Annotated in this window: 45 protein-coding genes; 17 read left to right on the top strand and 28 right to left on the bottom strand. The window is 72.7% G+C overall.

Annotation, left to right across the window (positions count from 1 at the left end):
* From FM076_RS21410 to FM076_RS21395, 4 genes are all read right to left on the bottom strand, one after another.
* On the bottom strand, positions 1–974 hold a 974-nt coding region (locus FM076_RS21410; protein ID WP_173874906.1), incomplete at its 3' end, for an AAA family ATPase.
* 7 nt (positions 975–981) lie between these two features.
* Positions 982–1,740, bottom strand: coding sequence for a Flp pilus assembly protein CpaB (cpaB, locus tag FM076_RS21405; protein WP_173872597.1), 759 nt, complete (start codon positions 1,738–1,740; stop codon positions 982–984).
* Entirely contained in the window at positions 1,737–2,669 is a 933-nt protein-coding gene (locus tag FM076_RS21400; RefSeq protein WP_173872596.1) for a hypothetical protein, read from the bottom strand. Before FM076_RS21400 ends, cpaB begins: the two co-directional genes overlap by 4 nt.
* 218 nt (positions 2,670–2,887) lie before the next feature.
* Positions 2,888–4,198: an Nramp family divalent metal transporter gene (locus FM076_RS21395; RefSeq protein ID WP_173872595.1), complete on the bottom strand. Its 1,311-nt coding sequence runs from the start codon at positions 4,196–4,198 to the stop codon at positions 2,888–2,890.
* 214 nt (positions 4,199–4,412) lie between these two features.
* Between FM076_RS21395 and FM076_RS21390 the strand changes: the two genes are divergently transcribed.
* Entirely contained in the window at positions 4,413–5,438 is a 1,026-nt protein-coding gene (locus FM076_RS21390) for a chitinase (protein ID WP_345945146.1), read from the top strand.
* Between the two features lie 93 nt (positions 5,439–5,531).
* On the opposite strand, the gene FM076_RS21385 is transcribed toward FM076_RS21390, so the two are convergent.
* From FM076_RS21385 to FM076_RS21360, 6 genes are all read right to left on the bottom strand, one after another.
* Positions 5,532–6,413, bottom strand: coding sequence for a S1 family peptidase (locus FM076_RS21385; protein ID WP_173872593.1), 882 nt, complete (start codon positions 6,411–6,413; stop codon positions 5,532–5,534).
* Between the two features lie 33 nt (positions 6,414–6,446).
* Positions 6,447–7,307 carry a S1 family peptidase gene (locus tag FM076_RS21380; RefSeq protein WP_173872592.1) on the bottom strand — a complete coding sequence of 287 codons (861 nt, stop codon included), beginning with the start codon at positions 7,305–7,307 and terminating at the stop codon, positions 6,447–6,449.
* 201 nt (positions 7,308–7,508) lie between these two features.
* Positions 7,509–8,975: a GntP family permease gene (locus FM076_RS21375; RefSeq protein ID WP_173872591.1), complete on the bottom strand. Its 1,467-nt coding sequence runs from the start codon at positions 8,973–8,975 to the stop codon at positions 7,509–7,511.
* A 79-nt stretch (positions 8,976–9,054) separates the two neighbouring features.
* Positions 9,055–9,468: a RidA family protein gene (locus FM076_RS21370; protein ID WP_173872590.1), complete on the bottom strand. Its 414-nt coding sequence runs from the start codon at positions 9,466–9,468 to the stop codon at positions 9,055–9,057.
* Positions 9,465–10,256 carry an IclR family transcriptional regulator gene (locus FM076_RS21365; protein WP_173872589.1) on the bottom strand — a complete coding sequence of 264 codons (792 nt, stop codon included), beginning with the start codon at positions 10,254–10,256 and terminating at the stop codon, positions 9,465–9,467. Before FM076_RS21365 ends, FM076_RS21370 begins: the two co-directional genes overlap by 4 nt.
* Positions 10,253–11,422, bottom strand: coding sequence for a PfkB family carbohydrate kinase (locus FM076_RS21360; protein ID WP_173872588.1), 1,170 nt, complete (start codon positions 11,420–11,422; stop codon positions 10,253–10,255). Before FM076_RS21360 ends, FM076_RS21365 begins: the two co-directional genes overlap by 4 nt.
* 143 nt (positions 11,423–11,565) lie before the next feature.
* On the opposite strand from FM076_RS21360, the gene FM076_RS21355 reads away from it, so the two are divergent.
* The gene (locus tag FM076_RS21355; protein WP_173872587.1) at positions 11,566–12,882 is read left to right on the top strand and encodes an amino acid deaminase; all 1,317 of its coding nucleotides are present in this window, start codon (positions 11,566–11,568) and stop codon (positions 12,880–12,882) included.
* 37 nt (positions 12,883–12,919) lie between these two features.
* Positions 12,920–14,515, top strand: coding sequence for an N-acyl-D-amino-acid deacylase family protein (locus FM076_RS21350; RefSeq protein ID WP_173872586.1), 1,596 nt, complete (start codon positions 12,920–12,922; stop codon positions 14,513–14,515).
* A 3-nt stretch (positions 14,516–14,518) separates the two neighbouring features.
* Here FM076_RS21350 and FM076_RS21345 read toward each other — a convergent pair whose 3' ends face one another.
* Positions 14,519–15,055, bottom strand: coding sequence for a Uma2 family endonuclease (locus tag FM076_RS21345; RefSeq protein ID WP_173874905.1), 537 nt, complete (start codon positions 15,053–15,055; stop codon positions 14,519–14,521).
* Positions 15,056–15,091: 36 nt separating this feature from the next.
* Positions 15,092–15,832 (bottom strand): PAQR family membrane homeostasis protein TrhA, encoded by a 741-nt coding sequence (gene trhA / locus FM076_RS21340; protein ID WP_173872584.1) that lies wholly within the window; start codon positions 15,830–15,832, stop codon positions 15,092–15,094.
* A gap of 253 nt (positions 15,833–16,085) precedes the next feature.
* Between trhA and FM076_RS21335 the strand changes: the two genes are divergently transcribed.
* Positions 16,086–17,939 carry a phosphoenolpyruvate carboxykinase (GTP) gene (locus FM076_RS21335; protein WP_173872583.1) on the top strand — a complete coding sequence of 618 codons (1,854 nt, stop codon included), beginning with the start codon at positions 16,086–16,088 and terminating at the stop codon, positions 17,937–17,939.
* 75 nt (positions 17,940–18,014) lie between these two features.
* Here the strand turns inward: FM076_RS21335 and FM076_RS21330 are convergent, their stop codons facing one another.
* Together FM076_RS21330 and FM076_RS21325 are read right to left on the bottom strand one after the other, a co-directional pair.
* Positions 18,015–18,425, bottom strand: a complete 411-nt coding sequence (locus FM076_RS21330; RefSeq protein ID WP_173872581.1) for a hypothetical protein — start codon at positions 18,423–18,425, stop codon at positions 18,015–18,017.
* Positions 18,426–18,500: 75 nt separating this feature from the next.
* On the bottom strand, positions 18,501–19,712 hold the full coding sequence (locus FM076_RS21325) for a pyridoxal phosphate-dependent aminotransferase (protein WP_173872579.1): 1,212 nt from the start codon (positions 19,710–19,712) through the stop codon (positions 18,501–18,503).
* A gap of 231 nt (positions 19,713–19,943) precedes the next feature.
* Between FM076_RS21325 and FM076_RS21320 the strand changes: the two genes are divergently transcribed.
* Positions 19,944–20,591, top strand: a complete 648-nt coding sequence (locus FM076_RS21320) for a TetR/AcrR family transcriptional regulator (RefSeq protein ID WP_173872577.1) — start codon at positions 19,944–19,946, stop codon at positions 20,589–20,591.
* Between the two features lie 88 nt (positions 20,592–20,679).
* Here FM076_RS21320 and FM076_RS21315 read toward each other — a convergent pair whose 3' ends face one another.
* Positions 20,680–22,704, bottom strand: coding sequence for a thioredoxin domain-containing protein (locus FM076_RS21315; RefSeq protein ID WP_173872575.1), 2,025 nt, complete (start codon positions 22,702–22,704; stop codon positions 20,680–20,682).
* 241 nt (positions 22,705–22,945) lie between these two features.
* The gene (locus FM076_RS34695) at positions 22,946–23,704 is read right to left on the bottom strand and encodes an IclR family transcriptional regulator domain-containing protein (RefSeq protein WP_173872573.1); all 759 of its coding nucleotides are present in this window, start codon (positions 23,702–23,704) and stop codon (positions 22,946–22,948) included.
* A gap of 361 nt (positions 23,705–24,065) precedes the next feature.
* Here FM076_RS34695 and FM076_RS21305 point away from each other — a divergent pair, with 361 nt between their 5' ends.
* Positions 24,066–24,998, top strand: coding sequence for an NADP-dependent oxidoreductase (locus FM076_RS21305; RefSeq protein WP_173872572.1), 933 nt, complete (start codon positions 24,066–24,068; stop codon positions 24,996–24,998).
* 87 nt (positions 24,999–25,085) lie between these two features.
* On the opposite strand, the gene FM076_RS21300 is transcribed toward FM076_RS21305, so the two are convergent.
* A complete protein-coding gene (locus FM076_RS21300) occupies positions 25,086–26,300 on the bottom strand; it encodes an alpha/beta hydrolase (RefSeq protein WP_345945144.1) in 1,215 nt (404 codons plus the stop codon).
* Complete coding sequence (locus FM076_RS21295) at positions 26,297–27,217, bottom strand: alpha/beta hydrolase family protein (RefSeq protein WP_173872569.1); 921 nt, start codon at positions 27,215–27,217, stop codon at positions 26,297–26,299. The genes FM076_RS21300 and FM076_RS21295 overlap by 4 nt, the downstream gene beginning before the upstream one ends.
* Before the next feature lie 491 nt (positions 27,218–27,708).
* On the opposite strand from FM076_RS21295, the gene FM076_RS21290 reads away from it, so the two are divergent.
* The gene (locus FM076_RS21290; RefSeq protein ID WP_173872568.1) at positions 27,709–28,320 is read left to right on the top strand and encodes a SigE family RNA polymerase sigma factor; all 612 of its coding nucleotides are present in this window, start codon (positions 27,709–27,711) and stop codon (positions 28,318–28,320) included.
* Positions 28,321–28,680: 360 nt separating this feature from the next.
* Here FM076_RS21290 and FM076_RS21285 read toward each other — a convergent pair whose 3' ends face one another.
* Positions 28,681–29,856, bottom strand: coding sequence for a hypothetical protein (locus tag FM076_RS21285; protein ID WP_173872566.1), 1,176 nt, complete (start codon positions 29,854–29,856; stop codon positions 28,681–28,683).
* Positions 29,857–30,038: 182 nt separating this feature from the next.
* On the opposite strand from FM076_RS21285, the gene FM076_RS21280 reads away from it, so the two are divergent.
* Positions 30,039–31,235 (top strand): cystathionine gamma-synthase, encoded by a 1,197-nt coding sequence (locus tag FM076_RS21280; RefSeq protein ID WP_180217824.1) that lies wholly within the window; start codon positions 30,039–30,041, stop codon positions 31,233–31,235.
* An 11-nt stretch (positions 31,236–31,246) separates the two neighbouring features.
* On the opposite strand, the gene FM076_RS21275 is transcribed toward FM076_RS21280, so the two are convergent.
* The 3 genes from FM076_RS21275 to FM076_RS21265 form a co-directional block, all read right to left on the bottom strand.
* Positions 31,247–31,501, bottom strand: a complete 255-nt coding sequence (locus tag FM076_RS21275) for a hypothetical protein (RefSeq protein WP_173872564.1) — start codon at positions 31,499–31,501, stop codon at positions 31,247–31,249.
* Complete coding sequence (locus FM076_RS21270) at positions 31,488–31,955, bottom strand: sigma factor-like helix-turn-helix DNA-binding protein (protein WP_173872562.1); 468 nt, start codon at positions 31,953–31,955, stop codon at positions 31,488–31,490. Before FM076_RS21270 ends, FM076_RS21275 begins: the two co-directional genes overlap by 14 nt.
* A gap of 74 nt (positions 31,956–32,029) precedes the next feature.
* Entirely contained in the window at positions 32,030–32,587 is a 558-nt protein-coding gene (locus FM076_RS21265) for a MarR family transcriptional regulator (RefSeq protein ID WP_173872561.1), read from the bottom strand.
* Between the two features lie 268 nt (positions 32,588–32,855).
* Here FM076_RS21265 and ilvA point away from each other — a divergent pair, with 268 nt between their 5' ends.
* The 3 genes from ilvA (at position 32,856) to FM076_RS21250 (ending at position 36,216) form a co-directional block, all read left to right on the top strand.
* The gene (gene ilvA, locus FM076_RS21260) at positions 32,856–34,100 is read left to right on the top strand and encodes a threonine ammonia-lyase (protein ID WP_173872559.1); all 1,245 of its coding nucleotides are present in this window, start codon (positions 32,856–32,858) and stop codon (positions 34,098–34,100) included.
* A gap of 218 nt (positions 34,101–34,318) precedes the next feature.
* Positions 34,319–35,356 carry an ATP-binding cassette domain-containing protein gene (locus tag FM076_RS21255; RefSeq protein ID WP_243274591.1) on the top strand — a complete coding sequence of 346 codons (1,038 nt, stop codon included), beginning with the start codon at positions 34,319–34,321 and terminating at the stop codon, positions 35,354–35,356.
* On the top strand, positions 35,353–36,216 hold the full coding sequence (locus tag FM076_RS21250) for an ABC transporter permease (RefSeq protein WP_173872558.1): 864 nt from the start codon (positions 35,353–35,355) through the stop codon (positions 36,214–36,216). The genes FM076_RS21255 and FM076_RS21250 overlap by 4 nt, the downstream gene beginning before the upstream one ends.
* 212 nt (positions 36,217–36,428) lie before the next feature.
* Here FM076_RS21250 and greA read toward each other — a convergent pair whose 3' ends face one another.
* Both greA and FM076_RS21240 read right to left on the bottom strand, forming a co-directional pair.
* Entirely contained in the window at positions 36,429–36,926 is a 498-nt protein-coding gene (gene greA, locus FM076_RS21245; protein ID WP_173872557.1) for a transcription elongation factor GreA, read from the bottom strand.
* Between the two features lie 162 nt (positions 36,927–37,088).
* A complete protein-coding gene (locus tag FM076_RS21240) occupies positions 37,089–37,520 on the bottom strand; it encodes a DUF4307 domain-containing protein (protein WP_173872556.1) in 432 nt (143 codons plus the stop codon).
* Positions 37,521–37,704: 184 nt separating this feature from the next.
* Here FM076_RS21240 and mca point away from each other — a divergent pair, with 184 nt between their 5' ends.
* From mca to FM076_RS21215, 5 genes are all read left to right on the top strand, one after another.
* On the top strand, positions 37,705–38,583 hold the full coding sequence (mca, locus tag FM076_RS21235; RefSeq protein WP_173872555.1) for a mycothiol conjugate amidase Mca: 879 nt from the start codon (positions 37,705–37,707) through the stop codon (positions 38,581–38,583).
* Between the two features lie 4 nt (positions 38,584–38,587).
* Positions 38,588–38,878, top strand: coding sequence for a hypothetical protein (locus tag FM076_RS21230; RefSeq protein ID WP_243274590.1), 291 nt, complete (start codon positions 38,588–38,590; stop codon positions 38,876–38,878).
* Between the two features lie 62 nt (positions 38,879–38,940).
* Positions 38,941–39,627 carry a peptide-methionine (S)-S-oxide reductase MsrA gene (msrA, locus tag FM076_RS21225; protein ID WP_173872554.1) on the top strand — a complete coding sequence of 229 codons (687 nt, stop codon included), beginning with the start codon at positions 38,941–38,943 and terminating at the stop codon, positions 39,625–39,627.
* Positions 39,628–39,719: 92 nt separating this feature from the next.
* A complete protein-coding gene (locus FM076_RS21220) occupies positions 39,720–40,073 on the top strand; it encodes a hypothetical protein (protein WP_173872553.1) in 354 nt (117 codons plus the stop codon).
* The gene (locus FM076_RS21215) at positions 40,070–40,276 is read left to right on the top strand and encodes a hypothetical protein (RefSeq protein WP_173867897.1); all 207 of its coding nucleotides are present in this window, start codon (positions 40,070–40,072) and stop codon (positions 40,274–40,276) included. Before FM076_RS21220 ends, FM076_RS21215 begins: the two co-directional genes overlap by 4 nt.
* A 12-nt stretch (positions 40,277–40,288) precedes the next feature.
* Here the strand turns inward: FM076_RS21215 and FM076_RS21210 are convergent, their stop codons facing one another.
* Positions 40,289–41,788: a hypothetical protein gene (locus FM076_RS21210; RefSeq protein ID WP_173872552.1), complete on the bottom strand. Its 1,500-nt coding sequence runs from the start codon at positions 41,786–41,788 to the stop codon at positions 40,289–40,291.
* A gap of 71 nt (positions 41,789–41,859) precedes the next feature.
* On the opposite strand from FM076_RS21210, the gene FM076_RS21205 reads away from it, so the two are divergent.
* Entirely contained in the window at positions 41,860–42,756 is an 897-nt protein-coding gene (locus FM076_RS21205; protein WP_173872551.1) for a phosphorothioated DNA-binding restriction endonuclease, read from the top strand.
* Positions 42,757–43,067: 311 nt separating this feature from the next.
* Here the strand turns inward: FM076_RS21205 and FM076_RS21200 are convergent, their stop codons facing one another.
* The 3 genes from FM076_RS21200 to FM076_RS21190 form a co-directional block, all read right to left on the bottom strand.
* Positions 43,068–44,312 (bottom strand): L,D-transpeptidase, encoded by a 1,245-nt coding sequence (locus FM076_RS21200; protein WP_173872550.1) that lies wholly within the window; start codon positions 44,310–44,312, stop codon positions 43,068–43,070.
* 599 nt (positions 44,313–44,911) lie between these two features.
* Positions 44,912–46,465 carry a histidine ammonia-lyase gene (hutH, locus tag FM076_RS21195; RefSeq protein ID WP_173872549.1) on the bottom strand — a complete coding sequence of 518 codons (1,554 nt, stop codon included), beginning with the start codon at positions 46,463–46,465 and terminating at the stop codon, positions 44,912–44,914.
* A gap of 83 nt (positions 46,466–46,548) precedes the next feature.
* Positions 46,549–47,132 (bottom strand): GGDEF domain-containing protein (locus FM076_RS21190; RefSeq protein WP_173872547.1); only part of this gene is annotated, 584 nt, incomplete at its 5' end.

Raw genomic sequence — 47,132 nt, 5'->3', positions numbered from 1 at the left:
GTCTCCTCCGCCTTGCGGATCTGGAGCCGGTCCCACAGCCGCACCATGCGGGTCGCCCCGCGCACGGCCGGCACGTCGGGCGTGGTCAGCAGCAGCGCCAGGTCGGCCGCCTCGACCGCGGCGGCGTTGGCGGCGTGCATATGGGTGCCGCAGTCCAGGACGACGACCTCGTAGTGGGACCGGAGCGCGGCGAGCAGCTGGCGGGCGGCGCGCTCGTCCACGTCCTCGCCGCGTTCGCCCTCGCCCGGCGCCAGCAGCAGGCCGAGCCCGGTCTCGTGCACGTAGACCGCGTCCTGGAGCACCCGGGGCGTCAGGTCCTTGATGCCCGCAAGGTCCGCGACGGACCGGCGGAAGCGCACGTCCAGGCAGGAGGCGACGTCGCCGGACTGCAGGTCGAGGTCCACCAGGGCCACCTCCCGCCCGGCCGCCCTGGCCGCCAGGGCGAGCTGGACGGCGGCGAGGGTGGTGCCCACCCCGCCCTTGGCGCCCGTGACGGTGACGACGGTGCCGCCCGGTCCGCCGGGGCCGCGCGCGCCGGTGCCCTCGCCACCGTGTCCGGCGCCCAGGTGGCGGCGCACCCCGCGGGCCCAGGTGGCCGCCGCCGCCACCCGTGCCTCCAGTTCGTCGTAGGCCAGCGGCAGCGCCACCACACCGCGCGCCCCGGCGTCCATGGCCGCCGAGTACAGCCGGGGGCTGGTGTCCCGGGTGGCGAGGACGACGCCGACGGCGGGGAACCGGAGCGCCACCTGGCCGATCAGCTCCAGCGCGGAGAGGGGGCCGATCAGTTCGTGGACGAGGATGACCTCGGGCAGATCCTCCGGGGACTCCTCGGCCTGCCGGGAGAGGCCCTCCAGCAGCTGGGTGGAGTCCACGGCGGGCGGCACGGGCTCGGCCTCGGGCAACTGGCTGAGCAGGGTGGCGAGGGAGCGGGCGGCGTCCGGGTCGCTGACGGCCGGCTGGATGCGGGTGACCATCAAGACCTCACTTGTCCTGGGGGAGGGTGTAGATGCGGTCCTCCTCGGGGACCGCCTCCTCGTCCCCCGGCGCGACGAGGGCGAGCCGGACGTGTTCGGCGAACGACTCGGCGTAGGCGACGCGCTGGGCGTCCTCGGTGGTGAGCGCGAAGGTGATGGGTACGCCGTCGCGTTCGCGCTGCCGGGTGCGCTCGTCGCGGTCGCCGTCGTCGTCGAGGGGGGTGAGCCTGCCGACGTCGATCACCTTGGCGCGGCTGACCAGGAGCCTGGACTGGGACGGTGTGCCCGCCCGCTCGTCCCGGCCGCCGTTGCCGCGCCGCTCGCCGGGCCGCTGGTCGCCCTCGAAGGTGGCGTAGATGTTGACGCGGTTGCCCGGGTTGATCTTTCCGGCGACGCCGGTCCCGGCGTCGATCAGGATGGCGATCTCCTGTTCGCCCTCGCCCAGTTCGGGCCGCTTCGCCATCATGTCGGACTGGAGCAGCGAGCCCTTCTTGAGCGGATTGACCGCGATCTTGCTGCGGATGTCCGCCGGATCGGTCACCGCGGTCGCGGGCAGCCAGCGGCGCGGCATGGTCGTCCGCGTCAGCTGCGAGGAGTCCAGCGCGGTGTAGGCGGGCACGTCGTGCTTGAGCTTGTAGGCCGTCACCTCGTCGCCGACCTTGGCCTCCACGTTCCGGACGACGGCCACCACACCGGCGAAGGCCGCGAGGGCGCACACCAGCGAGAGGACCAGCAGGAGGACGCCGCGGCGCTGGCGGGAGTTCATCGGCGGATACCTCGGGGGTCGGCGACGGCGGGGCGGTCGTCCGCGGGGTGGCCGGCGCGCTCACCGCGCGGGGCGGCGGGCGGGGGCGAGGAGGGTGAGCGCGCCGGCGGCAGGGGCGTGGCGCAGAACGCGCAGCGGTCACCGATGAGTTCGAGCCCGCAGCCGTGGCAGACCTCGCGCCGCACCGAGGCGACGAGTTGCCGGAGCACGGAGACCTCGGGGATGGCGGCCACGAACTCGGTCAGCTTCCCGGTGCCCCACCAGGAGGCCGAGTCGGCGGGCAGCGGCACCTCCTCCGCCCGGCCGGTCCGCCACAGCGCCGGGAGGACGCGGGTGGCCCAGTCGGAGGCGGGCCGGCCGTGCGCGACGGTCAGCCGGGTGGCGAACTTCGGCCCGGTGAGCCCCGCTCCGGCGTCCTGCTCGCCGAGCCGCACCAGTTCGGGTGTGGGCGCGGCCAGTACGGCGAACCTGGCACCGGGCAGCAGGGAGCGGGCGTGGGCGCCGACGGAGACGGGCACCCGGTCCAGCCCGGCCACGGAACCGAGGACGGCTCCCGCGTACAGGTAGTGCGCCAGCAGCCGTACGGCCGCGCCCAGGACGCCCGGGGAGAAGCCGCACAGCGACAGCTGCCGCAACTGCCGCACCAGCACCGCGCAGGCCAGCGGCGGGAGCCGGACGGGCAGCAGCGCGACGCGGGGGGTCTCCAGCAGGGCGCGGACGGTGTGCAGCCGGTGCAGGAAAGCGGTGGGGAGGGTCTCGGGGTAGACGGTGACCAGGTAGCCGTGCTGTTCCAGCAGCGCGTAGGTCTCGACGAGCGCCGCCTGAAGCGACTGCGCGCCGGGCGGGGAGAGCACATGGGCGCGGGGTGTGTGCCCGTCGGAGGACGGGAGCAGGTGATCCGGGCTGGTGACCGCTAACGCCAACGACACATCCGCCTCCCCCGGGTCCCGACCCCGCGTCCCACACTAGCCACCGCTTCGCGGCCGGTGAACCGTTCCCCGTAACCCGTACCGGATCGGGGCGCCGGCCGCGCGACGGCCACCGGATCAGAGCACTACCCGCCCCCACCGCCCTCCCAATCCCCTCGTGCCCCGCCCGGTGCGGCGCGCGCCGGGCGGGGCCGCGGGGTGCGGCGGGGGCGCGGGCGTCACCAGGGCAGCTCGCGCAGCTCCTGTACGCACAGCACCAGGAACAGCAGCGCCGAGGCGCCCAGGAGGACGTTGCTCAGCCCGCGGTTGCGCCACTCGGCGGGTGTGCGGGAGCTGTTGAGGAGCCACAGCAGGGTGACGGCGAGGAAGGGCATGAAGAAGGCGCCGAGAACGCCGTAGGCGATGACGAGGCCGAAGGGCTCGTCCAGCCACAGCAGCGTCATCGGGGGGAAGGTCAGCCACAGCAGGTAGGCCCGGAAGGGCCAGGAGCGCTCCTGTTCGCCGCGCGCGAGGGGCGCCACACCGGCGTCGGCGTCCAGTCCGCGCGCGGCCCTCATCCGCTCGACGAAGTCCGCGAACATCAGGCTGACGCCGTGCCAGACGCCGACCAGCGAGGAGTAGGAGGCGGCGAAGAAGCCGACGAGGAAGAGTTTCGCGGTGAAGCCGCCGAAGCGGTCCCCCAGGATCCGGTCCAGTTCCAGCAGCCCCTTGTCGCCGGAGGCGAGGGCGACCTGGGAGGCGTGCAGCAGTTCGGCGCCGACGATCAGCATGGCGATGACGAAGACGCCGGTGGTCAGGTAGGCGACGCGGTTGTCGAGCCGCATCATCTTCATCCAGCCGCTGTCGGTCCAGCCCTTGGCGTTGATCCAGTAGCCGTACGCCGCCATGGTGATGGTGCCGCCGACGCCGCCGACGAGGCCGAGCGTGTAGACGATGGAGCCGGACGGCAGCACCGGCAGCAGGCCGGCCAGGGCCCGCGGCAGGTCGGGGGCGACGCGGATGGCCACGTAGACGACGACCAGGAACATCACGCCGACGAAGACCATCATGATCTTCTCGACGACGGCGTAGCGGTTGGTCCACACGAACACCAGGCCCAGCAGCCCGGTGAGGATGGCCCACGCCTTGAGCGGCATGACGTCGGGGAAGAGCGCCGCCAGCGGCAGCGCGCTGGAGGACATGGCGGTCGCGCCGTACACGAAGCCCCACAGGACGACGTACACCGCGAAGTAGACGGTGGTCCACGGCCCGAGGCTGCGCCAGCCGTCGAAGATGGTGCGTCCGGTGGCCAGGTGCCAGCGGCCGGTCGCCTCGGCGAGCGCGATCTTGACGACGCAGCCGAGGACGGCGGCCCACAGCAGCGTGTAGCCGAACTTGCTGCCCGCGATCAGCGTGGCCACCAGGTCCCCGGCGCCGACACCGGTCGCCGCGACGACCATGCCGGGGCCGACCATCTTCCAACTGGGCTTGCGCACCGGGTGCGCGGCACCGCCGCCGGGCGCCGGTGACGTGGTGTCCTGGCCTGCCATGCCGTCTGCCTCCGCCGTACGGGGAACTGCGAGGGTGGGCGACCGCGCAGGCCGCAGGCGCATGTAACCCGCTGCGGACGATCAGCACAAGGGGTCGGGCGCGGCCGTACCGGACGGGTGCGGTGCCGGACTCTTGACAAGCCTAATGGTCTGGACCAGGTTGGACGGCACACACGCACCACCCTCCTCATTTCCCCCCACACCGGAGGCAGTTGTGCCACGTACCAGACGTCACCCGTTCCCGCGCTCGCTCGTCGGACTGCTCGCTTCCGCGCTGGCCGCCACCGGCCTGCTCGCCCTCGGCCCGGCCGGCGCGCACGCCGGCTCCCCCGCCGCGGGCCCCGGGCCCCGCGTCGGCGCCTCCCAGGTCCCCGCGCACGCGGTCACCGGCTACTGGCAGAACTTCGACAACGGCGCGACCGTCCAGACCCTCGCCGAGGTCCAGGACGAGTACGACATCATCGCCGTCGCCTTCGCCGACGCGACGGGCACGCCGGGCAAGGTCGACTTCACCCTCGACCCGGCACTCGGCTACTCCGAGCAGCAGTTCAAGGCCGACGTGGCCGCCAAGCAGGCGGAGGGAAAGTCGGTCGTCCTCTCCGTCGGCGGCGAGAAGGGCGCCGTCTCGGTGCACGACGACGCCTCCGCCACCGCCTTCGCCGACAGCGTCGTCTCGCTCATGGACCAGTACGGCTTCGACGGCGTCGACATCGACCTGGAGAACGGCCTCGACTCGACCTATATGACCAAGGCCCTCGAGGCGATCCACGCCGCCAAGAGCGAGGTGGTCGTCACGATGGCCCCGCAGACGGTAGACATGCAGTCGCCGCAGAACGAGTACTTCAAGACGGCGCTCAACATCAAGAGCTTTCTGACCGTCGTCAACATGCAGTACTACAACAGCGGTTCGATGAACGGCTGCGACGGAAAGGTCTACTCCGCCGGAACCGTCGACTTCCTCACCGCGCTGGCCTGTGTCCAGATCAAGGGCGGGCTCGACCCCTCGCAGGTCGGCATCGGCACCCCCGCCTCCCCGCAGGCGGCCGGCTCCGGCTACGTCGATCCGGGCGTGGTCAACTCCGCCCTCGACTGCCTGGCCAAGGGCACCGGGTGCGGCAGCTTCCAGCCCGACCAGAAGTGGCCCGGCATCCGCGGCGCGATGACCTGGTCCACCGCCTGGGACGCGGCGGCGGGCAACAAGTGGTCCGGCACTGTCGGGCCCCACGTGCACGGCATGTGACGGCCACGCCGCCGCCGTCCGGCGGCGGCGCCCCGCCGCACGCACGCCCCGGGTCCGCACGGACCCGGGGCGTGCGCCACTGGTGCCGCCGGGCTACCCCTTGGGCTCCGGCAGGACGCAGCCGCGGGCGTCCAGGGCGAGCTGGTTGCCCCGGCCGAAGCAGGGCGTGATCAGGTAGGTCTGCTGCCCGTACGCGTTCAGGTGGCGGACGGAGACGTTCCCGTCCTCGTCCACCTCGCACGGGTTGTTGAGCGTGCAGCGCTCCCCGTCCTCGTTGTGGGTGTTGTTGACGCCGACGACCTTGCCGGTCGCGTTGTCGATCACCGGGGAGCCGGAGGTGCCGCCCTTGGTCTGGCAGTCCATCGTGTAGCGGATGGAGTCCTTCCAGGTCCAGTCGGCCTCCTTGAGACGGTGGGCGAAACCGTCGATCGCGCAGCCGAACGTCTCCTTCCAGTAGCCGGAGACCACGGTGATCTCCCGGCCCTGGCGCGGATGCCTGGCATCCAGCCGCAGCGCGTCGATGCCGTACTTCTTCCTGATCTCCCTGTACGTGGAGGTCGTCTCGTACAGGGAGATGTCGGTGTCCGTCATCGTCGCGTAGGCGATCTTGTCGGAGTGGACCTTCCCGGCGTCGCTGCCGTCGGCGTTCAGCAGCGTGAAGTCGCGGCTGGTCTTCTTGCCGACGACGACCTCCCCGGCGCCGGGCATGCCCTCCTGGAGGCAGTGCCCGTTGGAGAGGACGAGCGCCGGGTCGGTGTCCCTGGAGTGCTTCAGCTTGACGAGGGAGCCGGAGCAGTTGCTCAGCGCGACGGTGCCCTCGAAGGAGGGCGTGGCGGACGCGGCGCCCTTCGCGGGCGCGGCGGTGGTGGCGGAGCCGGCGGGGCTGGTGGCGACGGCGGGGGCGGTGGCTATGCCCACCAGCGCGGCGGCGCCGAAGAGCGCCGCCGCTGCCGAGCCGACGAGGGGCTTTCTCATGTACTCCTCATTCTCTGTGCGGACAGACGGCCGTCATGGCTTGGGGAGCGTGCAGCCCGCTCGGGCAAGGTCGATCTTGTTCCCCTCGCCCACGCACGGCGCGATGATGTAGGTCTGCTGGCCGTAGCCGATCCCCGGGCGGACCGTGACCTGGCCGTTCTGGTCCGCCTCGCACGGGTTGTTGAGCGTGCAGCGGGCGCCGTCCTCGTTGAGCGTGTTGTTGACGCCGACGACCTTGCCGGTCGCGTTGTCGATGACGGGCGAGCCGGAGGTGCCGCCCTTGGTGCGGCAGGCGGAGGTGTAGCGGATCGAGTCCTTCATCGTCCAGCCCGCTTCCTTGAGCCGGTAGGCGAAGCCGTCGATGGCGCAGCCGTACTTCTCCTTCCAGTAGCCGGAGACCACGGTGATGGCACGGCCCTGGGCGGGGTGGGCGGCGTCCACGGACAGCGCCCTGACGCCGTACCGCGACTCGATGTCCTGGTAGGTGGTGCCCACCTGGTAGAGCGAGACGTCCGTATCCGTCATCGTCGCGTAGGCGACCTTGGTGGCGCGGACCGTTCCCGCGTTGCTGCCGTTGGCCCGCAGCAGGGTGAAGGAGCGGCTGGAGGGCTGGTCCTTGACGACCTGTCCGGGCTGCGGCATCCCCGTCTCCAGGCAGTGCCCGTTGGAGAGCACCAGCGCGGGGTCGGTCGGCTTGGAGGTGGGCATCTTGACGACGGAACCGGAGCAGTTGCTCAGTGCGACGGTGCCCTCGAAGGACGGGGTGGCCTTGACTGCCGGGGCCTTCGCGCGGTCCGGGCCCTCACCCGCCGCCGCGGGGGCCGCCGAGACGCCGGTGAGCGCGGCGGCACCCAGCAGGGCCGCGGTGAGGAAACTGGCGAGAGGTCTGTGCATGGTGGGGAGTCCTCTCTCGAATACCGAAGGATCGTTCGGCTGACGCCGTGCATTCTTGGGCCAGTCGGGGCCCACCACAAGAGCGCCCCCGGAATCGGCTGGATGCGGTTCCGGGGACGTCCGCTATGCGGAGGAACTCAGGAGGTGGGAGCGGGGGCAGGGAGGGTCGGGGCCGGCGCGGTGCGGCGCGGCACGGCACCCTCAGACGAACAGACTCACCAGCCCGGCCACCGCGAACCCGGCCACGGAGAGCACGGATTCGAGCACCGTCCACGACTTGAGGGTGTCCCGCTCCGAGATGCCGAAGTACTTCGAGACCATCCAGAATCCGCCGTCGTTCACATGCGAGGCGAAGATGGAGCCGGCCGAGATGGCCATGATGACCAGCGCGAGGTGCGGCTGCGAGGGATCGCTCCGCGCCAGCAGCGGCGCCACGATGCCGGTGGTGGTGACGATGGCCACGGTCGCCGACCCCTGCGCCACCCGCAGCACCAGCGAGATCAGGTAGGCGAGGACGATGACGGGCAGTCCGGCGTCCCCGAACACGTCGGCCAGCGCCTGCGCGACCCCCGAACCCTGCAGGACCGCGCCGAAGACGCCGCCGGCGCCGACCACCAGCAGGAGGTTGCCGACCGGCTTGAGCGAGGCCGTCGAGACCGTCTCCAGCGACCTGCGGCTCCAGCCCCGCCGCAGCCCCAGCAGCCAGTACGCCAGCAGCAGTGCCACGGTCAGCGCGACGAACGGGTGGCCGATGAACTCGATGACGGAGCGGCCCGTCGAGGGATCGAGCGCGATGGAGGAGAACGTGGCCGCCAGGATCAGTACCAGCGGCGTGCCGATGATGACGAGGACCGTGCCCACCGGCACCGGCCCCTGGCGCTCCTCGGTGCCCAGCGCCCGCTTCTCCTCCACGACGGCGCGCCTGGCCTCCTCGGCGGCCTCCACCATGTCCTGCGGGACCTCGACGAAGACGCGCTTGCCGATCCACGCCGCGTACGCCCACGCGGCGGCCACCGCCGGGAGGCCGCAGACGACGCCCATCAGGATGATCCAGCCCAGATCGACGTGGAGCAGCCCGGCGGCGGCCACCGGGCCCGGGTGCGGGGGAAGGAACGCGTGGGTCATCGACAGTCCGGCCAGCAGCGGCATGCAGTACAGCAGCACCGACTTGCCGCTCTTCTTCGCCGCCGCGTAGACGATGGGCGCCAGCACGAAGATGCCGACGTCGAAGAAGACGGGGATGCCGAAGAGCAGGCCGGTCAGCCCCATGGCGAGCGGGGCGCGCTGCTCGCCGAAGAGGCCCATCAGCCGCGCCGAGAGGGCCTCGGCGCCACCGCTGACCTCCAGGATCGCACCGAGCATGGTGCCCAGGCCGATGATGATCGCGACGTGCCCGAGGATGCCGCCCATACCCGACTCGATCATCGAGACGGCGTCGGACTTCTGGACGGTGCCGAAGAGTTCGGTGACGGACAGGCCCGCGCCCAGCCCGACCGCGATGGAGACGGCGAGCAGCGCGACGAACGGCTGGAGGCGGACCCTGATGATGAGGACGAGCAGCAGGGCGATACCGAGGGCGGCGACGGTGAGCAGGCCCCCGGTCCCGGGTATGAGCGCGAGCAGCCCGCCCGTGTGGGGCGGGGTCTTCTCGGCGGCGGCAACCAGCATGGGAACTCCGTTGTTCGGTGCTGAGAGGAGCCCCGCCCCTCCCCGGGCCCGGCCGCGGGGAGGAGCGGGGGAGAGTCGCTCAGCCGAGGACGGCGAGGGCGTCGATCTCGACCAGCAGGCCGGCCGGCAGGCCCACGTACACCGTCGTACGCGCGGCCGGGGCCTCCTGGAGGGAGGCGAAGTACTCGTTGTAGATCTCGTTGAACTCCGCGAAGTGCGCGGTGTCCGTCAGGTACACCCGCAGCATCATGGCGTCCTCCCAGCCGGCGCCGCCCTCCTTGAGGACCGCCTCCACGTTGGCGAGGGTCTGCAGGGTCTGCTCGCGCAGGCCGGGGCCGACGGGGGTGGGGGCCTGCCCCTCGACGGCCGGGGCGAACCCGACCTGTCCGGCGACCTGGAGGATGTTGCCCTTGCGCACGCCGTGGGAGAACTTCGCGGGCGGCGTGGTGTGGGTGGCGGGGGTCAGGGCGGTCTTGGACAGCTTGTCGCTCATGGTGCTGCTCTCTCGGGTCGCGGTGGATGGTGCCGGGTGGAACGCCCCGCGTACTCGGCGCTGATGGCCTCGGCGGTCCGGCGTACGCGGGGCAGCAGGGAGAGGAGTTCGTCGGCGGAGACGACGACGTTCGGCGCGGAGACCGACATGGCCGCCACCACCCGCCCCTCGGCGCCCCGGATGGGCGCTCCGACGCAGTTGATGGACTCCTCGTGGCCACCCAGGTCGGTGGCCCAGCCCTGTTCGCGCACCGTGGCGAGTTCCGCGAGGAACGCGGTGGCGTCCGGTGTCGAACGGGGCGTGTACCTGGGGTAGTCGAGCCGCTCGGCGACGGCGCGCCGCTCGGGCTCGGGCAGGTCGGCCAGCAGCACTTTGGCCACGGCGGCGACGGTGATCGCCACGGGCTTGCCGATGCGCGAGTACATCCGCACCGGGTAGCGGCTCTCGACCTTGTCGATGTAGAGGACCTGGTCCTCGGTGTACTTCTCGTAGACGGCGAGGTGGACGGTGTGGCCGCAGGCGGCGTTGAGTTCGGCCAGGTGGGGGTGGGCGATCTCGCGGATGTCGAGGTTCTCCACGGCCTCCTGGGCCAGCGCGAACAGCCGGGCGCCGAGCCGGTAGCGCTGGTCGGGCTGGCGGTAGACGAGGCCGTGCTCGTGCAGGGTGCGCAGCAGCCGCAGCGCGGTCGACTTGTGCACCTGGAGGCGGGCGGCGACCTGGTCCAGGTTGGCGGGCCCCTCGGCCAGCAGCGGCAGGATGCTCAGGGCCCGATCGACGGTCTGGCTCATACGGATGGCACCTCCGGCTCTTCCCCGCCGGTCCGTCCGGCGTCCGCGGCTTCGGGCGCCCGTGCCGTCGTCCAGCCGGGGCCCAGCCGCAGTCTCCCCCACGCGTCGTCGTCGAGACCGGCCAGCCGGTCCGCGACGTGGCCTGGGGGCGGCGCCGCGAGGTCGCCGGCGTCGGTGAGGGCCGCGGCCGCCATCACGTGGCCGTGCCGCAGCCGTTCGCGCACCGGCAGCCCGCGCAGGGTGCCGGCGAGGAAGCCGGCGGCGAAGGCGTCACCGGCGCCGACCGGGGAGACGACGTCCACCTCCAGCGCGGGCGCGAACACGGCGGGACCGTCAGCCACGAAGGCGGTCGCCCCGGCGCTCCCCTGCTTGACGACGAGGACGGCGGGCTCGGGCAGGGCGTCCCGTACCGCCGCCGGCCCGCCGGTGACGCCCCACGCGGCAGCGGCCTCGTCCTCGCCGACGAAGACGAGATCGCTGTGGCGGGCCAGTTCGCGCAGCACCTCGGCGCCCGGCTCCGGCGCCGTACGCCACAGGCCCGCGCGGTAGTTGACGTCGAAGGAGACGAGCGGAGCGGGGCCCCCGTCCCAGGGCGCGGCCGCACCGTCCGGGCCGGGCCGACCGGAGGTGAGGGCGCGCAGCAGGGCCAGGCAGCCGGCGGAGAGGGCGGCGGTGATGCCGGTCAGGTGCAGCACCCGGCCGGCGCGCAGCGCTTCGGGCGGCACGGTGGCCGGTGACATGGCGGAGGCGGCCGATCCGGCGCGGTAGTAGAGCACCTCCGACAGCGCGGCGGACGCCTCCGGATCCCTCGCCGGCCCTCCTTCGGGGCCGCTCCCCCGCCCCGGTGCGGGGCCGGTGGGGCGTTCGCCGTCCGTGCGGAAGTAGATGCCGGTCGGCCGCTCCAGGTCGCGTTCGACGGCGGAGGTGTCCACGCCGTGGGCGGCGATCGCGCGGACCAGGTGGTCGCCGAAGCCGTCGGCGCCCACCCGGCTCACCCAGCGGGTGCGGAACCCGGCCCGCGCCAGGGCGCAGGCGACGTTGGACTCGGCCCCGCCGATGGCGCGCGCGAACGAGGGCACGTCGGCGAGCGGGCCGGGACGGGAGGGCAGGAACGTGACCATGGACTCGCCCAGGCAGACGACGTCGATCGCGGAGGTGGTGGTCACGGTGGGTCCTGCTCCTCGCTGCCGGCTGGTCCGGCTCCATTGACCGGTCGTTCGCGGGATGCTAGACAGCCTTAAGCGTTATACGCAATGGTCGTTGCACATCCTGCAACGATGAGTTTCCGGTATCCCTCAGGGAGTCCCGCATGGCAGCCCCCGGCCCCCGCCCCGCCTCTGCAGCCCCCACAGCCACCCAGGCAGCCGCCCGCCTGGCCGCCGAACCCGCCGACCACCGCTTCAAGGGGCTGCCGCCGGACGCCGCCCGCGGCACCACCCTCGGCGAGCTGGCCGCCGAACGCCGCTCCCTGTTCACCGGCGGCTTCACCACCCCCGTGCTCGCCCTCTCCGCCGAGCGCCTGGAGCACAACCTCGCCGCCCTCGCCGACTACACCGCCCGCCACGGCCTGGCCTTCGCCCCGCACGGCAAGACCTCCATGGCACCCCAGCTCTTCGCCCGCCAGCTGGAGCGCGGCGCCTGGGGCATCACCCTGGCCGTCCCCCACCAGGTACGGGTCGCCCGCGCCTTCGGGGTGCCGCGGATCTTCCTGGCCAACGAGCTGGTGGACCCGGCGGCGCTGCGCTGGCTCGCCGCCGAACTCGACGCCGACCCCGGCTTCCGCTTCATCTGCTACGCCGACTCACCGGACGGCGTCGCCCTCATGGACCGGGCCCTGCGGGAGGCCGGCGCCCGCCGCCGGGTCGATGTCGTGGTCGAGCTGGGCGCGGGCGAGGGCGCGCGCACCGGCGCCCGCACGGAGGCCGAGTGCGCCGCCGTCGCGGACGCCGTCGCCGCGACCGGCACCCTGCGCCTGGTGGGCGTCGCCGGATACGAGGGAGAGGTGCCCGGCGCCGGCTTCGAGGCCGTACGGTCATGGCTCGGGCGGCTCACCGGACTGGCCGCCGCCTTCGACGCGGCGGGGCGCTTCGCCGGGCTCGACGAGATCGTGGTGAGCGCGGGCGGCAGCGCCTGGTTCGACGCCGTCGCCGACGCCTTCGCCGCGCTGCCCGCCCTCTCCGCGCCGACGCTGAAACTGCTGCGCTCCGGCGCCTACGTCTCCCACGACGACGGGCACTACCGGCACCTGACGCCCTTCAACCGCCACCCCGACGAGGGCGGCCTGCGAGCGGCCTTCACGCTGTGGGCCCAGGTCGTCTCCCGGCCCGAGCCGGGGCAGGCCTTCGTCAACGCGGGCAAGCGCGACGCCGCCCACGACCTCGCCCTCCCCGAGCCGCACACGGTGCGGGGCCTGGACGGCACCGAGCGCTCCGCCGCGGGCATCACCGTCACCTCCCTGAGCGACCAGCACGCCTGGCTCCGCGTGGACGAGGGCGTCGCCCTGCGGACCGGCGAATGGGTCGGCTTCGGAATGTCCCACCCGTGCACCATCTTCGACAAGTGGCAGGTCATTCCGGAGGTCGATGAGAACGGCACGGTCGTCGACCTGATCCGCACCTTCTTCTGAGCCGGCCGGCCCCCTCATCGAAAGGCACCGGACCGCCATGGACCTGGTCATCCGGGACGCCCGCGTCATCGACGGCACGGGCGCCCCCTCCTACCGCGCGGACGTCGCCGTCCACGAAGGCCGCATCGCCCGCATCGACCCCGAGGGCACCCCGCGCCCCACCGGGCGCCGCACCCTCGACGCCGACGGCCAGGTGCTGGCCCCCGGTTTCATCGACATGCACGCCCACTCGGACCTGGCGATCCTGCGCGATGCGGACCACTCGGCGAAGGCCGCCCAGGGGGTGACCCTGGAAGTCCTGGGCCAGGACGGCCTCTCGTACGCACCCGTCGACGAGACGACCCTCGCCGCCGTCCGGGAGGCCATCACCGGCTGGAACGGCGACGGCGGCGACATCGACTTCGACTGGCGCACGGTGGGCGGCTACCTGGACCGCATCGACCGCCAGGGCACGGCGGTCAACGCCGCCTACCTGGTCCCGCAGGGCAGCGTCCGGATGCTCGCGATGGGCTGGGAGGACCGCCCGGCCACCGAGGCGGAGCTGGCCACCATGAAACGGCTGGTCGCCGAGGGCATGGAACAGGGCGCGGTCGGCATGTCCTCCGGCCTCACCTACACCCCCGGCATGTACGCGCCCGACGCGGAACTGACCGAGCTGTGCCGGGTGGTGGCCGCCTACGACGGCTACTACTGCCCCCACCACCGCTCCTACGGCGCCGGCGCCCTGGAGGCGTACGCCGAGATGATCGCCCTCACCCGCGAGGCGGGCTGCGCCCTCCACCTGGCGCACGCCACCATGAACTTCGGCGTCAACAAGGGCAGGGCACCCGAACTGCTCGCCCTGCTGGATGCGGCACTGGCCGACGGCGCCGACCTCACCCTCGACACCTACCCCTACACGCCCGGCTGCACCACGCTGGCCGCGATGCTGCCCAGCTGGGCCAACGAGGGCGGCCCGGAGGCGACGCTGGCCCGGCTGGCCGACCCGGCCACAGCCGCGCGCATCCGGCACGTGATGGAGGCCGAGGGCGCCGACGGCTGCCACGGGGTGCCCATCGAGTGGGACACCATCGAGATCTCCGGGGTCGGCAACCCGGAGCTGACCGGGTACGTGGGCCGGACGGTCGCCGAGTCCGCGGCGGCGCGGGGCGAGGAACCGTGGACGACGGCACACCGCCTGCTGGTCGCGGACCGGCTCGGCTCGACGATCCTCCAGCACGTCGGCCACGAGGAGAACGTGCGGGCGATCATGCGGCACCGGGTGCACACGGGCGGCAGCGACGGCATCCTCCAGGGCGCCAAACCGCACCCGCGCGCCTACGGGACGTTCCCGCACTACCTGGGGCGCTACGTCCGCGAGTTGGGCGTCCTCGGCCTGGAGGAATGCGTCGCCCATCTGACCGGCCGCCCGGCCGCCCGGCTGCGGCTGCCCGACCGGGGCCTGGTCCGCGAGGGGTATGTGGCGGACCTGGTGGTCTTCGACCCCGGCACGGTCGCGGCCACCTCCACCTTCACCGCCCCCCGCTCCCTCCCCGTCGGCATCCCCCACGTCCTGGTGGCGGGCCGCCCGGTCATCGAGAACGGCCACCGCACCGACGTCCTGGCCGGAAGGGCGGTACGGCGCGTGGAGTGAGGGTCAGTCCCGCACGGGGAAGTTCGCGGTGTCGACCTCGATCCGCTCGCCGGTGCTGAGCGTCAAGGTGAGGGGCTCCCCGTAAGGGATCTCCTTCACCTTGGCGTACCCGGTCGCGTGCGGCTCGGTCATCAGCGTGCAGAGCTGCTTGAACGGGTCGGCGATCAGGTAGAGGTCGATCCCGAACCGTGCGTACTTGGCGACGTTGCGGACGTAGTCCTTCCTGCCGTCCGGTTCGCTCACGACGTCCGCGATGGCGAGAACATCGACGCAGAGGTAGCTGTCGCCGCGCCGCTCAGCGTCGTGCCCGAGGACGAACAGGTCCGGCGCCGCGTCGTTCTCCCCCGGAAATCTCAGCCACACGTTTCCGAGCACCCGCCCCTGGGCGAGCGGGAACGGAGCGGCGTCCCGGGCGGCATCCGTGATCAGGTGGGCGATCTGGGACTGCTCCGGGGACCGGGGGGTCATGATCACTGTGCCGTCGAACACCTCGATCTTGTATCCCTCGGGCACGCCGTCACGGGCGAGCAGATCGCGCATCACCGGCACGACGCATCACTCTCTTTCGTCGAAGACCTACGCGTGCTGGTAGGCCACCAGCGAGATCCCGACATAGTGGACGGCGAACGCGGCGAGGGTGAGGGAGTGGAACACCTCGTGGAAGCCGAACCAGCGGGGTGAGGGGTTGGGGCGCTTGATGCCGTAGATGACGCCGCCCGCGCTGTAGAGGACGCCGCCGAGGACCACGCACACCAGGACGGCGATGCCGCCCGTGCGCAGGAAGTCGGGCAGGAAGAAGACGGCGGCCCAGCCCATGGCGATGTAGCAGGGCGTGTAGAGCCAGCGCGGGGCGCCGACCCAGAAGACGCGGAAGGCGATGCCGAGCGCCGCGGCGATCCAGATGCCCCACAGCAGCACGTCGCGCCGGCCGTCGGGCAGCAGCAGGATGGTCAGCGGCGTGTAGGTGCCCGCGATGATCAGGAAGATGTTGGCGTGGTCGAGGCGCCGCAGCACGGCGTTGACCCGGGGGCTCCAGTCGCCGCGGTGGTAGAGCGCGCTGACACCGAAGAGCAGACAGGCCGTCAGGGTGTAGACGGCGCAGGCGATCCGGCCGCGGGTGCTGTCGGCCAGGGCGGTCAGGAACATGCCGGAGACCAGCACCGCGGGGAACATGCCCAGATGCAGCCAGCCGCGCAGCTTCGGCTTGATGACCTGTGCCGCGTTGTGCGCCGACGCCGACAGCTTGGCGGCGGCGGAGGGGGACGAGGGGGACACGGCGGTGGCGGGCTCCGGAGACGGGGACGCGGAGTCGTTCATCGCGCCATCGTACCCAGGAGCTACGTGACCGTAGGTTACGGGCGGCTTCCCGGGCGGCCAACAGCGGGGATGACCCTACGTGTCGACGGACACACAGCCCCCGTCTGGACAGACACTCTTCCGGGCCGCATGATCAGATGAGCACAAGCGGCACCGGATGAGCGATACGATCGAACTGCCACGAATGCATCCGGGTCGCGGCCCCCAAGGGGCGCGCTGACAGCAGAGAAAACCCTCAACGTCTGGAGCGATCGTGGCGCGCAGTACTGCGGCTCCCACCACCTCAACCCCCTCTTCCCCGGCCCCGGAGAACCTCCCCACCCGCCACCAGGAGCTGATCTCCTGGGTCGAGGGGATCGCCGAGCTGACCCGGCCCGACCGTGTCGTGTGGTGCGACGGCTCCGAGGCCGAGTACGACCGCCTGTGCGAAGAGCTGGTCGCCAAGGGCACCTTCACGGAGCTCGACCCCGTCAAGCGCCCCCACTCCTACTACGCCGCCTCCGACCCCACCGACGTGGCACGGGTCGAGGACCGCACGTTCATCTGCTCCGAGAAGGAGGAGGACGCGGGCCCCACCAACCACTGGAAGGACCCGGCGGAGATGCGCGAGATCTTCGCCGGGGAGCAGGGCCTCTTCCGCGGTTCGATGCGCGGCCGCACGATGTACGTCGTCCCGTTCTGCATGGGCCCGCTCGGCTCGCCCCTCTCCGCGCTGGGCGTGGAGATCACCGACTCCGCCTACGTCGCCGTCTCCATGCGCACGATGACCCGCATGGGCAGCGCCGTGCTGGAAGAGCTGGGCGCAAGCGGCCACTTCGTCAAGGCCGTGCACAGCGTGGGCGCCCCGCTCGCCGAGGGCGAGGCGGATGTGCCGTGGCCCTGCAACTCCACCAAGTACATCTCGCACTTCCCCGAGACCCGCGAGATCTGGTCGTACGGCTCCGGCTACGGCGGCAACGCGCTGCTCGGCAAGAAGTGCTACGCGCTGCGCATCGCCTCCGTGATGGCCCGCGACGAGGGCTGGCTGGCCGAGCACATGCTGGTGCTCAAGCTGACGCCGCCGCACGGGGAGCCCAGGTACGTGGCCGCCGCGTTCCCGTCCGCCTGCGGCAAGACGAACCTGGCGATGCTCCAGCCCACCGTCCCCGGCTGGACGGTCGAGACCATCGGTGACGACATCGCCTGGATGCGGTTCGGAGAGGACGGCCGGCTCTACGCCATCAACCCCGAGGCCGGCTTCTTCGGCGTCGCGCCCGGCACCGGCGAGGACACCAACGCCAACGCCATGAAGACGCTGTGGGGCAACGCGGTCTTCACCAACGTGGCGCTCACCGACGACGGCGACGTGTGGTGGGAGGGCATGACCGAGGAGCCGCCCGCCCACCTCACCGACTGGAAGGGCAACGACTGGACGCCCGAGTCCGGGACCCCGGCGGCCCACCCCAACGCCCGCTTCACCGTCCCGGCCGGGCAGTGCCCGATCATCGCGCCCGAGTGGGAGGACCCGCGCGGCGTGCCGATCTCCGCGATCCTCTTCGGCGGCCGGCGGGCCAGCGCCGTCCCGCTGGTGACCGAGTCCTTCGACTGGCAGCACGGCGTCTTCCTCGGCGCCAACGTGGCCAGCGAGAAGACGGCCGCCGCCGAGGGCAAGGTCGGCGAGCTGCGCCGCGACCCCTTCGCCATGCTGCCGTTCTGCGGCTACAACATGGGCGACTACTTCGCCCACTGGCTGAAGGTCGGTGAGGACGCCGACGCCTCGAAGCTGCCGAAGATCTACTACGTCAACTGGTTCAAGAAGGACGAGGACGGCCGGTTCGTCTGGCCGGGCTTCGGCGAGAACAGCCGGGTCCTCAAGTGGATCGTCCAGCGGCTCAACGGCGAGGCCGGGGGCGTGGAGACCCCCATCGGGATCCTGCCGCGCAAGGAGGACCTCGACACCGAGGGGCTCGGCCTGGGCGAGGCCGAGCTGGACTTCCTCCTCGCGGTGGACCGCGACGTGTGGCGCGACGAGGCGGCCCGCATCCCCGAGCACCTCAACACCTTCGGCGACCACACCCCCAAGGCCCTCTGGGACGAGTACCGGGCCCTGGTCGAGCGCCTGGGGTAGCCGGGCCAGGGGTGCGGGCGCCGCCGGCCCGCACCCGCCGGTGTCCCGCACCGCCCAGGTGCGGGACACCGGCGGTCAGGCGGGCACCAAGGCGCCCTCGTGCGCCGAGAGGCGCTCGGCCATCAGCGCGGCGACCGCCTCGTCCCCGCGCGACGAGGCGACCGCGAGGGCGTTGCCGGCAAGGGTGCGGGCCCGCGCGTGGAGGGCGGCCACATGGCCGGCGTCGCTCCGCACGGCGGACGGTGCCGCCCGCAGGGGCGCCCGCCCGCCAAAGAGCCGGGCCGCGTGCGCGGCGAGCTGGTGGGCGGCCGTATCCAGCGAAGCGCTCGGAGTCAGCACGCGCAGCTCGTCGGTGACGGTCAGCAGCGCGGTCAGGTGCCCCGCGAGGCGGATGTCCAGCTCCTCCTCGCGGGTGCGCCGGGGCAGCCCGTCGTGCGCGTCCTCGGCCACGGCGTGGACCGACTTGGTGCGGATCGGTTCGTACATGGATGGCCTCCTGATACCTCAGGAAGCCATCCTAACTTGGACAGGGTCTAAAGTTGTCCCGCGTTCACGGAACGGTCACGGCTGGCTGTAGCCGTCCAGGAAGCGGCCGATCCGGGTCACCGCGTCGCGCAGCTCGTCCACGGCGGGGAGGTTCACGATCCGGAAGTGGTCGGGCTCCGGCCAGTTGAAGCCGGTGCCGTGGACGATCATGATCTTCTCGGCCCGGAGCAGGTCGATCACCATCTGCCGGTCGTCCTTGATCTTGTAGACCTTCGGGTCGAGCCGGGGGAAGGCGTAGATCGCCCCCTTGGGCCGCACACAGGTGACGCCGGGAATCCGCGTCAGCAGGTCGTAGGCCACGTCGCGCTGCTCGCACAGCCGGCCGCCCGGCAGCACCAGGTCCTCGATGGACTGCCGCCCGCCGAGCGCGGCGGCGACCGCGTGCTGGGCCGGCATGTTGGCGCACAGCCGCATGTTGGCGAGGATCGTGAGCCCCTCGATGTAGCTGTCCGCGTGCGTCTTCGGCCCGCAGACGGCCAGCCAGCCGCTGCGGTAGCCGGCCACCCGGTAGGACTTCGAGAGGCCGTTGAAGGTGAGCGTCAGCAGGTCGGGGGCGACCACCGTGGTGGGGGTGTGCGTGGCGCCGTCGTAGAGGATCTTGTCGTAGATCTCGTCGGAGCACACGACGAGGCCGTGGCGGCGGGCGACGTCCGTCAGACCGCGCACGACCTCCTCGTCGTAGACCGCACCCGTCGGATTGTTCGGATTGATGATCACCAGCGCCTTGGTGCGGTCGGTGATCTTGCGCTCGACGTCCGCCAGGTCGGGCATCCAGTCGGACTGCTCGTCACAGCGGTAGTGCACGGCGGTGCCGCCGGCCAGGGAGACCGAAGCGGTCCACAGCGGGTAGTCCGGCGCGGGGACCAGCACCTCGTCCCCGTCGTCCAGCAGCGCCTGCATGGACATCTGGATCAGCTCGGAGACGCCGTTGCCGAGGTAGATGTCCTCGACGGACAGTTCGACGCCCTGCTTCTGGTAGTGCTGCATCACCGCGCGGCGGGCGGACAGCAGGCCCTTGGCGTCGCCGTAGCCGTGCGCGGTGCCGACGTTGCGGAGCATGTCCTCCAGGATCTCCGGCGGGCAGTCGAAGCCGAACGCCGCCGGATTGCCCGTGTTCAGCTTGAGGATCCGGTTCCCCGCCGCCTCCAGCCGCTGCGCCTCCTCCAGGACCGGGCCCCGGATCTCGTAACAGACATTGGCGAGCTTCGTCGACTGGATGACCTGCATAACGCCACCCTACGGGCGCCGTTGACGGGCCGCCCCGTGTTTTCCCTCACCCCGGGTGACCCCTCCCCCGCGTTCCGGCACGGCGCCGGTCCCTTTCCCCCTCCCCGGGGAAAACGGGGGCGTCACGGCCATCGGAGTGGTGCCCCGGCGCCCGGGACGGCGTAACGAGGACGACACAGGCACCGCCCCGCCGATGGCCCCGCCCGGGGACGATGGCCGACAATACGATCCATGGCCCCCGCACGCACCAGATCCGCCGACCACGCGTGCGCAGACCTTCCCCCAGCCAAGCTGAGTCTGCGCGAACGCAAGAAGATCCAGACCCGCCAGGCCATCCGGCGGGCCGCCTACCGCCTCTTCCAGGAGCAGGGGTACGACGCGACGCCCGTCGACCAGATCGCCGACGAGGCGGAGGTCTCCCCCAGCACCGTCTTCCGCTACTTCCCCACCAAGGAAGACATCGTGCTGACCGACGAGTACGACGCCCTGGTCGAGGACGCCCTGCGGTCCCGGCCGGCGGGCGAGCCGCCGGTCGCGGCGCTGCGTGAGGCGCTGTACTCCTCGCTCGCCCGCATCTACCAGTCCGACGCTGAGGAAACCTTCCAGCGGATCCGTCTGATCGGGGAGGTGCCCGCGCTGCGCGCCCGGATGAGCGAGCACTCCGCCGACACCGCCTGGCTGCTGCGGCGGACCCTCGCCGAGCGGGCCGGCCGCTCCGAGGACGACCTGGAGCTGCGCATCGTCACCGGCGCCATGCTGGGCGCCCTCACCGAGGCCATGTACTTCTGGGTGGACACCGGCATGCCGGGCACCCTCGACGATCTGCGTGCCCTGGTGAACCGGGCCCTCGGCGTCCTGGAGCGCGGTCTCACGCTGTAGGCGCGGGCTCACGCTCACTCTGTAGGCGCGGGCTCACGCTGTGGGCACGGCCTCGCGCTGCAAGCGGGCTCACCCGGTGAGGGCGGCCTCACCCGGTGAGCGCGGTCTCCAGGGCGTCGGGGTCGGTCACGGGGGCCGCGCAGACGAAGCCGCGGCAGACATAGGCCGCGGGGCGCCCCTCTACCAGCCCCCTCCCGGCCAGCAGCGGGACATCGTCGGTCCCCGGCGGGCCCACGGCCACGACCGCGCCGGGCGCGCCGGCGAGCAGCGCCGCCCGGTGCAGCTCACCGGTGCGGCCGGGTTCGCCCACCACGGCGACCTCGCGGGGGCCGTCGAGCAGGGCCTCCCCCACGGCGAGGCCCCAGCCGAGGAAGCGCGGTGCCCGCGAGGCCAGCTCCCGCACGACGCCCAGCGCCCGCTCGGCGGCCTGGCGGTAGCGGTGCTCGCCGGTGTAGGCGCCGTAGGTCAGCAGCGCACCGGCGGCGGCGTTCCACCCGGAGGGCACCGCGTTGTCGGTGGGGTCCTGGGGGCGCCGGATCAGCCGCTCGGCGTCGTCGGCGGTGTCGAAGAGCGTGCCGTCGTCCCCGGCGAACCGCTCCAGCACGGTGTCCAGCAGCAGGCCCGCGCGCCGGAGCCAGTCGGCCTCGCCCGTCACCGCGTACAGCGTCAGATAGCCCTCGGCCACATCGGCGTAGTCCTCCAGGACGCCGGCGCTGCCGCCGGGGGTGCCGTCCCGTGACGTGCGCACCAGGCGGCGCCCGTCACGGTCGGTGTGCACCTCGGCCAGCAGCCGTGCCGCACCCCGCGCGGCCTCGACCAGGTCCGGGCGGTCGAAGTAGGCGCCCGTCTCGGCGAGCGCGGCGACGGCCAGCCCGTTCCAGGCGGCGACCACCTTCTCGTCGCGCTCCGGCCGCGGCCTGGCGGACCGGGCCTCGAACAGCCGGCGCCGTACGGACTCGAAGCGGGCGGCGTCCGTCAGGGGGCGCTCCCGGTCGGGCAGTTGGAGCACCGAGGCGCCGCCCTCGAAGGTGCCCTCGTCGGTGACGTGGAAGCAGGCGGCGGCCAGCCGCGCGTCCTCCTCGCCCAGCACCTCGGCGAGCTGCGCGGGGGTCCACACGTAGTAGGCGCCCTCGGCGTGCCCGCCCTGGCCGTCGTCGCTGTCGGCGTCCAGCGCGGAGGCGAAACCGCCCTCGGGCGTGCCCAGTTCGCGGACCATGAAGTCCGCGGTCTCCAGGGCGACACGGCGTGCCCGCCCGGAGCCGGTGGCCCGCCACAGATGGGCGTGGACCCGGCCCAGCAGCGCGTTGTCGTAGAGCATCTTCTCGAAGTGCGGGACGACCCACTCCGCATCGACCGCGTAGCGCGCGAACCCCCCGCCGAGCTGGTCGTAGATGCCGCCACGGGTCATCGCCTCACAGGTGGCCTCGACCATCTGCAGCGCGCCCTCGGACCCCGTGCGGGCGTGGTGGCGCAGCAGGAACTCCAGCACCATCGACGGCGGGAACTTCGGCGCGCCGCCGAACCCTCCCCGGCTGGCGTCGAAGTCCTTGGTCAGCCCGAGCAGCGCCGCGCCCATCTCCTCGGCGCCCGGCGGCCGGGGCGCGCCCAGCCGGATGCCGCGTCCCGCCAGGTCGGCGCTGATCCGGGAGGCGACGTCGGAGACCTCCCCGCGCCGGTCCTCCCACGCGGTCCGCACCCCCTCCAGCACCTGCCCGAAGGAGGGCATCCCGTGCCGGGGCGCGGGCGGGAAGTAGGTGCCGAAGTAGAACGGCTCGGCGTCCGGCGTGAGGAACACCGTCATCGGCCAGCCGCCCTGCCCGGTCGCCGCCTGCACCGCCTCCATGTAGACGGCGTCCACGTCGGGCCGCTCCTCGCGGTCCACCTTCACCGCGACGAAGTGCTCGTTCAGCAGCCGCGCCGTCGCCTCGTCCTCGAAGCTCTCACGCGCCATCACATGGCACCAGTGGCACGCGGCGTAGCCGACCGAGAGCAGCACGGGGACATCGCGGCGGCGCGCCTCCTGGAACGCCTCCGGTCCCCACGGCCACCAGTCCACCGGATTGGCGGCGTGCTGGAGCAGGTACGGCGACTGGGAGTCGGCCAGTCGATTCATACCGCCATCGTCGCACAGCCCACAGCGTCCGGCCCCGCGGTCCCGGGCCGGTACGGAACGACCGTGCCAGACCGGCGGTCCGGCCACCGCGCCGGGGCCGAGCCGCCGCGGGGCTGGACACGGCGCACCGGCAGGGGCCGCGCCGCGGGGCTGGACACGGCGCACCGGCAGGGGCCGCGCCGCGGGGCTGGACACGGCGCGCCGGCAGGGGGCCGGGGAGAGGGGCGCTCGGGCCTGTGCCCTAGCCGAGCCGCGTGCCGAGTTCCCTGGCGGCGGCGGCGACAGCACCGCTGAGGAGGGCGAGTTCCGCCTCGATGCGCCTCGCCGGGCCGGAGACGGACAGCGCGCCGCAGGCCATGCCCTGCCGGTTCCTCACCGGGGCGGCCACCGCGCAGAGGTCCCGCTGGCTTTCCTCCATGTTGGTGGCGTAGCCGGTCTCCCTCACCTTCTCCAGCTCGGCCTCCAGCGCCCGGCGGGTGCTCACCGCGCGCTCGGTGCCGCCTCGCAGCCGGGCACCCGGGTAGCGGCGCCGCAGCTCTTCGCGGGGAAGCTCGGCGAGCAGCACTTTCCCCGCCGCGGTCGCGTGCGCCGGGCCCCGCTGCCCGGTGCGCAGCCCGGCACGGATCACCTGGTGGCTCTCCACCCCTTCGATGAAGACGGTCTCCGTGCCTTCCAGCACAAGCAGATGCGCGGTCTCGGAGGTGTCCTCGACGAGCCTTTCCAGCACCAGACGCGCTTCGTCGCGGAGGGAGACCGCCCCCATCACGGCGATGCCGAGCCTGGCCAGGGCGGGCCCGGGTCCGTAGCCCTTGGTCCGGGCGTCCTGGCGGAGCAGGTCGCGGGCCTGCAGGGTGGTCAGCATCCGGTGAGCGGTGGACCTGGCCACCCCCAGCTCGGTGGACACGTCGGCGACCCGCAGCGACGGCCTGTCCACCAGCATCAGCAGGATCCGCGCCGCGTTGTCGATCGATTCCACCGGGTAGGCGGCCGACACTGCCACAACCCCTCCGTCCCGCCGTCGCCACCGCGGCTGTTCTGGTGACCGAGCCGCGTTTCGCCAGCCAGAGTAGCCGCCGCAGTCCCCTCGGCGTCCCGCCGCCGGCTGGGGCACGGGACGCCGATGCGCCCGCCGCCGACCCGTCGTACGTTCTGCCTCCAGGAACGCCTTCCGTACAACAGAACATTCTTCATTGACGCGCCACCGGAGCCGGGTTACTGTCCAGAACTTGTTCTGTTCTGCGGAACACCTTGCCCGGGAGGAGCGGCGTGACCACTTCGGCGCCGTCCACCGCGGAACCCGGCCACGCGGGTCTGCGCTGCTACGCCTGCCCTCCTCCACGCACCGAACCCTTGGGGAGACCATGAAAGCCATCGCACTCCGGCACTACGGCGACGCGGACGCCCTGGAGCTGACCGAGCAGCCGACGCCGGCGGTCGCGCCCGGGGAATTCCTGGTCCGGGTCAAGGCGGCCGGAGTGAACCCGGCCGACGCAAAGATCGCCGTCGGCAACCTCGACGGCATGATGGTGACCCACTTTCCCCTCATCCCGGGCTTCGAGATGTCCGGCGTCGTCGAGGCCCGCGGTTTCGGCGCCACCGAGTTCGAGATCGGTGACGAGGTGATCGGCTTCGTCCTCAAGGACTGGGCGCAGAACGGCACCTACGCCGAACTGGTCTCGGCCCCGGTCCGCACGCTGGCACGCAAACCGGCGTCCTGGGACTGGGCGCACGCGGCGTGTCTGCCGCTGAACGGGCTGACGGCCTACCAGGCCGTCGAACGCGTCGGCATCGGCGAGGGCGACACCGTCCTGGTCCACGCGGCGGCCGGTGGGGTCGGCACGCTCGCCGTGCAGCTCGCCGCCCTGCGGGGCGCACACGTCATCGGCACCGCGAGCGAGCGCAACCACGACCACCTGCGGGCACTCGGCGCCACACCGCTCACCTACGGCGAAGGACTGGCCGACCGGGTGCGCGGGCTCGCGCCGGAGGGCGTCGACGCGGCGCTCGACTTCTTCGGCGGGGACGCGGTGGCCGTCTCGCGGAAGGTCGTGCAGGATCCCGCGCGCATCGCCTCCGTGGCCGACATCACCGCCCCCGAACAGGGCGCCCACCTGGTGTGGGCACGCGCGAACGCGGAGGAACTGGCGGAGGTGGCCGCGCTCGCCGAAGCCGGGAGGCTGTCCGTCCCCGTGAACCGCTCCTTCCCGCTGGAGCGGGCCGCCGACGCCTGGCGGCTGCTCCACGCGGACAACCGCGCCCGCGGCCGGATCGTCCTGGACATCGACGCCACGTGAGGCGCCCTTCCGGCACGCGCGCTCTGCGGCATTCGGCATTCGGCATTCGGCCGGAAGGGCTTCGGGCACCTCGGACCCGGTGGGTGACTACCGGCCCAGCGGGTGACTGCCGCGTCCCGGGCCGCGGCGCAGGAACGCGTCGATGCGCGTGACGGCGGCGCGGTGCTGCTGCGCCTCGGTCAGCTGCCGCGCGGCGGGAGCGCCGTCGCGGTCGGTGCACCAGCCGGGCCGCTTGCCGACCGGTACGGCGTCGTCGAACGAGGCGACCTGACCGCTGTGCGGGGACCACTGGGTGTTGAAGAAGTTGTGGTTCGCACCAGGGATGCGCAACCGGCGGAAACCGTGCCGGTTCCCGGCCGCGGCCTCGGCCGCGAAGGACAGGGCCTCGTCACCGACCTGCCCGTCGCAGGTACCGCGCAGAACGGCCAGGGGGACGCGGGTGACGGTGTAGTCGGCCATGTTCTCGGTCATCACGTTGTAGGCGGGCGCCACCGCCACCGCCGCTGTGACGCGGACCCCGGCGGGCAACTGGCCGCGGTGCCTGTCGGCCACCAGCCAGGTCACCGCCGCCCCGGCCCTCGAATGCCCGACGACGCCGACGTTCTTCATGTCCAGGTGGCGGGCGAAGGGCACGTTCTTCCGCCGGCCGGTCGCGTCCCGGAACGCGCCGGCCAGCGCTCCCTTTCCGGTCCGGTCGAGCCGCTCCCACATCCTCAGGTGCCGGTTGACGAGAGCGGCCCGGGCAGCCGCGTTGTCGTCGCCCGTCACCGAGGACGCGTTGATGCCGTTGGCGCTGAGGGAGACCACCACGTACCCCCGGCTCGCCAGGCGCCGGCTCAGGTAGTCGTACCCCCGGAAGCTGGGCAGCGCCGGGGTTCCGGCCGCGCACGGCCAGCTGAACAGCTTCTTGTTCGCCGCCGTGTAGGCGTCCATGTCGTCCGCTCGCTCCGCTGCCGTGCGCGCCGCTTCCGCCTCGGGGTCTGCGCACGTCTCGTGCCATCCGTGGAGCAGGACGACCAGGGGGTGGCGGCCACGGGCCAGGTCGGCGGGGTAGCGCACCACGCCCGCCGCTTCGACGGGCTTGTCGGTTCCCGGGAGGCGGTAGGCCTTGTCCCCCAGGTCGTAGGTGACCGACGCGGTGGGCCGGGCAGCGGCGCGGGCCGAGGTGCCGGGCGCCGTCTCGGGCTCGGCGTTCGCCGTCGCCGTGCCGCCGACCGCGGCGGCCGCCAGGACGAGCGCGGGCAGCCAGGTCCGCACACGGGCGGACCCGCGGCTGGCCGGGGAGTGCGGACGGTGGTTCACGATGTTCTCCGTTGGAAGGAGGCGACGATGAACTTCTCCACGCGGGTGCGCAGCTTGGCCCCGGAGGCCCCTCCGCGCCGGATCATGTCCGTGCCGTGGTATCCGCTGGGATCGATCACCAGCTTCTTGTCCTTCGCGGCGGACGCCGCGTACACCTTCCGGGCGTCAGTGACCAGGGCGCCGTTCATGTCACCGGGGGAAGCCACCAGGAGGGTCGGGGTCTTGATCCTCTTCACCGCCGCCACGGCATCGACGCCGCCGCAATGGGCCGGAGAGGACATCATCAGCAGGCCCGTCACACGCAGCGGGTTGTCGACGCCGGCGACGGCTGCGGTGGTACCGCCGCACGAGGCGCCGCCGAGGAAGACGCGTGTGGCGCCCACGCGCCGCAGTTCCGCCAGGCCGGCGCGGGCGTCCCGGTCGATGTGCTCGTTGTCGGCGCTCTTCTGGGAGGCGCCGTGGTTGCGGTACTCGGGGATCACGACGTGATAGCCCTCGGCCGCCAGCTTCTTGCCGATGGGGAGGAACGAGCAGATGTTGTACCCCTGCTCGTGGTCGAGGAGCACTCCGTTCGGGCCCTGCCCGAGCACCAGGGCGGACAGATGAACCCCGTCGCTGGTGGTGAGAGTGGTGGCCTTGTTCCTCAGCTTCTTCGGCACGCAGCTGTTGACGAGGTGGCCGCGGCTCGTGCGGACCGTCCGGTCGGGCCAGCTGGGCTTGTACCGGACGGGATCGTGGTCCGGTGGCGGCGCGGGGACCCGGCTGTGGGCCCCGCTCTCCGTCCGGGCGAGGGATGTTGCCCCCTGTGACGCCTGTGACGCCTTGTCGCCGCCGGTCCCGGCGGCCGGGCCGGAGCATCCCGCCACCACGCTCAGACACGCCAACGCCGCCACGGCGACGGCTCTCGGTTTTCTCAACGCTCTTCCTCAGCTCTCGCGGGTGCGCGGCCGCCTCGCGGGGCAGGGCGTCCACGTCACAGGCCGGCCTGTGATGTCCCCTTACGCCCTGACAGACGTGCGGCCCCGCCCGAGGTTGCGGGTGACTGCCGACGCGAGCTGTCCGCCGCCTGGCGACCGCACCAGGGCCACCGCGGAAGGCGTGGAAAGCTACCAGTGCGCGACGCCCTGCAACCCGCGGCGCCCTCGCACGTCTTTCCCCACAAGAGGGCATGTCCCAAAAGCCCTGCACCGCACGACCCGTCCGACAGGTTTGCCCCGATGCCAGAAGAGCTCCGCGGGAAGGCGCGCCACGGCCTCGTCCCGCCAGTACACCCCCGCCGCCCCCGCGAAGCGGCCTGCCCACCTCGTGAAGCGGCTTGTCCGCCTCGTGAAGCGGCTTGTCCGCCTCGTGGGGAGGGGCGGGCTGTCCTGACGCGGGGCCGGTGCCCTGCCCCGGCCGTGGGGGCCGGGTGCTGACCGCCGGCGCCGCCGCCCGCCACGGCGCGCTCCCCGGCGGCGGGTGGCGGTGGCTGCTGTCCCGCGTCTCCCAGGGGCGCAGAAGACCCGCGCCCCGGAGCCGGCCCCTCGAGGCGGCCTCGGACGACATCGTCCTGCTGTACCACCACCGCAGGCTCGACCTCGTGCGCCTCGCGGTGCTCCTGGTCGACGACGTCCCCACGGCCGAGGACGTCGTCCAGGAAGCGTTCGCCGCCCTCTACCGCCGCCACGGCGGCGGACTGGACGGCGTCGACGACCCCGAGGCGTACGTACGGCGCAGCGTGGTCAACGCCTCCCGGTCCGTGCTGCGCAGGCGCCGCACGATGCGCGCGTACGTGCCCCCGCGTGTGCTGCCCGCGCCGCCGCCGGAAGAAGAGGTCTTCCTCAGGGAAGAGCACCAGGAAGTGCTGAGGGCGCTGCGGCTGCTCACCGTGCGGCAGCGGGAGGTCCTCGTCCTCAGGTACTGGTCGAACATGTCGGAAGCGGACATCGCCGCCACGCTGGGACTGTCCCGCGGCACGGTGAAGTCCACAGCGAGCCGGGCGCTTGCCGCTCTGGCCAGGAGACTGGAGCAGACGCCGTGACAGCCGTCGAGGACCGCCTCCGTGCCGCGCTCAGTGCCCGGGCGGGCCAGGTCACAGAAGTCGGGCCGGCACGTCCCCTGCCGGCCGGGCACCGGACGGGCGTGCGCCCCGGGCTGCGGAAGGCCGCGGTGGTCGTCCTGGTCGCGGTGGTGGCGACCGTCGTGCTCGTCCTGCCGTATCTCCTGTCCCACGGCGAGCCGCCGGGGCCGGCGGACACCCCTCCGGCGTCGCCTCCGAGCGGCGGCGCCTCCTCCGCTCCCCCGACGGCGGAGACCCCGGCGCCGGCCGCCCCGACGGGAGAGCAGTCCGCTCCGGCACCGCGGCCCTGACCGCTGCGCCGTGGCCCGCACCGGGCCTCGCTCACGGGTGCGAGGCGTGTTCGCCGCCCGTGGACTCCCAGCCGGCGACCGCCAGGGCGCGGTAGGCGGAGTAGGCGGCGGCCGGGTCGCCCTCGTCGACCCAGGGGACGGCGCCCACATGGCCGTCGACGGCGGCGAGGGCCTCCATGGCCTCGGCGTAGCGCTCGGCGCGGACGAGGAACCAGACGAGCAGGTGGAGGACGTGGGGGCGGACCGGGTGGTCGTCGTCCACCTGGTCGACGGCGTACTCGGCGGCCTCGATGGCCCGGCTGATCTCCTCACTCCGGTAGAGGCCGCGGACCATGTTCACCTCGGGCAGGTGGTCGTAGGCGGCGAACAGCGGGAGAGCTGCCAGGAGGGTGCCCTCCGGGGCCCGGGAGGCGGCGGCGCGGGCGAAGGCGTCGGCCTTCTCCTTGGACCCCATCGACTTCGCCGACCAGTAGGGCAGCGCCGCCAGGTGGGCGCCCATGTGGTCGGGGGCGAGGCGGCGCACGGTGTCCCACAGGGCCTCGAAGTCGGCCTCGCGGTAGTTGAGGTGGCGGGCGATGACCAGCTCGGTGAGGTGCGGGGTGGGGTCGGCGGGGGCGAGCCGGGCGGCGTCCTGGGCGACGTTCCGCGCCTCCTCCAGGATGATGCGGTGGTCGGCCGAGCCCGGCTCGGACAGCGCCTGGAAGACCAGGAACTGCGCGTAGACCTGCGCCCCGCCGTGGTCGTGCGGCTTGTGGGCGCGCCACTCGCGCAGCCACCGCGCGTCCCGGCGGGCGGCGCCGGCGGGCCGGTCCTTGTCGAAGGAGACCACGTCGGCGGGCGCGCCGGTGCCGGTGCCGCGCTGCTCGGCCTTCCACGCCGCCAGCTCCATCGCCGCCGCGCCGGCCAGCGACTGCACGCGCTGCCAGCGCAGCTCGTACTCGTCCCCGGTCAGGGCCAGCAGCCGCGCCACCGGCTCCCAGTCCTGGGTGCGCTGGGTCTCCTCCAGCGCGTCGACCAGTTCCCTGTCGGGGCCCGGCAGCCGCACGTCCAGCTCGTCGGAAGGGACGAATCCGTATCCGGCCGTCGGATCGACCGCCTGGACCAGTCCCCGCGCCCCGTCCTGGCGCAGCCTCCTGCGGCGCATCGCCGGATAGACCGCCACACCGAAGAGTGCGACAAGAGCGATCAGGAGGAACAGGGCTTCCATGGCGTCGGATCTCCACGCTGTGACGGACGGGCGGCGGTTCGGGGACTGTACCGGGGCGGGTTCGCCGGCTGTGCCGAGGCTGGTTCGTTCGGACCGTGCCGCGGCGGGTTCACGGCGGCATCGGGGGCGGGCTTCGCCGAGCGCGCCCCCACTCCACCGTACGGCCCACTAGTCTCGCCCCCATGAGTGAGCAGCGCGACAACGGCATCGGCGGCGGGGACGAGGGCGTCTCCGGCGGCCCCGGACACGGCTTCGAGACCCTCGCCATCCACGCGGGCCAGGCCGCCGACCCGGCCACGGGGGCGGTCGTCCCGCCCATCCATCAGGTGTCCACCTACAAGCAGGACGGCGTCGGCGGGCTGCGCGGCGGCTACGAGTACAGCCGCTCGGCCAACCCGACCCGGACCGCGCTGGAGGAGAACCTCGCGGCGCTGGAGGGCGGCAGGCGCGGCCTGGCCTTCGCCTCCGGGCTGGCCGCCGAGGACTGCCTGCTGCGGACCCTGCTCACCCCCGGTGACCACGTGGTGATCCCGAACGACGCGTACGGCGGCACCTTCCGCCTCTTCGCGCGGGTCGCGGAGCGGTGGGGCGTGCAGTGGTCGGTGGCCGACTCCTCCGACCCGGCCGCCGTGCGTGCCGCGCTGCGCGAGCGCACCAAGGCGGTGTGGGTGGAGACCCCCTCCAACCCGCTGCTGGGCATCACCGACATCGCCGCGGTCGCCGAGGTGGCCCGTTCCGCGGGCGCGCGGCTGGTCGTGGACAACACCTTCGCCAGCCCCTACCTCCAGCAGCCCCTGGCGCTCGGCGCCGATGTCGTCGTCCACTCCACGACCAAGTACATGGGCGGCCACTCCGACGTGGTCGGCGGCGCCCTCGTCGTCGCCGACCCGGCGCTCGGCGACGAGCTGGCCTTCCACCAGAACGCCATGGGCGGCATCGCCGGGCCCTTCGACTCCTGGCTGGTGCTGCGCGGCATCAAGACCCTGGGCGTGCGCATGGACCGGCACGGGGAGAACGCGGCCCGCGTGGTGCGGCTGCTGGAGGCGCACCCGAAGGTGACGGAGGTCTTCTACCCGGGACTGCCCTCGCACCCCGGGCACGAGACCGCCGCCAAGCAGATGCGGGGCTTCGGCGGGATGGTGTCCTTCCGCGTCGCGGGCGGCGAGGAGGCGGCCGTGCGGGTGTGCGACCGGGCGCGCCTGTTCACGCTGGGCGAGTCCCTCGGCGGCGTCGAGTCCCTGATCGAGCACCCCGGCCGGATGACCCACGCCTCCGTTGCGGGCTCCGCGCTGGAGGTGCCCGCCGACCTGGTGCGGCTGTCGGTCGGCATCGAGTCGGCGGACGACCTGCTGGCGGATCTGCGCCAGGCCCTGGACTGATCCGGCCGCGGTCACCATCCCACCGCGGGCGAGGTCGTCGTCGGGGGCGGGGCCGCCCAGGGGTGGAGGGCGAGGGACCAGGCCACCAGGGCGGCGAGCCCGACCACCAGCCCCGCCCACAGCGCCGTCCGCAGTGCCCGCCGGCGCCGCAGCAGCCGCTCCCCGTCCGCGAGGGCGCGGGCGGCCAGGTCGGCGGGCACGGGCTCCCCGGTGCGCCGTTCCAGCAGCAGCCGCGCCTCGGCCTCTTTGCGGTCAGGCAGGCTCATGCGCCGCCTCCGCACCCGGCGGACGGCTGAGCACGGTGGCCATGGCCCGGGTGTGCAGCGCCCGTACCCGCTCGACGGGCAGTCCCAGCCCGGCCGCCACCTGCTCCTCGGCGACGCCCTCGTGCAGCCGCAGGACGAGCACCAGCCGCTCCTGCGGGGCGAGGGCGCCCAGCAGCCCGCCGCGCGGACGGCGGTGGCGGCGTGCGGTGCGGGCGAAGGAGAGGGCCAGTTCCTGCCGCGTCCGCTCGTAGGGGTCCTCGCCGCGCAGCCGCGCCCAGTCGGCCCGGGTCCGCGCGAGCGCCCGTACCAGCAGCCGTTCCGCCTCGGGTGCGGCGCCGGGGGGTTCGGCGGTCAGCAGTGTGGCGGCATGCAGCAGCCGGCCACCCGCGCCCGCGACGAACGCCTCGAACTCCCGGGCGCGGAGGCGCTCCTGCCGTGCCTGACGCTCTCGCACGCCGCCTCCCGTGCGCCTATGGGACGGCAGGCGTACAGATCAAATCAAGAGGCGCGTCAGGACCGGCGCCGGCCTCAGGAGCCGGGCCTGGGGGGCTGTGAGACGCCGCCGGGGTGGAGTTCGAGCATCGCCCTGTTGAACCGGGTCAACAGCCTGCAGAACGTGCCGCGTTCCTCGTCCGTCCAGTCCTTGGTGATGAGCTGCATCAGGTTGCGCCGCGAGGAGCGCACCTCTTCGAGCCGGGCCACCCCGCGCGGGGACAGCTCCAGGACGACGGCGCGCCCGTCCTCGGGGTGCGAGGTCCTCTTGACCAGACCGGACTCGACGAGGGGGGCGACCTGACGGGTCACCGTGGAGGAGTCGATGCCCATGCCGGCCGCGAGCGCCTTGACGCCCATCGGGCCTTCCTTGTCGAGGCGGTTGAGCAGGAGGTAGGCGGCACGGTCCATGGAGTTGCGGGCCTGGCCGAGCCCGCCGAGCCGGGTCTGCTCCGCACGGCGCGCGTACACCGCCAACTGGTGCTGCATGGCGTCCAGTACGGCGGTCGAGGGGGCACCTGCGTCGGCAGGCACCGCGGGGTTCTCGTCCGGGGTGTCTGGGCTGTCTGTCGTCATGTCCGGGTGCGTGGGCATGGCAGGTGCGCTCACTTCGTGGTCTGCGGGATTTTTTGTGGAGTTTTGACGGTGCAGGGATGGTTTGTTGGGGGCGGTGTCCTCGTGTGCCTAGCCGGTGGGCACAGAGTACGCGCAGCGGACCCCGGGCGTACCTCCGGTGCACGAACCAGTGACGCGGACCACCTCCCGGCGGCGCCCGCACCCGGCCACCGCCCGACGGCGCACGCGGGCGCGACCGCCCCGGCGGCGCACGCGGCCCTCCGCACCCGGCTGCCAGACTGGCGCCATGGTCACCAGCGCACCGTCCCCCACCGCCTCCCGTCCCGAACTGCCCGTCCGTCTGGACGACGTACGGCGCGCTCGCACGATCCTCGAGGGCGTCGCCCGGACGACCGCCGTGGAGGGCAGCCGCCACCTCTCCTCGCTCATCGGCGCCCCGGTCCACCTCAAGTGCGAGAACCTCCAGCGCACCGGGTCGTTCAAACTGCGCGGCGCCTATGTGCGGATCGCGGGCCTGACCCCCCAGGAGCGGCGGCGCGGAGTGGTCGCGGCGAGCGCGGGCAACCACGCGCAGGGCGTCGCGCTGGCCGCCTCGCTGCTGGGGGTGACCTCCACGGTCTTCATGCCGGTGGGCGCCCCGCTGCCGAAGGTGGCGGCGACCCGCGAGTACGGGGCGCGGGTGCGGATGCACGGCCAGGTGGTGGACGAGACGCTGGAGGCGGCCCAGGAGTACGCGCACGCCACCGGCGCCGTCTTCATCCACCCCTTCGACCACCCGGACGTGGTGGCGGGCCAGGGCACGCTGGGGCTGGAGCTGCTGGAGCAGTGCCCCGAGGTGCGCACGGTCGTGGTGGGGGTCGGCGGCGGCGGGCTGCTCGCCGGGATGGCGGTGGCCATCAAGGCGCTGCGCCCGGACGTGCGGCTGGTCGGCGTGCAGGCCGAGGGCTCGGCGGCCTACCCCCCGTCGCTGAGTGCCGGGGAGCCGGTGGCGCTGGGGTCCGTCTCGACGATGGCGGACGGCATCAAGGTCGGCAGGCCCGGGGACGTCCCGTTCGGGATCGTCCGCTCGCTGGTGGATGAGATCCGCACGGTCTCCGAGGACGAGCTGTCCAGCGCGCTGCTGCTGTGCCTGGAGCGGGCGAAACTGGTGGTGGAACCCGCTGGGGCGAGTTCGGTGGCGGCGCTGCTGTCGGCGCCCGACAGCTTCGAGGGACCGGTCGCGGCCGTGCTGTCCGGCGGGAACGTCGACCCCCTCGTCCTCCAGCGGACGCTGCGGCACGGCATGGCTGCCGCCGGCCGCTACCTGTCGCTGCGGCTGCGCCTCTCGGACCGGCCCGGCGCGCTGGCCGCGCTGCTGGGGAAGCTCTCGGTCGCCGACGCCAACGTGCTGGACGTCGGCCATGTGCGGACCGATCCCCGGCTCGGCGTCGACGAGGTGGAGGTGGAGCTGCACCTGGAGACGAAGGGCCCCGAGCACTGCGTCGAGGTGGCCTCAGGACTGCGCGCCGCCGGGTACAAGGTCATGAGCTGAGCGGACGGCTCCGGCCGGCGGCCGAAGCCCGCCCCATGGGCGCGACAGCCTCTCGCAGAACACGCACTATCGCGATTCCCCGCTTGACGCGATACATCGCGTTACGCCACACTGCTGTGCACCGGGGCGGGCCCGCCGCAGGTTCTTGATGCCGGAAGCGTCCGGTTTGCCTAGCATTTCTCGTAGAGCTTCGCGCTCCACACCCTGGGAGACCTCTCATGCCAGGTGCCATTTACGCCGAGGGACTGGTGAAGACCTTCGGCGACGTGAGGGCTCTGGACGGCGTCGACCTCGACGTCCCCGAGTCCACCGTGCTCGGCCTCCTGGGCCCCAACGGCGCGGGTAAGACGACCGCGGTCCGGGTCCTCACCACGCTGCTGACCCCCGACGCCGGGCGGGCCGTGGTGGCAGGCGTCGACGTGCTCAAGAACCCCACGGCCGTGCGCCGGTCGATCGGCGTGTCCGGCCAGTTCGCGGCGGTCGACGACTATCTGACCGGCCGCGAGAACCTCCGGATGGTCGGCCGCCTCTACCAGATGTCCGCGCGCGGCGCGAAGAAGCGGGCGGACGAGCTGCTGGAGCGCTTCCACCTCGCCGACGCCGCCGACCGCACGGCCAGGACCTACTCAGGCGGCATGCGCCGCCGCCTCGACCTGGCCGCCGCACTGGTGGTCAGCCCGCCCGTGATGTTCATGGACGAGCCCACCACCGGCCTCGACCCCCGCAACCGCCAGCAGCTGTGGGAGGTCATCGAGGAACTGGTCGCGGGCGGTACGACGCTGCTGCTGACGACGCAGTACCTGGAGGAGGCCGACCGGCTGGCGCACGACATCGCCGTCGTCGACCACGGCAAGGTCATCGCGCGCGGCACCTCCGACCAGCTCAAGGCGCAGACGGGCGGGGAGCGCGTCGAGGTCGTCGTCCACGAGCGCGACGACATCCCCGCCGCCCGCCAGGTCCTCGACAGCCACGGACTGCCCGGCACCGCGCACGAGGGCTGCACCGTCGAGGAGCACACCCGCAAGCTGACCGTCCCGGTCACCGGCGGCGCCAAGCTGCTCGCCGAGGTCATCCGCGACCTGGACACCCGGGGCGTGGAGATCGACGACATCGGGCTGCGCCGCCCCACCCTGGACGACGTGTTCATCTCCCTGACCGGCCACGCGGCCAAGGGCGAGGCAGAACACCACGCCCACGGCGAGGGCACCACGGGACGCGCCCCCCGGCACTCCCCGGACGAGGAGGCCGCCGCATGAGCACCACCGCCCGCACCGCTCCGCCCAGCGCCGCCCCCACCGGACGCGGCGGCCCGGCCCAGTCGGTCACCGACTCACTCGTGATCGCCAAGCGCAACCTCATCCGCCTCGTGCGCATCCCCGAAGCCGTCATCTTCGCCCTCATCCAGCCGATCATGTTCGTGGTGCTCTTCAGCTACGTCTTCGGCGGATCCATCACCATCCCCGGCTCCGGCACCAGCGCCCAGGACTACCGCGAGTTCCTGATGTCCGGCATCTTCGCGCAGACCGTCACCTTCGCGACGGCCAGTTCGGGCGCCGGTATCGCGGAGGACATGCACAAGGGCCTCGTCGACCGCTTCCGGTCACTGCCGATGACGCGGGGCGCCGTGCTGACCGGGCGCACCCTGGCCGACCTCGTCCAGACGGCTCTGACGCTCGTCGTCCTCGCCGCTGTCGCCGCCGTCGTGGGCTGGCGGGCGCACGACGGCCTCCTCGACGCCCTGGCGGGCTTCGGCCTGCTGATGCTGCTGGGGTACGCCTTCACCTGGATCGGCGCACTGATCGGGCTGTCGGTACGGACGCCCGAGGCCGCCACCTCGGGCGGGCTGGTGTGGCTGTTCCCCCTGACATTCATCTCGGTGGCGTTCGTGCCCTCCCAGAACATGCCCGCCTTCCTCCAGCACCTCGCCGAGTGGAACCCGTTCAGCGCGACGGTCGTCGCCGGCCGCGACCTGTTCGGCAACCTGCCGCCGGGCTACCCGGTGCCGGACGCCTGGCCCATGCAGCACCCGGTCTGGGCCTCGCTGATCTGGTCGGTGGTGATCATCGCGGTCTTCCGCACCCTGGCGGTCCGCAAGTACCGCAGGGCGGCCTCCTGAGAAGCAGCAGAAACACCGCACCGCCCGCCACGGCCGGGCCGTTCCCGCACCCCGCGGGAGCGGCGGACCGCATGGGACGCCCCCGGCACGGGAACGCCCTGGCACGGGTGGCACGGGAACGGCGGACGGCCCGCGCATCCCGCGCGGGCCATCCGCCGTGCTGTCTTCTTCCCCCCATCCGGAGCCGGCCCCGGGGCCGTCCGCCCCGGGCGTCACCCCTGGTAGGGCTTCGCCGCCAGGATGCGGACGGAGGCCATCTTGCCGTTCGGCAGCTCGTACTCGGCGTCCTCACCGACCTTCTTGCCGTTCACGCCGCTGCCCAGCGGCGACTGCGGAGAGTAGGTCTCGATCTCCGAACTCGCGTACTCGCGGGAGGCGAGAAGGAAGGTGATGGTGTCGTCCTCGTCGCCGTCGAAGGCGATGGTGACCACCATGCCCGGCTCCACCACGCCGTCATCCGCCGGAGCCTCACCGACCTTCGCGTTCTCCAGGAGCTGCTGGAGCTGCCGGATCCGCAGCTCCTGCTTGCCCTGCTCCTCCTTGGCCGCGTGGTACCCGCCGTTCTCGCGGAGGTCGCCCTCCTCGCGAGCCGCCTCGATCTTCTTGGCGATCTCGGTACGTGCAGGACCCGACAGGTATTCCAGCTCGGCCTTGAGCTGGGAATACGCCTCCTGGGTCAGCCAGGTGACGTTGTCGCTGGTCTGGGTCACAGGTGCTCCTCGTCGGTACTGGGATATCAGCTGATGCAGCAAACGCCCTACCAGAAAGGGTGCGCCTTCACTGGTGGGCGAAACCACGAGCTTAACAATTCCGGCGGAAAAGGGAAGAAGGCCCGGACTCCGCCCCAGGTCACAGCGGTGCCGGCGCCGGCCTCACTTCGTCTGGCAGCCGACCAGGTCGGGGCTGGTGGCGCGGGCCGTCGTCCGCACCGTGATCACCTCGTCGACCCGGGAGGTGCCCGCGGGAAAGGAGACGGACTTGCGGCCGACCTCGTTGCCGCTCTCCGCGCGCGCACGCAGCGTGCACACTCCCTCGACGCCCTCGTCCTTGCGGACCTCCAGGTGCACTTCCACCGCGCTGTCCGAGACGACCTTGAACTTGATCAGCTCGGCACTGACGTCCTGGCCCGCGATGTAGGAGCCGCCGATCCAGCCCACCAGCGCGAGGAGCAGCACACCCAGGATCCCGCCGGTGATCTTCAGCCGGCGGTCCGTACGGGCCTCCGCCCCGCCCGCGCCGCCCCCGGCGCCCCTCGGCGCACGCCCGTAACGCCCTTCGGGCACCTTGCGGGCCGTCTGTGCCATGGCGCTTTCCTCTCGGCGTGCGTGGGGGTCCGGGCGGGGGTCCGTACCGGGAATACAACAGGGTCCTGGTTCGGTCACTATAGAAGCCGCCCGTGAAACCGCTGAGAGCGGGCCGAGGGCTGAAACCGCCGGCGCGGGCCGAGGGCAGGGCCGAGGGCCGCTTTGACTTTACGAGGATTGAGTTGTGACTGAGCAACTGCGACTGATGGCCGTGCACGCGCACCCCGACGACGAGTCCAGCAAGGGCGCGGCCACCATGGCCAAGTACGTCGACGAGGGAGTGGACGTGCTGGTCGCGACGTGTACGGGGGGAGAGCGTGGCTCCATCCTCAACCCGAAGCTCCAGGGCGACACCTATGTCGAGGAGCACATCCACGAGGTGCGCAAGAAGGAGATGGACGAGGCCCGGCAGATCCTGGGCGTCAAGCAGGCGTGGCTGGGCTTCGTCGACTCGGGGCTGCCCGAGGGCGACCCGCTGCCGCCGCTGCCGGAGGGCTGCTTCGCGCTGGAGGACGTGGACGAGGCGGCCGGCGCGCTGGTCCGGCTCATCCGGGAGTTCCGCCCGCAGGTGATCACCACCTACGACGAGAACGGCGGCTACCCGCACCCCGACCACATCATGACCCACAAGATCTCGATGGTCGCCTTCGAGCACGCCGCCGACACCGAGAAGTACCCCGAGGCGGAGTTCGGCCCGGCCTGGCAGCCGCTGAAGCTCTACTACAACCAGGGCTTCAACCGGCAGCGCACCCAGGCGATGCACAACGCCATGATCGAACGCGGCCTGGAGTCGCCGTACACGGAGTGGCTCAAGCGCTGGGACGAGATGAAGGTCAAGGAGCGGGAGATCACCACGTTCGTGCCCTGTGGCGACTACTTCGAGATCCGCGACAAGGCGCTGATCGCGCACGCCACCCAGATCGACCCCGACGGCGGCTGGTTCCGCGTCCCGATGGACATCCAGAAGGAGGTCTGGCCGACGGAGGAGTACGAGCTGGCGAAGTCGCTCGTGGGTACCTCCCTCCCCGAGGACGACCTCTTCGCGGGGATCCGCGAGAATTGACGGTATGAGCCCGACGCAGACAACGCTCGTCCAGGTCCTTCCGCTGGCCGCGAAGGACCTGGACGAGAACAAGGTGACCCCCGGTGTGCTCGGCTTCGTCGTCTTCGCGGTGATCGGCCTGGCCGTGTGGATGCTGATGAAGTCGATGAACAAGCACATGAACCGGGTGAACTTCGACGAGGAGCCGGAGCGGGAGCCCGGCGCCCCGGCCGCCGCCGGCGCCCCCTCCCGGGGCGGCGAGACCGGGCGGACGGGGAAGGCCCCGGCCGCCTCGTCGTCCGAGACGAAGGGCTGACGGCGCCCGGGGTCCCGGCCCCGGCCCGTCCCCACCCCTGCGACGTCCGTCTGGAGAACGACATGTTCGGCAGGTTCAAGAACCGCATCCCCACCCCCGAAGAGGCCCTCAAGGGCCGTCCCGAACCGGAGTTCACCGTCCCCGAGCGCCACACCGTGCTCGGCACCGCGCTGCTGGGCCCCTACCCGGAGGGCCTGGAGACCGCCGACTTCGGCATGGGCTGCTTCTGGGGCGCCGAGCGCGTCTTCTGGACGACGGACGGTGTCTGGACGACCCTCGTGGGCTACCAGGGCGGCTCGACCCCGAACCCCACCTACGAGGAGGTCTGCTCGGGCCTGACGGGGCACGCCGAAGTCGTGCGCGTCGTGTTCGACCCGGCGAAGGTGTCCTACGAGACGCTGCTGAAGCGCTTCTGGGAGTCGCACGACCCCACCCAGGGCTTCCGCCAGGGCAACGACACCGGCACCCAGTACCGCTCGGCGCTCTACACCCACTCCGCGGAGCAGGCGGCCGCCGCCGAGGCGTCCCGCGCGGCCTACCAGCAGGTCCTCACCGCCTCCGGCCTCGGCGAGATCACCACGGAGATCCTCGCCGCCGAGGGCCGCCCCTTCTACCCGGCCGAGGGCTATCACCAGCAGTACCTCGACAGGAACCCGGGCGGGTACTGCGGCATCGGCGGCACGGGGGTCAAGCTCGGCGACCCGGGCGGTGGGTCTTGCCCCACTGGCATAGCCCCCGCTGGAAGCTGACGCACCGCCTCGGCGCTCGTTCGGGCGACGTGGTCGGGCCCGCACTCGATACGCTGCTCCCAGGGATCAGAATCTCGCCCTTGGGAGCAGCAATGACCACCTCCAGCGCCGGGCAGCCACTCATCCCTCAGCCGCCTGCCACCGTCACGGCCCTCCGTCAGGCCGTCGCGCAGATCGCACCCGCCGCACTGCCGGCCTTCACACGGGAACTGGATCAGGCCGCCGACCAGTCCCGTCAGGCTTCCGGCCTGGCCCCCCTCCAGCGATTCGTCGCTCAGTGGGCCGTCCACGTCCACATCCAGCGGCAGCCGAGCCTGGCGGAAGAGTTCCGCCGCTGGGAGGACACCGTGGAGTCCGGTGACGCGCCGCAGGCCCGACGCGCCGCGGCGGCCATCGGCAAGATCCTCGACGACGCCCATGCCGCGCTCGGCCTACCACAGCGGTGAGCACCGACTGGCGCTGGGAGTACGACCCCGATCACGCGTACGTGGCGGGCGGCATCCCCGCTCACGTGGTGACCGAAGTGGAGCGGCTCGCGGGGGAACTGGCTGACCTGGCCACCGTCGCACGGCGGACGGGTGACCTGGCAGCACACCCTCGCAGGGACTCGGTCAGCTGCCCGGTGGGCATCGCCCCGGCCGAGGGCTGAGGCCGCGCCGCCTCACCGCGCCCCGCCCCCGACGGCCGCGCCGGGCGGCGTACGGGCCGCACCGGACGCACCGCGCGTACGGGCCGTGCCGGCCGTGGGAGGCGGGACGGCGATGTGCCAGTCCGGGTTGTAGGTGCCGGGGACCCGGTGGAGGCGCCAGCCGGCCGCCGAAGCCCAGCCGGGGAGGGCGGCGCGGCGCAGGACGAGGGCGCTGGGCCGGTGCGCCGGGGTGGAGCGGCAGCCCGCGGTGTGGGCGATGGGGATGGTGGCACTGGTGCCGGCCAGCACACAGGGCGGGCGTACGCCGTGGGCGCGCAGCACCCGTTCCATACGCTGCCAGTCGTGGCGGGCCTCGGCCTGGATGCGGGAGTGCAGCGTCAACTGGTGGAGCTGGAGGGCCAGGTGGAGCGCGGCGATGGCACCGCCCAGCGGGAGCAGCACGTGCCGGGCCCGGACCCGGCGGGCCCACCGCGCGGCCTCCCGGACGCCGAGGGCCGCGACCGGGGCCAGCAGCGCGTAGGCGGGCAGCAGGAAGCGCGGGGCGGCGTACCCCATGAAGAACAGGTACGGGACGGCGACGGCGACGGCCGCCGCGAGGGGCAGCGTGCCCCACGCCGTCCGGCCCTCCCGGCGCGCGGCACGCAGTCCGAGTCCCACCAGGGGCGGGACCAGCAGCCACCATCCGGCGCCGGACCACTCGATGCCCGCCCCGTCGCACGGGCGGCACAGCAGCGGCCCGTCCAGGGCCGCGGCGTGCTCCTTGAGGGTGCCGAGGGGCAGGCGCGGGCTCATCCCGCCCTGGACCTCCTCCGCGGCGCGCACCCGCTCCAGCACGCCGCCGAACCGCAGCCGGGCCTCCACCGCCCAGGGCGCCAGACCGGCGGCGACCCCTCCCACGACGGCGGCAGCCCCGGTCGGATGGGGACGGCAGGGCCGCCCGCGCACGGCCGGCGCCGCCGCGAGCAGCACGGCGGCGGGCCACACCGCGTCGTTGGGCCGTATCAGGGCGGCGACGGCGAGCGCGCCCGCCGCCCCGGCCAGGGCGGCCCACCCCCTCCGGGCCCGTACCAGGCAGCCGGTGGCGCAGGTCAGGCCCATGGCCACGTAGTGGTTGGGCATCGCCGCACCCGCGTAGAAGAGCGCGAACCACACGCTGCCGTACAGCGCGGCGGCCGCCGGCACGACGCCGCGCGGGGCACCGGCCCGCAGCCAGGGGAGGTATCCCAGGTAGAGCGCCAGCGACGCGGTCAGCGTCAGATAGCAGCGCAGCAGCACCACCGAACCGCTGACCGCCGCGACGGGCGCGATCAGCGCCGGGACGCCCCGGGTGCGGGGCGCGCTGAACGGGGTCCCGGGTCCGTGGGGCGCGAAGCGGCTGGCGTAGACGATCTCGTCCCAGCCGAGCGGGAGTCCGGGCTGGACGACGGTCAGCGAGAGCGCTCCGAAGACCGCACAGACGGCAGCCAGCCACCACCGTTCCCGAGGGCGGACATGCCACGCGGATGACGACATGGGCGGCATCTTCCCGCCGCAGCGCCACCATGCCTGGCAAGGCGGGGCCGCCGAGGCCGTACAGTGCTCGCATGGAGGGGGCTCGGACCAACTGGGTGGAGCGCGTCAGCGCGTTGCGGCAGTGGACCTCGGGCGAGGAACGCGCCCCGCACAAACCGCTCCTGCTGCTGTACGCGCTCGGCCGCCACCAGTCGGAGCCCGAGCGGGCGCTCCGCTACACCGAGGTCGAACGCGACGTGGCCCACCTGCTGCGCGAGTACGGTCCGCCCCGCAGCACCTCACCCGGTTACCCGTTCCACCACCTGGTGAACGACGGCGTGTGGGAGGTGCGCACGGACGCGGGCCGGGGCAGTCCGGGCCCCGGGGTCCGGCTGCTGCGCGAGAGCGGCGCGCGGGGGCGGCTGGCGCCACAGCTGCGCACGGCCCTGGACGAGGACCCCGCCCTGCTGCCCACCCTCGCCCGCACGCTGCTGGAGCTGCACTTCCCGCCGTCCCTGCACGAGGACATCGCGGCCGACGCGGGGCTCGACCTGGAGGCGGCCGACGGCGCCCGGGTCGCCGTGCGCCGCCTGGTGCGGGACCCGAGGCGCGCGGCACGGCTGAGGGAACAGGTGCTGGAGGCGTACGGCGGCCGGTGCGCGTTCTGCGGGTTCGACGGGGCGCTCGGCCGCCGCCCGGTGGGGCTGGAGGCCGCCCATGTGCGCTGGTGGGCCTACCAGGGCCCCGACCACCTCACGAACGCGCTGTGCCTGTGCTCCCTGCACCACAAGCTGTTCGACAAAGGGGTGCTGGGGATCGATCCGGGCCTGCGCATCACGGTCTCGGCCCGCTTCACCGGGTCGGGTACCGCGGCCCGCACCCAGGTCACGGAGCTGGCCGGCCGTCCGGTGGCCGCGGCCGGGGGCGGCGAGTGCCGGGTCGCGGGCACGTACGCCGCCTGGCACGCGGCCCAGGTCTTCCGGCCCTAGCGCGGCAGCTTCCCGAGGGCGCGCCTTCCCGAGGGCGCGCGTGTCCGGGGTGCGGCGGAAGGCGGTGACCACCCGGCCCGAAGGTCCTGGGACTGCTCTGGCCACCGCCCCAAAAGGACGGACTCCCGCACGCGAGGCGGGAGCGGGACCGACAAGACCGGGGGCCAGGACCGGGAGACCGGGACCAGGAGCCGGGGCCCGGACCAGGACCGGGTCCGGGGACGGGGACGGGGCCCGCACAGCACGGTGGCCCCCCGCGATCGCGGGGGGCCACCGTGCTGTGCGGCTGTCGCGCGCCGTCGGTCAGGGCCTCAGAGCGCGGAGCCCGCCTTCCACTGCGACCAGCTCATGTTCCAGCCGTTGAGGCCGTTGTCGGGCTGGATCGTCTTGTCCGGCGAACCCTTGACCTCGACGATGTCGCCGATCAGCGAGTTGTTGTAGAACCAGGCGGCGTCGGTGCCCGGGTTGCCCGCACCCTGGGTGTCCCTCAGACCGACGCAGCCGTGGCTGGTGTTGCCGGAACCGAAGGGCGCGCCCCAGTAGTTGCCGTGGATGAAGGTGCCCGAGGTAGACAGGCGCATGGCGTGCGGCACGTCCGGGATGTCGTAGCCCTCGGCGCCCTTGCGGCCGAACCCGACGGTGTTCCCGTCCATGCGGGTCTCCTTGTGCTTCTCGGAGATCACCATCTTGCCGTTGTAGGTCGGGTTGCTGGGGCTGCCCGCGGAGATCGGGATCGTCTTGAGCGTCTTCCCGTCCCGCGCGACCGTCATCTTGTAGCTCTTCACATCGACCGTGCTGACCTGCTTGCGGCCGATGTTGAAGGTGACCTTCTTGTCCTGGACACCGATGTTGCCGTTGCCCGCGTTCACCCCGTCGAGCTTGAGGTCGAGGGTGACCTTGGAGTGGGGCTTCCAGTACTCCTCGGGGCGGAAGTCGAGCCGGTCGTTGCCGAACCAGTGGCCGACGACCTCCTGGCCGCTGGTCGTGCTGACCTTGATCGCGGACTGGACGGCCTTCTTGTTCTGGATCTGCTTGTCGAAGGTGATCGAGACCGGCATGCCGACACCGACCGTGGCCCCGTCCTCACCGGCGTAGGTGCCGATGAAGCTGTGCTCCGGGGCGACCGTGGTGAAGGTGCGGTTCTCCACGGCCTTGCGGCCCTCGCCGTCCTTGGCCGTCGCGCTGATCTCGTACTTGGTGGCGCGCTCCAGCTGCTGCTTGGGCTTCCAGCTCTTGCCGTCGGCGGAGAGGGTGCCCTCGACGGGAGTGCCGTTCTGGGCGGCCTTCATGGTCACCTTGGTGAGCTTGCCGCCGCTGACGGAGACGTTTCCGCCGCTGTTGATGCTGGCGTTGTCGGCGCCGTCCTTGGCGGAGATCTTTATTCGGGCGGACGAGCTGTCCTTCTCAGCGGATATGTCGTTCTTCGCTGCGGACTTCTCGGTGTCCCCGCCGTCGTCTCCGCCGCACGCGCTCAGCGTGAGCATCCCGCCGAGGAGCGCGGCCGTGACCGCGAGACCCCTGCGGTGCTTCCCCACCGTCATCACTGGCTTCTCCATTTGCCTTCGGAACCCCATGTCTCCCCGGTAAAGCTGCGTAGCCCCCACAGCGCCCGAAATCGGACATGTGCGCCCCAGCTCCACGCATATGAACGCACGAGGGACTATGACCGGTTCCACTTTCGGTAAAACTGTGGGCTAGGACACGTATCCAACCCGTTCGCGAACCGTGCCGGATCTTTTCGACAGAACCGGTCCGGTACCCAGGAAGAGCGGAAGCATGCCTTCCCCCTCGCCTCCACCACTCAGTAACATCGGCCCGCGTACGGTCAGTTCACCGCTGATCCCCGAGCCGTACGTCGTACCGATCCACCCAGGAGCCTTCTCGTGTCCGAGGCCGGACCCTCGAAGCTGTCAGTCCACCGCCGTCCGCTGGCGACCGCGGCCGCGGCCGGCGGAGTCCTGTTCGCCCTCTGGTTCGTCCCCACGGCCAACGCTACCCCCGAGAAAGATGACCATCCCACCCATCACGGGGACACTGTGACGCGGTTGGAACATGACCGCGGGGCGGAATGACCCCCCGGGCGGGAGCGGCGAGCGGCCGGTGAGGAGCCCGTGCGGAACCGGTGATCAACCGATGACCAACCGGTGGGAGTTTCCTAGGCCAGCGGCCCCGTGACCGACTCCGCCGCCGCCACCAGCGCGCCGGACCGGACGAAGTCCTCGGTGGCCGCCAGATCGGGTGCCAGGTAGCGGTCCTCGCCCGGCCCGCCCGCCCCGGCCTCGCGCAGCGCGGCGACGACGGCGCGGGCCGCCTCGCCCGGCACCAGCCCCGCCGTCCCCGAGCGCAGCTCGACCGCCCGCGTGGCCGCGTACACCTCGACGGCGATCACCCGGGCCAGCCCGTCCACGGCCGACCGCAGCTTCCGCGCCGCCGACCAGCCCATGGAGACGTGGTCCTCCTGCATGGCGGAGGAGGGGATGGAGTCCACCGAGGCGGGCACGGCCAGCCGCTTCAGCTCGCTGACCAGCGCCGCCTGCGTGTACTGGGCGATCATCAGCCCCGAGTCGACGCCCGCGTCGTGGGCGAGGAACGGGGGAAGGCCGTGCGAGCGGTTCTTGTCGAGCAGCCGGTCGGTGCGGCGCTCGGCGATGGAGGCGAGGTCCGCGGCGGCGACGGCCAGGAAGTCGAGGACGTAGGCCACGGGTGCCCCGTGGAAGTTGCCGTTCGACTCGACGCGGCCGTCCGGCAGCACCACCGGGTTGTCCACGGCCGCCGCCAGCTCCCGTTCGGCGACGGTGCGGGCGTGCGCCAGGGTGTCGCGTCCCGCGCCGGCGACCTGCGGGGCGCACCGCACCGAGTAGGCGTCCTGCACCCGCGGCGCGTCGTCCTGGTGGTGCCCGGTCATGCCCGAGCCGGTGAGCATCTTCAGCATGTTGGCGGCGCTGGCGGCCTGGCCCGGGTGCGGACGGATGGCGTGCAGTTCGGGCGCCAGGACCCGGTCGGTGCCCAGCAGCGCCTCCAGGGAGAGCGCGGCGGCGATGTCGGCGCTGGTGAACAGGCGGGCCAGGTCGGCGCAGGCCATCAGCAGCATGCCGAGCATCCCGTCGGTGCCGTTGAGGAGGGCCAGGCCCTCCTTCTCGCGCAGTTCGACGGGGGTGAGGCCGTGCTCGGCCAGCAGGTCGGCGGCCGGGCGCAGCACGCCGTCGGGGCCCTCCGCCTCGCCCTCGCCCATGAGCGCGAGCGCGCAGTGCGACAGCGGGGCCAGGTCGCCGGAGCAGCCGAGGGAGCCGTGCTCGTGCACGACGGGGGTGATGCCCGCGTTGAGCATGCCGGCCATGGCCTGGGCGACCTCGGGGCGCACCCCGGTGCGGCCGGAGGCGAGGGTCTTCAGGCGCAGGAACATCAGTGCGCGCACCACCTCGCGTTCCACGCGCGGGCCCATCCCGGCCGCGTGCGAGCGGACGATGTTGCGCTGGAGCCGGGCGCGCAGGTCGGGGCCGATGTGGCGGACGGCCAGGGCACCGAAGCCGGTGGAGACGCCGTAGACGGGGTCGGGCTTGGCGGCGAGGTCGTCGATGAAGCGGCGTGCGGTGCGCAGCGCCTCGACGGCCTCGGGGTGCAGTTCGACGCGGGCGCCGTCACGGGCGACGGCCAGGACCTCCTCCGGGGTGGTGCCCGAGCTTCCCACCACCACAGTGTGCATACTCATATTCATAAACCCTAATGAGTGAATTGGTATCTGTCACGGTCGCCCCCGACCCGGTGCCCGCCCCCGCCCTCCCCGCCCCGCGGCTAGCGGCCGGCGGACCCGCCCCGGCGGAAGCGGCGGCGCTCGGGGGAGGCGGGCACCGGGTCGGGGGCGGCGGCCAGCCGGACGGTGGGGTCCTCGCAGCCGCCGTCGCGGCCCGCCACCACCGGCTTGCCGGAGCGCAGGGCCTTGGCGCGGTACTGGGCCGCGTCCGCGAGCCGGAAGATCCGGTGGGCGGTGCGCACCTGACCGACCGGGTCGCCGGTGGAGGCCACCCCGCAGGCCACGCCCTCCCCCAGCTCCAGCGCGGCGGCGGCGTGGCACAGCTCCTCGGCGGCGCGCACCACCTCGTCGGCCGTCGGGCCGACGGCCAGCAGGCAGAACTCGTCACCGCCCAGCCGCCCGGCCAGGGCCCCCGGCAAGGTGGCCGCACAGGCGGACAGGACGGCGGCGAACCGCTCCAGCAGCCGGTCGCCCGCCTCGTGCCCCTGCTGGTCGTTGACGCGCTTGAGGCCGTTGATGTCGCAGACGGCGATGCTGACGACGGTGCCCAGGTCGCGGTGCAGCTCGACCGCCTCGCCCAGGCGCGACTCGATGGCGCGGCGGTTGGCGAGCCCGGTCAGCGGAT

It is taken from the genome of Streptomyces albus subsp. chlorinus (assembly GCF_013302895.1).
Classification (GTDB): domain Bacteria; phylum Actinomycetota; class Actinomycetes; order Streptomycetales; family Streptomycetaceae; genus Streptomyces; species Streptomyces chlorinus.
The sequence above is the reverse complement of the archived record's forward strand: the minus strand, read 5'-3'. Positions and strand labels throughout refer to the sequence as shown.

What these genes read in the sequence shown, in the direction of transcription:
- FM076_RS21240 (WP_173872556.1), bottom strand. Translation starts at nt 37,520, where the DNA reads ATGGCACAGACGGCCCGCAAGGTGCCCGAAGGGCGTTACGGGCGTGCG.
- FM076_RS21385 (WP_173872593.1), bottom strand. Translation starts at nt 6,413, where the DNA reads ATGAGAAAGCCCCTCGTCGGCTCGGCAGCGGCGGCGCTCTTCGGCGCC.
- FM076_RS21365 (WP_173872589.1), bottom strand. Translation starts at nt 10,256, where the DNA reads ATGAGCCAGACCGTCGATCGGGCCCTGAGCATCCTGCCGCTGCTGGCC.
- FM076_RS21230 (WP_243274590.1), top strand. Translation starts at nt 38,588, where the DNA reads ATGAGCCCGACGCAGACAACGCTCGTCCAGGTCCTTCCGCTGGCCGCG.
- FM076_RS21210 (WP_173872552.1), bottom strand. Translation starts at nt 41,788, where the DNA reads ATGTCGTCATCCGCGTGGCATGTCCGCCCTCGGGAACGGTGGTGGCTG.
- FM076_RS21375 (WP_173872591.1), bottom strand. Translation starts at nt 8,975, where the DNA reads ATGCTGGTTGCCGCCGCCGAGAAGACCCCGCCCCACACGGGCGGGCTG.
- FM076_RS21250 (WP_173872558.1), top strand. Translation starts at nt 35,353, where the DNA reads ATGAGCACCACCGCCCGCACCGCTCCGCCCAGCGCCGCCCCCACCGGA.
- FM076_RS21345 (WP_173874905.1), bottom strand. Translation starts at nt 15,055, where the DNA reads ATGCGCGATCTGCTCGCCCGTGACGGCGTGCCCGAGGGATACAAGATC.
- hutH (WP_173872549.1), bottom strand. Translation starts at nt 46,465, where the DNA reads ATGAGTATGCACACTGTGGTGGTGGGAAGCTCGGGCACCACCCCGGAG.
- FM076_RS21320 (WP_173872577.1), top strand. Translation starts at nt 19,944, where the DNA reads ATGGCCCCCGCACGCACCAGATCCGCCGACCACGCGTGCGCAGACCTT.
- FM076_RS21265 (WP_173872561.1), bottom strand. Translation starts at nt 32,587, where the DNA reads ATGCCCACGCACCCGGACATGACGACAGACAGCCCAGACACCCCGGAC.
- trhA (WP_173872584.1), bottom strand. Translation starts at nt 15,832, where the DNA reads ATGAACGACTCCGCGTCCCCGTCTCCGGAGCCCGCCACCGCCGTGTCC.
- FM076_RS21370 (WP_173872590.1), bottom strand. Translation starts at nt 9,468, where the DNA reads ATGAGCGACAAGCTGTCCAAGACCGCCCTGACCCCCGCCACCCACACC.
- FM076_RS21315 (WP_173872575.1), bottom strand. Translation starts at nt 22,704, where the DNA reads ATGAATCGACTGGCCGACTCCCAGTCGCCGTACCTGCTCCAGCACGCC.
- FM076_RS21325 (WP_173872579.1), bottom strand. Translation starts at nt 19,712, where the DNA reads ATGCAGGTCATCCAGTCGACGAAGCTCGCCAATGTCTGTTACGAGATC.
- FM076_RS21255 (WP_243274591.1), top strand. Translation starts at nt 34,319, where the DNA reads ATGCCAGGTGCCATTTACGCCGAGGGACTGGTGAAGACCTTCGGCGAC.
- FM076_RS21285 (WP_173872566.1), bottom strand. Translation starts at nt 29,856, where the DNA reads ATGGAAGCCCTGTTCCTCCTGATCGCTCTTGTCGCACTCTTCGGTGTG.
- FM076_RS21395 (WP_173872595.1), bottom strand. Translation starts at nt 4,198, where the DNA reads ATGGCAGGCCAGGACACCACGTCACCGGCGCCCGGCGGCGGTGCCGCG.
- FM076_RS21355 (WP_173872587.1), top strand. Translation starts at nt 11,566, where the DNA reads ATGGCAGCCCCCGGCCCCCGCCCCGCCTCTGCAGCCCCCACAGCCACC.
- FM076_RS21330 (WP_173872581.1), bottom strand. Translation starts at nt 18,425, where the DNA reads ATGTACGAACCGATCCGCACCAAGTCGGTCCACGCCGTGGCCGAGGAC.
- FM076_RS21280 (WP_180217824.1), top strand. Translation starts at nt 30,039, where the DNA reads ATGAGTGAGCAGCGCGACAACGGCATCGGCGGCGGGGACGAGGGCGTC.
- FM076_RS21205 (WP_173872551.1), top strand. Translation starts at nt 41,860, where the DNA reads ATGGAGGGGGCTCGGACCAACTGGGTGGAGCGCGTCAGCGCGTTGCGG.
- FM076_RS21350 (WP_173872586.1), top strand. Translation starts at nt 12,920, where the DNA reads ATGGACCTGGTCATCCGGGACGCCCGCGTCATCGACGGCACGGGCGCC.
- FM076_RS21380 (WP_173872592.1), bottom strand. Translation starts at nt 7,307, where the DNA reads ATGCACAGACCTCTCGCCAGTTTCCTCACCGCGGCCCTGCTGGGTGCC.
- FM076_RS21220 (WP_173872553.1), top strand. Translation starts at nt 39,720, where the DNA reads ATGACCACCTCCAGCGCCGGGCAGCCACTCATCCCTCAGCCGCCTGCC.
- FM076_RS21305 (WP_173872572.1), top strand. Translation starts at nt 24,066, where the DNA reads ATGAAAGCCATCGCACTCCGGCACTACGGCGACGCGGACGCCCTGGAG.
- msrA (WP_173872554.1), top strand. Translation starts at nt 38,941, where the DNA reads ATGTTCGGCAGGTTCAAGAACCGCATCCCCACCCCCGAAGAGGCCCTC.
- FM076_RS21200 (WP_173872550.1), bottom strand. Translation starts at nt 44,312, where the DNA reads ATGGAGAAGCCAGTGATGACGGTGGGGAAGCACCGCAGGGGTCTCGCG.
- ilvA (WP_173872559.1), top strand. Translation starts at nt 32,856, where the DNA reads ATGGTCACCAGCGCACCGTCCCCCACCGCCTCCCGTCCCGAACTGCCC.
- FM076_RS21275 (WP_173872564.1), bottom strand. Translation starts at nt 31,501, where the DNA reads ATGAGCCTGCCTGACCGCAAAGAGGCCGAGGCGCGGCTGCTGCTGGAA.
- cpaB (WP_173872597.1), bottom strand. Translation starts at nt 1,740, where the DNA reads ATGAACTCCCGCCAGCGCCGCGGCGTCCTCCTGCTGGTCCTCTCGCTG.